Below are 57671 nucleotides of genomic sequence, written 5' to 3'. Positions count from 1 at the left end.
TTTTCACGCACCAGCCGGACAACTTCCGCGGCGTCCGCCTGGCCTTTCCAGGCGTTGAGGCTCATGACCGTCAGTTCCGCCGTCGGCGCCGGGGCTGTGGACCGTGCCTGCCCCGTGCTCCGTTGCTCGCCAGGCAGCGAATCCGCCTGCCGGGGCAGAAGCCTGTCCGCCACCCGGTCCGGCGGGAACAGCCACAGCAGCTGGAGGGCCAGGAGGGCGCCGGCCGGGAGGGCCGCCCAGGGACGCCGCCCCGGCAGCGCGAGCAGGAGGGCCGCGCCCGCAGGGAGCGCGAACCAGGGCGTGAAGGCCACGAGCTGGACCACCGGGGCCGGCCAGGGCCCCGGGACCGCCCGGAAGATGGATACCACCGCAACGGGCGCGGCGCAGAGGACAGAGGACACCTGCCACCGGCGGCTGGCGCTGCGGCGCTTCACGGGTAGGCCCGGGGCGGCCGGGGGACGGTCATGGCATGAGTCTATGCAGTCGGACCGCCGGCGTCGCCCCTCACAGCGGAGTTAGTAGCTGTGAAATGCAGTCGCACTGCCCGTCACTGCAGCGGGGCAGTGAAACGCACTATTTTCTCCGGTACCATCGACGTAGCAGCTTTGACCCGGCCATCACCGGTGAGCTTCCGGAAGAACACCCTCGCGTGAGGTGGAGATTTAGTCGCCACGGTGCGTGCACGGGCCAGTAGAACCGGACGGGTAAGCCCGTCACAGCAGTAATGAGCGGCCGACGCCGGTGCAGAACCCTTCGCGAAGGGGAGCGGACCGGTGGCGGTAAGTGAGGTGGTACCGCGGTCCGTGGTGTCGGAAGACAACAGGGCCGTCCTCGCATCCTGAATGCATGTGTTCACCAGCTCAACCCAGGATGTCGAGATGACTTATTACCCCAAGGCCTCCGCCACAGGCGCCGGCTCCACCACCTCTGCGTCAAACGCGGCTTCCAACGCAGTTTCCAACACCTCCGGTGTGTCTGCCTCCGTGAAGTTCCCGGAGATCGAAGAGCGCATCCTCAAATACTGGGACCAGGACGGCACCTTCCAGGCGAGCATCGACCAGCGGGATGCTGGTCAGGACGGGTCCAACGAGTTCGTCTTCTACGACGGCCCGCCCTTCGCCAACGGCCTGCCGCACTACGGCCACCTCCTGACCGGCTACGCCAAAGACCTCGTGGGCCGCTACCAGACCCAGCGCGGCCGCCGCGTGGAGCGCCGCTTCGGCTGGGACACCCACGGCCTGCCCGCCGAGCTGGAAGCCATGAAGCAGCTGGGCATGACGGACAAGACCCAGATCGAGGCCATGGGCATCGACAAGTTCAACGACGCCTGCCGCGCCTCCGTCATGAAGTACGCCGACGAATGGAAGAGCTACGTCACCCGCCAGGCGCGCTGGGTGGACTTCGAAAACGACTACAAGACGCTCAACGTCGAGTACATGGAGTCCGTGCTCTGGGCCTTCAAGCAGCTGCACGAAAAAGGCCTGACCTACAACGGCTACCGCGTCCTGCCGTACTGCTGGAAGGACGAGACGCCGCTGTCCAACCATGAGCTGCGCATGGACGACGACGTCTACAAGAACCGCCAGGACCAGACCGTCACGGTCACGTTCCCCATCACGGCAGGGGACTCGGAGCTGTCCAGGCAGCTCGCCGGGGTACAGGCACTTGCCTGGACCACCACGCCCTGGACGCTGCCCACCAACCTGGCTCTCGCCGTCGGGCCCGACATCAGCTACGTGGTCCTGCCGGCCGGCCCGCACGGGATCAAGGCCGCCGCGGCCGACGCCCCCGTCACGGGCAGCTTCCTGCTCGCCGCGGACCTCCTGGCCGCCTACGCCAAGGACCTCGGCTACGGCGACGGGGCCGAGGGCGCCGCCGCCGCGGAAGCCGCCATCACCTCCCGCCACACAGGCGCCGAGCTCAACGGCCTGAGCTACGAGCCGCTCTGGGACTACTTCCACGACGCCGAAAAGTACGGCACCGAGAACGCCTGGCGCTTCCTCGTGGCCGACTATGTCACCACCACCGACGGCACCGGCATCGTCCACCAGGCTCCCGCTTACGGCGAAGACGACCAGAAGATCTGTGAAGAGGCCGGCATCCCCGTTGTCCTCTCGGTCGACGAAGGCGCAAAGTTCCTGCCGCTCTTCGGCCACGGCGACCTCGCCGAAATCGCCGGGCTGCAGGTATTCGAGGCCAACAAGCCCATCACCCAGGTGCTCCGCGCCCAGGGCCGCCTGGTCCGCCAGGCCAGCTACGAGCACAGCTACCCGCACTGCTGGCGCTGCCGCAACCCGCTGATCTACCGCGCCGTGTCCTCCTGGTACGTCGAGGTCACCAAGTTCAAGGACCGCATGTCCGAGCTCAACCAGGACATCAACTGGATCCCGGGCAACGTCAAGGACGGCCAGTTCGGCAAGTGGCTCGCCAACGCCCGCGACTGGTCCATCAGCCGCAACCGCTACTGGGGCAGCCCCATCCCCGTCTGGCAGTCCACCGACCCGGACTACCCGCGCACCGACGTCTACGGCTCCCTGGCCGAGATCGAGGCCGACTTCGGCCGCCTGCCGCTGAACAAGGCCGGCCAGGTGGACCTGCACCGGCCGTTCATCGACGAGCTCACCCGCCCGAACCCGGATGACCCCCGCACTCCGGAAGAAGGCCAGTCCGTGATGCGCCGCGTCGAGGACGTCCTGGACGTCTGGTTCGACTCCGGTTCCATGCCCTACGGCCAGGTCCACTACCCGTTCCAGAACGAGGAATGGTTCGACACGCACAACCCGGCGGACTTCATCGTCGAGTACATCGGCCAGACACGCGGCTGGTTCTACATGCTGCACATCCTTTCCACCGCGCTGTTCGACCGTCCGGCCTTCCGCAACGTCATCAGCCACGGCATCGTGCTGGGTTCGGACGGGCAGAAGATGTCCAAGAGCCTGCGCAACTACCCGGACGTCTCCGAGGTCCTGGACCGCGACGGCTCCGACGCCATGCGCTGGTTCCTGATGTCCAGCCCGATCCTGCGCGGCGGCAACCTCGTGGTCACCGAGCAGGGCATCCGCGACGGCGTCCGCCAGGTCATACTGCCGCTGTGGAACGTTTACAGTTTCTTCACGCTGTACACGAACGCGGCAGATGGCGGGCGCGGGTACGACGCGAAGCTCCGCTACGACGGCTACGCCGACACCCTGGACCAGTACCTCATGGCCAACACCGGGGACCTGGTCCGGAACATGACCGCCCAGCTGGACAGCTACGACATCTCCGGCGCCTGCGACGAGCTGCGCAGCTACCTGGACATGCTCACCAACTGGTACGTCCGCCGCAGCCGCCAGCGCTTCTTCGACGAGAGTGTGGACGCCTTCGACGCGCTCTACACCGCGCTGGAGACCGTCACCCGCGTGGCCGCCTCTCTGCTGCCGCTGATCTCCGAGGAGATCTGGCGCGGCCTCACCGGCGGGCGTTCCGTGCACCTGGCCGACTGGCCGGATGCCGGACTGTTCCCGGCCAACCCGGGCCTGGTCGAGGCGATGGACCGGGTGCAGCAGATCTGCTCCACCGGCTCCTCGCTGCGCAAGGCCGCGAACCTGCGCGTGCGCCTGCCGCTGCAGGAACTCACGGTCGTGGCACCGGGCGCGGACGCGCTGGGCGGCTTCGCCGCCGTCGTCGCCGATGAACTGAACCTGCGCTCGGTCCGCCTGCTGGACGCCGAGAGCGCCTCCCCGGAGGAGTTCGGCATCGAGCAGAAGCTCGTGGTCAATGCCCGGGCCGCCGGCCCGCGCCTGGGCAAGAACGTCCAGCAGGCCATCAAGGGCTCCAAGTCCGGCGACTGGTCGGTCAGCGACGCCGGGGTGGTCACCGCCGGCGGCCTCGACCTCGAACCGCAGGAGTACACCCTGGAAACCGTCGTGGCCGAGGCCGCGGAAGGCGAAGGCTCACGCGCGGCCGCCGTGCTTCCCGGCGGCGGCTTCGTGGTCCTCAACACCGAGGTCACCCCGGAACTGGAGGCCGAGGGCCTGGCCCGTGACATGGTCCGCGCCATCCAGCAGGCCCGCAAGGACGCCGGACTCAATGTCAGCGACCGGATCAGCACGTCCGTCACGGCGAAGCAGGACGTCGTCGAGGCGCTGCTGGCCAACGCGGAGCTGGTCAAGACCGAAACCCTGACCGTCGAGCTGGAAACCCTGGCGGCCGACATCAAGGACCCACAGGTCAGCGTTGCCAAGAAAGTTGGAGCCTAAACCATGACCGATGAATTCTCCGTTGAAAGCGTCTACGCCGAGCTCCTGGGCCGGGCGCCGGAAAACAAAATGGAGCCGCGGCTCGCCCCGCTGCACCGGGCCATGGAAATCCTGGGGGAGCCCAACAAGGCGTTCCCGATCATCCACGTCACCGGCACCAACGGCAAGACCTCCACGGCCCGGATGATCGAGGCCGGGCTGCGCGCCCACGGCCTGAGCACCGGCCGCTACACGAGCCCGCACCTGTCCAAGGTCACCGAGCGGATCAGCATCGACGGCGCCCCGGTGCCGGATGAGACGTTCGTCCGGATCTGGGACGAGATCCGTCCCTACCTGCAGATCGTGGACGGCGAACTCGAGGCGGCGGGCCAGCCCCGGCTGACCTACTTCGAGTGCCTGACCATCCTGGGCTTCGCGGTCTTCGCTGACCAGCCGGTCAACGTCGCCGTGATCGAAGTGGGCCTGGGCGGCATCACCGACGCCACGAACGTCGGCGATGGCCAGGTGGCCGTCGTCACCCCGATCTCGCTGGACCACACCGATCTGCTGGGCGACACCACCGGGGACATCGCCTACGAGAAGGCCGGCATCATCAAGCCCGGCAGCTTCCTCATCAGCGCGGCGCAGCCGGTCGACGCGGCCCAGGTCCTGCTGGAAAAGGCCAAAGAGGTCAACGTGCCGTTCCGCTTCGAGGGCGTGGAGTTCGGCGTCGAATCCCGCACCGTCGCGGTCGGCGGCCAGATGGTCACCATCCAGGGCATCGCCGGACGCTACGAGGACCTGCTGGTGCCGCTGCACGGCGCGCACCAGGCCGAGAACGCCGCCGTCGCCATTGCTGCGCTGGAAGCGTTCTTTGGCGGGGAAAAGGCGATCGACGCCGAGATCCTGCAGGAGGCCTTCGCCTCCGTCACCTCCCCGGGTCGGCTTGAGGTGGTCCGCACCGCGCCGACCATCATCGTGGACGCGGCCCACAACCCGGAGGGCATCCGGGTCTCCGCCGAGGCCATCCACGAGGCCTTCAACTTCACCAAGCTGGTGGTGGTGGTCGGCGTGCTGCGGGAGAAGGATGCCGAGGAGATCCTGCGCCAGCTCAAGGAATCCCTGGGCGGCCTCGCCACCGAATACTGCTTCACCCAGTCCAACTCGCCCCGGGCCGTCCCGGCCGAGGACCTGGCCGAAATCGCGGTTGACCTGGGCTTCGGCGAGGAGAACATCCACGTCGCCGGGAAGCTCGATGATGCCCTCGAATGGGCCGTGGAACGGTCCGAAGCCGATGACGAGCCCGCCGGCGGGGTCCTCGTGACCGGTTCCATCACGCTCGTCGCGGACGCCCGGATCCTGCTCGGAAAGGCGGACGCTTAAGCGATGGCGAAGCTCACCAAAGCCCAGCGCGAATGGCGCCCGGGCATGCCCAAAAAACGACGGTCGACGAAGGTCATGTTCGCCTCCACGGTCCTGCTGCTGGAAGCGTTCGTGGTGCTCTTCGGCACACTGGCCGTCTTTGGACTGCACCGGAACGAATACCCTGCGGCCCTGGTCTTCTCGGTCGGGATCGGCCTGTGCCTGGTCTTCGTCTTCACCTGCGCTGTCCTCTCGAAGCCGTGGGGAGTGGCCCTGGGCTGGGTCCTGCAGCTCGTGCTGATCCTGGGCGGCATCGTGGAACCGGCGATGTACCTCGTCGGCGCGCTCTTCGCCGTCGCGTGGTGGTACGGGATCCGGACCGGCATCCGGATTGACCGGGAAGCTGCCCAGCGGGAGCGCGAGCAGGCCGACTGGGATGCCGCCCACCCCCAGGGCCCCGCGCCGGGAAAGAGCGCCTGAACCTCCATCCCGGGCACCTGGCCCGAACCCCGTAGACTTGACCCAAATCCCACCCCAACACATTGGAGCAGCTGTGAGCATTGAGCGCACCCTCGTCCTGATCAAGCCCGACGGCGTCGCCCGCAACCTGTCCGGCGCCATCCTGAGCCGGATCGAAGCCAAGGGCTACACCCTGGCCGAGCTCAAGAAAGTCGATGCAAGCCGCGAACTGCTGGAGCAGCACTACGAGGAGCACGTCGGCAAGCCGTTCTACGAGCCGCTGGTTGAGTTCATGCTCAGCGGCCCCGTGGTCGCCGCGATCTTCGAGGGCCACCGCGTGATCGAGGGCTTCCGCACCCTCGCCGGCACCACGGACCCGACGACGGCGGCGCCCGGTACCATCCGCGGCGACTTCGGCCGCGACTGGGGCCTGAAGGTCCAGCAAAACCTGGTCCACGGCTCGGATTCGGCGGAATCCGCCGAGCGCGAGATCAAGATCTGGTTCTAGCCCGAATTTCGGGACGCCCTCCGCCAGCGAGGGGACGGTTAAGGCCAATGTTCGTACCGGACATTGGCCTTAACCGTCCCCTCGCCGTTTGGGACCTCGCGGCGGGTGGGGCTTCGCTGCGTGCTCCGGGTCCGGAGACCTCTCATCGGCTGGCGAGGCGCACTAGATTCGAGAACTGACGGGTCTGCATGACCCAGTGCGCGGGCTCCAGCATGGCAATGCTCATGATAGGTTGCAGCCATTGTGGCCGTAGCGACCAGTACCCGCTGACCACCAGCCGGGTGCGCTCACCCGCGGCCTCCCGCAGCTCGAAGCCCCAGAGCGAGTCGGTGCAATAGCGCGGCCGGGTTCGTGCCGGGTCGAAGGGACGCCCGCGGAGATCGACCGACATACGCAGGCCCAGGAACCTCTCGGGTTCAAGCGCCGCGACCGCCCACCACTCGCTGCCGTCGGGCTTCGCCGCCAGACGGTCACCGATGGCGATGTCCTGCCACTCCGGATGGATGCGCCCTGCGCTGCGGCGCCCGAAATTATCGAGACGGTCCCAGCTGTACCAGCCGGCGCGATCCGTTCCCATCTGCACCAGCCAGGGCCACACGCGGGAAGGGGGCGCATCGATGGTCACCGCCATGGTCGCGCTTCGGGTGCTGCCCGGAATCAACCCGGCGCCCGGGTAAGGTCCCCGCGCTTCGTCAACGGTCGCACCCCAGCGAAGCAGGCGTGGCCGCGCAACGGCCAGGTATCCGGTGGTGAAAACGGCCACGGCACCCGCTGCCAGCAGGGATCCCCTCGGTGCAGGGTGCATCATCGCGCTTCCCCCTCAGTGATCAGGTGTTCCCGGAAGAACCCGAGGATGCGCAGGCGCGCGTCCTCGGCGGAGGGCTCGTGGTAACCGGCAGCGACCAGCTTCGCGAGCAACTTGTCCCCGAACGTGAGGTCCGACGGGCCATGCCTGTTGAGGAAGCCGTGACCGGCGTCGGGATAGACCTTGATGTCATGCTCTATTCCGGCCTCGGCGAGCAGCGGCTCCAGACGCGCCGGCACCTTGCGCACTCCGGGCCAGCGGTCCCTGGCGCCGTAGCTGCCAACGATGGGACAGGCGCGGGGCATTGCGCGGGCGGTCTCGTCATCCAGTCCGCCGTAGTTGACGCTTGCCGCGGCGAAGTCATGGTCCGGGGCCAGCATGAGGGCGAACCCGCCGCCCATACAGAAACCGATCACGCCGATCCGGCCGGTGCAGCCGTCCTGTCCGGCCAGCCAGGCGCGGGTGACGTCCAGGTCACCGAGGGGCCGCCAGCCGCGGATGAGGGACCACAAGCAGGCCGTCCTGGTGCCCCAGTAAAACAGGTCAGGTGCCACGGCGAGGAACCCCTCGCCGGCCAGCCAGTCGGCCTGGTCTCTGGTGTCACGGCTCAGGCCGAGTGCGTCGTGGATGACGACGACGCCGGGCCACGGACCGGTACCGGCCGGCGTCGCCGCGTAGGCAGGCATGTCCCCTCGTTCGGCGTGAATGCTCACAACGGTCATGGGTCCTCCCGTGCACGCCCCACCGAGCCGGGCGCCGCGGCCGGGATGCGCAGTCCCGACGGCATTAGCCTGTGATGCTGCCTGAAGACGTGGACGAAGCAGGTTTAGCGAGTTGGGCCGTAATCTGATCCGTCCATTCGTCGACTGCCGCCCAGTCCCGCAAATCCCCAAATCGGCCGCCGGTGAGCCGGAACAACACCCGGAGCGGTGCCGGCATCTGGCCTGCCTGGTAGACGCCGGAGAAGAGTTTGTGGCCTCGAAGTGGAACTTCTTTGATCAGGACTTCTGCCAGACGTTCCTGTTGCAGTGCCGCGCCGCGCCGGCGTATGGGCTTGGGCAGCGCATCCGCCATCCCTACACTGAAGGCCCAGACGGGCCGACTGGCCAACTCGCGGGCGTGGTGTTTGAAGAACAGCAAAGCCGGGGGCAGCCAGGCCTGGTTGTGGACGGCGCTGCCGACGACGACAGCCTCATAGCGGGAGAGGGCCCCGACGTCCTCCACGGACCGGCACTCTACCTCGCCCAGTGCACCCGCCATGCGGGATGCCATATGTTGTGCCATCTCCCGGGTGGAGCCCAGGGCGCTTGCGTAGGCAATTAGAACAGTCATCAAGAGGCCTCCGGTCTTCCTTCCTCCAGCCTTATGTAACCTGCGCGCGCGGGGTCGTGCCATAAGTCCCGACATGGGCCCGGACCCTCTCACCGAAGAGACGGCTAAGGCCAATGCCCAGCGCGAGCATTGGCCTTAACTGTCTCTTCGATGCGGTTGGGCCGTTTAGTAGCCGGAGGTTCCGATGAAAACCTGGATGAAGGCGAAGAAGATCGTCGCGACGACGGCGACGTACAGCAGCGCCGTAATGATCCAGCCGGAGTCGCCGATCACCTTGGTGGGACCGGCGGGCAGGGCAATCACGCCGTGGGAGATGTTCCGGACGCTCACCCAGACGAACAGCGGGATCATCACGGCCCAGACGATCATGCAGAACGGGCAGAGGATGTGGATGGCGTACAGGGCCTGGGACCAGAGCCAGACCACGAACGCGAAGCCCAGCGTCACGCCCGCCTGGAGCCCCAGCCAATACCACCGGGAAAACCGGGCGCCGGCGAGGATACCCATGGCCGTGGTGATGATCACGGCGAAGGCGACGATTCCGATGAACATATTGGGGAAGCCGAACACGGAACTCTGCGGTGTCTGCATGACCTGGCCGCAGGAGATCCACGGGTTCACGTCGCAGACCGTGACGTGGTTCGGGTCCTTCAGGACCTCCAGCTTCTCCAGCACCAGGGCCCCGGATGCGAGCCAGCCGATGACGCCGGTGATCAGCAGGAGCCAGGCGAACGGGCGGTCGCGGGTCATCGTGGGAAGGGGCCGCGCCGCGGGGGCCGGGCCGGAACCCGGTTGGTGCACGGTCGCGTCGCCGGCGGTGCTGGAGATGCTGGGCATGGAAATTGAGTCCTTTTTTAGTCGTCTTGACCGGGTGCTTCTTGCCCCGATTGTAACGCCGGAGGCTGAGCAGCGCCGGAGAACGGCCCCGGCCGCCGCGCCCGGCCGCACCTGTTGCACTTCCGGCCCCGCCTGCCCCTGCTTTCACGGCTCCTGTGAGACAATGATCGTGGCTGGAACCCGATCCACATCCGGATTCCGGTCCGGCGATTTTGTTTCAAGACCGCCAATGATGAGCAGGGAGCTGCGGATCCTCTGATTCCAGCTGTCCCGCAATGCCATTGGACGGCACCTGGTTGTGGCGTGTAGGTCAACGGGTTCCAAAACAATCTCGCCGGCCCTCCAGGGCTGCCGCACCCCACTGCCGGTGCGAACCTGAGGGTATCCAATTGACTTCTGTCAATGCCTGCGGGTGTTGACGCATATTTGCCCCAAGGGGCGCCGAATGTGGCGGCGCATCAGGGGCAGGAGTGTCGCCACATATGGATAATGACCAGGTAGTAGCCGGAAACGAAGAACTAGTAGTCACCGGGGAAGCGCAGGGAACTGCTGAAGCAGAGGCTCCGGTAGCGCCGAAGAGGGCCGTACGGACCCGCCGGAAGGCGCCCGTCGCCAAGGTCAACGCCGCGGAGGCGGCCGAGGCTGTCGCCGAAGCCGCGGCCCTGGCCGACGCGGCCGGTTCAGATGAGCCCGTCCGGGGCCGCCGTAAGCCGGCCAACGTCGAAGCAGCCGGATCTGAAACTGTTGAACCCGAAACTGCTGTATCTGAAACTGCTGCCGCCGGGACTGCGGCCAAGGCGCCCGCGCGGCGCACCCGGACCCGGAAAGCTGTAGCAGCCCCGGAACCGTTGCCTGCCTTCGCCGGCGATGCCGAAACCGGCGCACCTGCCGCGGCTGAGGGCCCCGCAGCAGCTGGCACTGACGCAACTGCCGCCGCAGAAGCCGCACAAACGGCCGCAGAGACGGTTGCAGAGAAGCCGGTCCGCCGCCGTGCCAGCCGTGCCAAGGCCGCCCCGAAGGCCGAAGAAGCACCCGCGGCAGTACTCCCGGCCGAAGAAGCCGCCGCTGCGGAAGCACCCACCGCGGAAGCCGCCGCAGCCCAGCCCGAAGAGCTGGAAGCCCGGCCCGAGGAAAGCCCGGCCGCGTCGCTGTTCATGGAACCGGGTGCCCTCACTTCCGTCATCTTCCAGGCCCCGGACCTGAGCACTGTGGTGCGTCCGGCCCCCGTTGCCGCCGCAGCAGCTGAGCCCGAGGACGAGGAAGGCGACGAGGACGAGGACGCCGGCAACCGCCGTCGGCGCCGCAGCCGCGGCCGGCGCGGCCGCACCCGCACCTCTGCCGAGTCCGACACCGAGTCGGAAGGCACCGAAGAAGAGGGCGACGAAGGCTCCGAGATAATCCTCGAAGACGGTGTGACCTCCCGCCGCCGCCGCCGCCGTCGCCGCGGGGACCAGGACCTGGAGCTGACCGGCGGGGAAGGCGACGATCCGCCCAACACGGTGACCCGCGTCCGTGCGCCGCGTGCGATGGCCGAGGCGCCGGTGAACAACCGCGTCACATCCGTCAAGGGCTCCACCCGCCTGGAAGCCAAGAAGCAGCGCCGCCGCGAATCCCGCGACACCGGCCGCCGCCGTACCGTCATCACCGAGGCCGAGTTCCTGGCCCGCCGCGAGTCCGTGGACCGTCAGATGATCGTCCGCCAGCGCGACGACAGAATCCAGATCGGTGTCCTTGAAGACGGCGTCCTGGCCGAGCACTTCGTGTCCAAGACCCAGCAGGACTCCCTGATCGGCAACGTCTACCTGGGCAAGGTCCAGAACGTGCTGCCCTCCATGGAGGCCGCTTTCGTGGACATCGGCCGCGGCCGCAACGCCGTGCTCTACGCCGGTGAAGTGAACTGGGAGTCCGTCAACCTCGAGGGCAAGCAGCGCCGCATCGAGAACGCGCTGAAGTCCGGCGACTCCGTGCTGGTCCAGGTCACCAAGGACCCGGTCGGCCACAAGGGCGCCCGTCTCACCAGCCAGATCTCGCTGCCCGGCCGGTACCTCGTGTACGTGCCCGGCGGTTCCATGACCGGCATCTCCCGCAAGCTGCCCGACGTCGAACGCAACCGCCTCAAGCGGATCCTCAAGGACCGCCTGCCCGAGGACGCGGGCGTCATTGTCCGCACCGCGGCCGAGGGAGCTTCCGAGGAAGAGCTGACGCACGACATCAACCGCCTCCGCGCGCAGTGGGAAGGCATCGAGAGCCAGTCGACGTCCACCAAGATCCTCGCCCCCGAGCTGCTCTACGGCGAACCTGACCTGACCATCAAGGTGGTCCGGGACGTCTTCAACGAGGACTTCTCCAAGCTGATCGTCTCCGGCGAGGAAGCCTGGGACACCATCGAGGCCTACGTCACCTACGTCGCACCGGACCTCGTGGGCCGGCTCGAGAAGTGGACCAAGGACACGGACATCTTCGCGGCCTGGCGCATCGACGAGCAGATCCACAAGGCCCTGGACCGGAAGGTCTTCCTGCCCTCGGGCGGTTCGCTCGTGATCGACCGCACCGAAGCCATGACCGTGGTGGACGTCAACACCGGCAAATTCACCGGCTCCGGCGGCAACCTCGAGGAAACCGTCACCAAGAACAACCTGGAAGCGGCCGAGGAAGTCGTCCGGCAGCTGCGCCTGCGCGACATTGGCGGCATCATCGTGATCGACTTCATCGACATGGTGCTCGAATCCAACCGCGACCTCGTGCTGCGCCGCATGGTGGAGTGCCTGGGCCGGGACCGGACCAAGCACCAGGTGGCCGAGGTGACCTCGCTGGGCCTCGTGCAGATGACCCGCAAGCGGATGGGCACCGGGCTGCTGGAAGTCTTCGGCGAACAGTGCGAAACATGTGCGGGCCGCGGCATCGTCACCCACGACGAGCCGGTGGAGCACCGCCGCGCCAACACGGTCGCCGCGGAGCACTATGTGCCGCGCACCGAGGCGCAGCCTGCTGCCCGCCCGGAACGCAAGAGCCGTCGCCGCGGCCGGGGAGGCCAGGGCGGAGAGACCGCGCCGGCCGCACCCGCGCCCGTCCACGCCGAACCCACCGAGGCCGAACGCCACGCCAAGGCCGAGGCCACCCGTGCCGCGCTGGCCAACATCGCTGCCGCAGCGCACGCCGCGCACCTGCACGACGGGGAGGCCGCCGCAGCCAGCGATGCCGGGGCCCGCCAGGCCGCCGTCGACGCCGTCACGCAGCTCGCAGCCGCCGACGAGGCAGCCGGCCGCCCCGCAACGGTGCTGACGTTTGGCGGCGAGCAGGTGGCCCTGCCCTTCGTCGAGCACGCGGAGGACGCGCCGTCACCGGCCCTGACCCTGGACCTGCTGACCGAGGCCTTCGCAAACCTGGGCGAAGCCGAGGCCGGCAAGCCGGACCAGGCCGCCGGCCTGGCGGCCGGTCAGGCAGCAGCTGTTGCCGCACCGGAAGCCACGGCGCCCGAGGCGCCGTCGGCCGTCCGCGCTGCGGAGGCGCCGGCGTCACGCACAGCTGACACCACGACGCTGCGCGGCCGCCGCGGGCGCCGCAACCGGAGTGCCAGCCGCGCCCAGGGCGCAGCCAACGAAACCTCCGTGGAGCACCGCGAGGCAACCCGGCCGGCCGCGGCCGGATCGGTCCACGAGGCCAAGGCTCCCGCTGCGGCCGGGCCTGCGTCCATCCCGGCCGGCAACGAGCCGATCATCCTCGGCGTCGGCGTGCCGGCGTCGGAGCTGTAGTCCTCCGCGACTGACCACGTCCCCGTCCGGTCATTATTTCGACTGGTCGGGCCGCGGGTCCGGGTCATGGCAGACGTAACATACGTCCGCCCGGGCCCGGGCCCGCTCGTGCGTTAACGGGTCCTCCGGGTGGCAAGGGCTAGGCTGGAACACTGACACGGGGTGCCGGGCATCGGGCCGGCTGAGATCCAGACCCGTTGAACCTGTCCGGTTAGCACCGGCGAAGGGATGTCTTCCTTGTCCGCGAAATCGAATCCGTCCGAGTTCCTCCCGCCCAATTTTCTGCACAACGAGTCTCTGCCGGCCCCGCCGCGCATTCCCCGCGTGCTGGCCATCGCCGGCTCCGATCCCTCCGGCGGGGCCGGAATCCAGGCCGACCTGAAGAGCATCGCGGCGAACGGCGGCTACGGCATGGCCGCCATCACCGCCCTGACAGCGCAGAACACGCAGGGCGTGCGCGCCGTCCACGTCCCCCCGGCGGCGTTCCTCACGGCGCAGCTGGACGCCATCAGCGACGACATCGGCATCGACGCCGTCAAGATCGGCATGCTCGGTGACGCCGCCGTGATCGACGCCGTCCGCGGCTGGCTGGAAAAGGTGCGCCCCGCCGTCGTGGTCCTGGACCCGGTGATGGTCGCCACCAGTGGTGACCGGCTCCTGCAGGAATCGGCCGAGGCCGCCCTGCAGGCCCTCCTGCCGCTGGCGGACCTCATCACGCCCAACCTCGCCGAACTCGCCATCCTGCTCAAGGAACCCGTCGCTGCCGACTGGTCCGAGGCCCTGGCGCAGGGCAAGAGGCTGGCCGCCCTGACCGGCACCACCGTCCTGGTTAAGGGCGGACACCTCCAGGGCGCCGAGCCGGGGGACGGGTATGCCCACGACGCCGCCGCCGGCACCGGCGCCGGCGACGGCGCCGCGGACGGCTGCCCGGATGCCCTGGTCAACACCGGCGGCCTGCTCGGCCAGGAAACGGTGGTGGTGCCGGGGGAGCGGATCGCGACGCGCAACAGCCACGGCACCGGATGCTCCCTGTCCTCGGCCATGGCCACCGTGCAGGCCCGGGTGGGGGACTGGGAAGCGACGCTGCGCGAAGTCAAGCCGTGGCTGCTGGGCGCGCTACGCGAAGCCTCGGCCCTGGACGTCGGCTCCGGCAACGGCCCGGTCCACCACTTCCACCACCTGCAGCACCTCCAGGGCAGGCAGGGTCCGGCGGCGGGGGAGTTCGCCGCAGCCCTGCGCGCAGGAGCCGCGGGCGATCTTGAGGCGATCTACGCCCTGGACTTCGTCCGCGGGCTGGCCGACGGCACCTTGCCCGAGCACGAGTTCGCGTACTACCTCGCCCAGGACGCCATCTACCTCAACGGCTACTCGCGGGTCCTGGCCCGGGCCGCGGCGATTGCCCCCACCGAGGCCGAGCAGCTGTTCTGGGCCCGTTCGGCGCAGACCTGCCTGGAAGTCGAATCCGAGCTGCACCGTTCCTGGCTCAGCACCCGCCCCACGGCCTCCACCCTGGGCCCGGTCACGAAAGCGTATGTGGACCACCTGCTGGCCGCCTCGGTCTCCGGCAGCTATGGCGTCCTCGTGGCGGCGGCGCTGCCCTGCTTCTGGCTCTACGCCGAGGTCGGTTCCACGCTGCACCGGGAGTTCCTGGCCGGTGGCGCCCCCGGGGAGCACCCCTACGCCGGCTGGCTGCGGACCTACGCCGACGAGGACTTCGCCGCCGCGACCCGGCAGGCCATCGCGTACACGGACACGGCGGCCGGGCGGGCATCGGAGAGCGAGCGGCAGGCCATGGCCCTGGCTTTCCGGCAGTCTTCGCGCTACGAAGTGGACTTCTTCGACGCGCCGCGGCTGTACGCCTGACGCGAGCTGGTCCGGACTACCGGTACGATGGTGGGGCGCGGTTCCGGAAGTCGTTGCGGCAACACAGCTCAAGATGGTCAAGATCCCGGCCAAGAACATTGGCAGGGACTTTGCATCAAGATGTTGTGGCGCCTATCACGGACTACCCGCCGGAACCAGCCTCATTTGCGGCCGAAGGCAAAATTAGCGTATTCTAGATCTTCGGTGCTTACGCCAACACTTGGGTTATGACCCTGAGAACGGTCCGCTTGGAATTCCAAATGGATTTGTTCCGGGGATAGCTCATGGGTTCCCCCGGGGAATCCACCGGCGTTGAGGCACAGCGTGAGCCGGTCCAAACAATTTGGCCCCTGGTTCCGCACGCAAATCTAGTAATAAACGTCGAGAGAAGTGAGTTCCCCAGTGGTGTACGCGATTGTCCGCGCAGGCGGCCGCCAAGAGAAGGTTTCCGTTGGAGACTTCGTTACCCTGAACCGCGTCCCCGGTGGAGCCGGCAGCACCTTTGAGTTGCCCGCACTGCTCCTGGTGGACGGTGACAAAGTCACGTCTGCTGCTGCGGACCTGGCCAAGGTAACGGTTACGGCTGAGATCCTCGAAGACCTCCGTGGTCCGAAGATCGTCATCCAGAAGTTCAAGAACAAGACCGGTTACAAGAAGCGTCAGGGCCACCGTCAGGAACTGACCAAGGTCAAGATCACCGGTATCAAGTAACTCTTCGTTACTGTTCAGGTTCCAGCAGATTCCCCAGAATTTTTGAAGGCAGGCATTTCAAATGGCACATAAAAAAGGCGCGAGTTCCACTCGCAACGGTCGTGACTCCAACGCCCAGTACCTCGGCGTCAAGCGCTTCGGTGGCCAGGTAGTTTCCGCAGGCGAGATCATCGTCCGCCAGCGCGGCACCCACTTCCACCCGGGCGCCGGCGTAGGCCGCGGCGGGGACGACACCCTGTTCGCCCTGACCCCCGGTGCTGTCGAGTTCGGCACCCGCCGTGGTCGCCGCGTTGTGAACATCGTGGCTGCTGCAGCTGCAGAGTAACAATAAGTTCTAAATCGGTGGGGCGGGCCATTAGGTCCGCTCCACCGGTGTTTTAACCGCATTACAATCATCTTGGGCCTCTTTGGGGGTCCGGGGAACAGCACTGAGGAGATCCACGTGGCGAGCTTTGTAGACCGGGTAGTACTGCACGTATCCGGCGGTACCGGCGGTCACGGCTGTGTCTCCGTCCACCGTGAGAAGTTCAAGCCCCTCGGCGGTCCCGACGGCGGCAACGGCGGCAACGGCGGCGACGTCATCCTGCGCGTGGACCCCCAGACCACCACCCTGCTCGACTACCACCACGCGCCCCACCGGCACGCCACCAACGGCGGCCCCGGCATGGGCGACTGGCGCGGCGGCAAAAACGGCGAAACCCTGATCCTTCCGGTGCCGGTGGGCACCGTGGTGAAGTCCAAGTCCGGCGAAGTCATCGCCGACCTCGTGGCCGAAGGCGACGAATACATCGCCGCCGCCGGCGGGATTGGCGGCCTCGGCAACGCCTCACTGTCCTCCCAGAAGCGCCGCGCGCCCGGCTTCGCGCTGCTTGGCATCGAAGGCGAATCCAGCGACGTCGTCCTGGAACTGAAGTCCATCGCCGACATCGCCCTCGTCGGCTTCCCCTCCGCCGGTAAGTCCAGCCTGATCGCCGCGATGTCCGCCGCCCGGCCCAAGATCGCGGACTATCCCTTCACAACCCTCATCCCCAACCTCGGTGTCGTCCAGGCCGGTGAAGTCCGCTTCACCATTGCCGACGTCCCCGGCCTGATCGAGGGCGCCAGCGAGGGCAAGGGTCTCGGCCACCACTTCCTGCGCCACGTCGAGCGGTGCGCCGCCCTGGTGCATGTGCTGGACTGCGGCACGCTCGAATCGGACCGCGATCCGCTCTCCGATCTCGCCATCATCGAGGCCGAGCTGGAGAAGTACGCCGTCGACATGAGCTACAGCGGGTCCGACGGCGAAGTCGTTCCGCTGAACCACCGCCCCCGCCTCGTGGCCCTGAACAAGGTTGACCTGCCGGACGGCAAGGACATGGCCGAGTTCGTCCGCCCGGAGCTCGAATCCCGGGGCTACAAGGTCTTCGAAATCTCGGCGACGAGCCACGAAGGCCTGCGCCAGCTTGGCTTCGCCATGGCCGAAATCGTCAAGGCCGCCCGCGACGCCGTCGCCGCGACCCCGCCGAAGGTACACGCCCCCGTGCTGCGCCCCCGCGCCGTCAACGAGACCGGCTTCACGATCCGCCGCGAGGAAAAGAACCTTGAGCCGCTCTTCCGCGTCCTCGGCGACAAGCCCGTGCGCTGGGTCAAGCAGACAGACTTCACCAACGAGGAAGCGATCGGCTACCTCGCCGACCGCCTGGCCAAGCTCGGCGTCGAAAATGAACTGTTCAAGCAGGGCGCCAAGCCGGGCGACATGGTGGTCATCGGCGAGGACGACGGCGTCGTCTTCGACTGGGAGCCGACCATGATGGCCGGTGCTGAGCTGCTCGCCTCGCCCCGCGGCACCGACGTGCGCTTCGCCGACATCGGCGACCGCCCGACGCGTGGCCAGAAGCGCGACGAACAGCAGGAACGCCGCGACGCCAAGGCCGCCGCCCGCGCCGAGCTCGAAGCCGAACGCAAGGCCGGCATCTGGACCGAATCCGTCAGCAGCCGCCGCGCGCGGCAGCCGCTCAAGGAGAGTGGACTGGGCGAAGCCGATGACGAGTAAGGCCGTCGTCGAGCACCGGTCCCAGCCGCTCAGCGCTCAAAACCTCAAGGCCCAGGCCATCAACGCCCCGGACCGCACCGCGCTGTCCGGGGCGCGCCGGATCGTCGTCAAGGTCGGCTCGTCCTCGCTGACGTCCATCAAGGGCGGGATCTCCGAAGAGGCCCTGACCGGGCTCGCCGACGCCCTGGCGCACAAGCGCAACGCGGGCGCGGAGATCATCCTGGTGTCCTCCGGTGCGATCGCCGCCGGCCTCGCCCCGCTCGGCCTCGAGAAGCGCCCCCGCGACCTCGCCACCCAGCAGGCCGCCGCCAGTGTGGGCCAGGGCCTGCTGATGGCCCGCTACACCCACGCCTTCGGCGCGCACGGGGTTACCGTCAGCCAGGTGCTGCTGACCGCCGATGACTTCATGCGCCGCAGCCAGCACACCAACGCGTTCCGCGCGCTGGACCGGTTGCTGAACCTCGGCGTTGTCCCGGTGGTCAACGAAAATGACACCGTAGCCACCCACGAGATCCGCTTTGGCGACAACGACCGCCTCGCTGCCCTGGTGGCACACCTGGTCCGCGCCGACGCGCTCGTGCTGCTATCCGACGTCGACTCCCTGTACGACGGTCCGCCGTCGCACGGCGCCAAGCGGATTCCGCACGTCTCCGGCCCCCACGACCTCGACGGCGTCTCGATCGGCAGCACCGGCAAGGCCGGTGTGGGCACGGGCGGCATGGTCACCAAGGTCGAAGCCGCCAGCATCGCCGCGGGGTCGGGTATCCACGCCCTCGTAACATCCACGGCCAATGCGGCCGCCGCGCTGGCCGGCGAGGACGTGGGCACATGGTTCTCCGTCAACGGCGCGCGCAAGCCGATCCGGCTCCTGTGGCTGGCCCACCTGGCATCCGTGCGCGGCACCCTAGTGCTCGACGACGGCGCGGTCAAGGCCGTCCGCGACCGCCGCACCTCGCTTCTGCCGGCCGGAATCGCCGCGGTGAAGGGCGACTTCGAGGCCGGCGACGCCGTGGAGATGGTGTCCGTGGACAACACGGTGATTGCCCGCGGGCTGGTCAATTATTCGGCCGCCGAGCTGCCCCAGATGCTGGGCCGCTCCACCCATGAGCTCGGCAAGGCACTGGGCCGCGGATATGACCGCGAAGTTGTTCATGTTGACGACCTGGTGCTGGTCTAGGTTCCCCCGACGCCTAAACTGGAAGCATGACTGAGGCCCTGACTTCCGCTGCCGTGACTGATGTGCCTGCCGGCACCGTTCCCGCCGGTAACGCCGCGCCCGCCCAAGGGTTCGCGGCGGCGCCGGATCCGACAGCGGCCCCTGGCACGGCAACGGAGACCGAAGCAGCCGTCCACGCGGTCGCAGACCGCTCACGCCACGCTGCCCACAGGATGGCACGCGCCAACCGGGCCTGGAAGGACCGGGGCCTGCGCGCCGTCGGCAAGGCGCTTGTGGATCACAAGCACCAGATCCTGGCCGCCAACGCCAAGGACGTCGCGGCCGGCCGGGCCGCCGGCACCAGCGCCGCCCTGCTGGACCGCCTGACGCTGACCGAGTCACGCATCACCGCCCTCGCCGGGGCACTGGAAAACCTCGCTACCCTGCCCGATCCCGTCGGAAACGTCGTGCGGGGCCAGACCCTCCCCAATGGGCTGCGCCTGCGCCAGATCAACGTACCCATGGGCGTGGTGGCCGCGATCTATGAGGCCCGCCCGAACGTCACCGTCGACATCGCCGGACTGGCCCTCAAGAGCGGCAACGCCGTCATCCTGCGCGGCGGATCCGCCGCCGCTGCCACCAACGCCGCCCTGATCACCATCCTCCGGGATGCGCTGGAATCGGTGGGCCTGCCCGCAGACGCCGTCCAATCCGTGGACCAATACGGCCGCGACGGCGCCAACGCGCTCATGCGGGCGCGCGGCCGGGTGGACGTGCTCATTCCCCGCGGCGGGCGCGAGCTGATCCAGGCCGTCGTGACGAACTCTTCCGTGCCGGTCATCGAGACCGGTGAAGGCAACGTCCATATCTTCCTGGACGCTTCCGCCAGCGAGGAAATGGCCGTGGACATCCTCCTCAACGCCAAGACCCAGCGGCCCAGCGTCTGCAACACCGTCGAAACGCTCCTGGTGCACTCCAAGTCCACTGTCCTTCCCGCGGTAGCCGCCGCATTGCGGGCTGCCGGGGTCACCCTGCACGTGGACCAGCGCATCCGCGCCGCCCTGCCGGCCTCGGTCCAGTCCGTGCCGGCCACGGAAGACGACTGGGCCACCGAATACATGAACCTGGACCTGGCCGTGGCCATGGTGGACAGCCTGGACGAGGCCGTCAGGCACATCCGCAAGTGGTCCACCGGCCACACCGAAGCGATCCTGACCAACGACCTCGCCAACGCCGAGCGCTTCATCGCCGAGGTCGATTCGGCGGCCGTGATCGTGAACGCCTCCACCCGCTTCACCGACGGCGGCGAGCTCGGCCTCGGCGCCGAAGTGGGCATTTCCACCCAAAAACTCCATGCCCGCGGCCCCATGGGACTGACCGAGCTGACCACGACCAAGTGGATCGTGCAGGGCGAGGGCCAGATCCGGGGCTAGCAACGCTGTAACATGGAACGGAAGACCGGAACGGCGGACACCTCCGCCGTCGTCAAATTTTGAACTCACTAGGGGAGAACATGCTGTCGCAGCAGATCGCCACTTTCGTCGCCGCCGCCGGCGAATCGGGCCACGAGGAACTCGCACCGCTCATTGCACCGCCGTTTGTCATTGGCGGCACCATGTTCGCGATCCTGGTGGTCCTGCTGCTGATCACCCTGTCCTACTCCAACCTGGGACGGCGCCACGTGGCTGTCGAGGAGCACTCGGACCCGCACCGCCAGCACCCGAACAAGCACGATCACGGCCAAGGTCACTAATATTTCCGCCCCCACGAAGCAGCGCGGCGCCCAGCGCCGCCTGCGTCTGGGTGTGATGGGCGGCACGTTTGACCCCATCCACCACGGACACCTTGTCGCGGCCAGTGAGGTCGCGGCCAAGTTCGACCTCGACGAAGTCGTTTTTGTGCCCACCGGCCAGCCCTGGCAGAAGATGGCCAAGAAGGTCAGCGAAGCCGAGCACCGGTATCTCATGACAGTCATCGCCACGGCCTCGAACCCGCGCTTCACCGTGAGCCGGGTGGACGTGGACCGTCCGGGACCGACCTACACGATCGACACGCTGCGTGACCTGCGGACCCTGCGTCCGGACGCCGATCTGTTCTTCATCACCGGCGCGGACGCCCTGGCCCAGATTTTGTCCTGGAAAGACATCGATGAACTCTGGTCCCTCGCGCACTTCGTGGGTGTAACCCGGCCGGGCCACGTCCTGGACGGCATGGGCCGCAAAGACGTCAGCCTCCTGGAGGTCCCGGCCATGGCCATTTCCTCCACGGATTGCCGCACGAGGGTGGCCGAAGGCAACCCGGTCTGGTACCTCGTGCCGGACGGGGTGGTCCAGTACATCGCCAAGTATGGCCTGTACCACGCCAGCCCCGACGCCGATCGCCTCGAAGCCGGACACGCCGGGACCGCCAACGCCGGAAACGGCGCGGCGGGGACTGCCCCAGCACAGCACGATCCAGCCTTTGAGATAACCCAACCAGCCAGCACTGAATGAGTTTGCCATGAGTCAGGAACAGCCTCCCATCCGCAGCCGCCGCGAATTGCGGCAGGCCAGAGATGAACGTCTGGACACTCCGGGCCCGGGCGAGCCGACGGAGGCCGAAATCACCGGCCGGAGCCGTCGCGTTGCCGACGCCCCGGTTGACTCTGTGCGTGCTGATTCTGTGGCCGCCGATTCTGTGCCCGCTGGCACGGAGCGGTCTTCCCAGGTCCGGGCACGGGACCGCGCCGCGCTGCGGACCATCAAGGAACTCGCCGAGAAGGAAGGCCAGCTGGCCGGCGGAGGGCCGCCCACGCGACGCCAGTTGAGGCTTTTGGAGCTGGCGACCGAAACGGCCCCGGCCACCCAGGCCAACACCATTGTCCCGGTGTCGCCGCGGACCCGGGCCACCCCGGTGGTTCCCCCGGCCCCGAAGGATGCCGCCTCCAAGGACGCCGCCCCGAAGGACGCGGCCCCGAAGGACGCTGCCCCGGCTGGGGCGGCCGCCCCGGCGCCCAAGGCCGCCGCTGCGCCCAAGGCTCCCGCGGCCGACGGCGCCGGACCGGGCGGGGCGACGCCCGAGGGCATGACCGTGGAGCAGGCGCTGGCCGCCCGCGAACTCCTCGCGGAGCAGGCCAAGAACCAAGTGGCCAAGATGGAACACATTGCGGCCACGGATCCGGATGCCGTTGATCCGGCCGTCCTGGCCGAGCAGATCGCCCTCGCCGAGCGTGCCGCGATCCTGAACCGCCGCGCCGCCGCCAAGCAAAAGCTTGCCGAACAAAACAGCCAGCCGGCGGCGCCCCGCAACGATCCGACCACGGCCAACAACCTGGCCATGGTCACACCCTTGGAATTCGAGAAGGTTCCCGGCGTGGAGCGGCCCGTCATGAAGCGCCCTGCCACGTCGTACGTTCCGGTTGTCACCAACCCGGGTCCGCGCGTGGACGCGCCACGGAAACCCGGCCTGCGGCGGCCGGGCATCTCCCGCCAGAAGGCCGCAGGTCCCGCGACGGGTTCTGCCGCTGGCAGGGCCGGCGTCCTGGCCCGTGCGGAAGCAGCCGCGAAAGCCGGAAGGGCAGGGTCGGCAAACGCGGCAAAGGCTGCAAACGCGGCAAACGCGGGAAATTCGGCGGGGGAGGCCGAGGAAAGACTCGTGGGCGGGGAACCCGTAGCCGCGAATGCCGCCTACGGGCTCGAACCCCTGGATGCCGCTACCGCCGGACTTGGCCGGGCGCGCCGCCTGCGCATGCTCCAGCTCGGCGTCCTGGCGGTGGGGATCGTTGCCCTCATCGCCGGCATCACGCTGATCGTCACCGGGCTGGCCCACTAGGTCTCAGGCCGCCACTGGCGCCACATTTTCATCACCATAATTTTTCATCACTACAAGGAGTCCCGTGACTGCAACCGATTCATCCATCACTACCGCCCGCCACGCAGCCCGCGCTGCCTCGGAGAAGCTTGCCGAGGACATCGTGGCCCTGGACGTCAGCGAACGGCTGGCCCTGGCCGACGTCTTCCTGATTGCCTCGGCCCCGAGCGAACGCCAGGTCAACGCGATCGTGGACGGCATCGAGGACGAGCTCTCCAAGTTTGACCAGAAGCCCGTCCGCCGCGAGGGCCGCTCCGGCGGCCGCTGGGTGCTGCTGGACTACTCCAACGTCGTCATCCACGTCCAGCACGAGGAAGACCGCGTGTTCTACGCCCTCGAACGCCTGTGGAAGGATTGCCCCGTCGTCGATCTGCAGCTCGGCGACGACGCCTCCGCCAAGGCCACCGCCGGCACCGACACGGAGTAGCGCCCGCGTTCAGGCCACCTCCGGACGCCAAACCGGGCCGAATATGCCCGATTTGGAATTTTCCGGAGGGCTGGTCTAAGATATTTGAGTTGCTTCGGAGAAATCCGGACGAAAAACCGGAACATCGCACGTCGGCAGACATGCTCGGAGCAGCGAAAATTCGGGGCTGTGGCGCAGCTGGTAGCGCACCTGCATGGCATGCAGGGGGTCAGGGGTTCGAGTCCCCTCAGCTCCACCGGATAATCCGCCGGAATCGAAAGATTCCGGCGGATTTTTTTGTGCCCGCTTCCATGCTGGATTTTGTGCCCCGTTCCGCACCCCTGTTCCATGAGTCAGCGCGCCGATTAGCGCGAACGCGATTTGTGGTTTAGGCTATTCAGGTTGCTTCAGGGAGGACGAAACTTCCAGGCAAATGAGGGGCTGTGGCGCAGCTGGTAGCGCACCTGCATGGCATGCAGGGGGTCAGGGGTTCGAGTCCCCTCAGCTCCACCAGAAAGGGAATCATCGCTAAGCGGTGGTTCCCTTTTTCGTACCCTCCACAGCTATGCGGGACTTCGAAAGTCGCATCCGTCAAGACCGTCTCATGACCGGACGTCATAAACTGTCATTTAGGCTCTCCACCCTGAGCTGGACCTTGCTATCGTCGCTAGGAGACAGCCGCCATGCGGCTTAGCTGGAAGGCCATTTCCGGCTCCACGACTAAGGAACATCATGAAGCGCACACGACTTTCCGTTATTGGCCTCATCGCCGCTGCAGGGCTCGCCCTGGCAGGCTGCGGGTCGGCGTCCACCACCCCGGCCAGCTCAGCGCCGGCAGCCGGTGCGGACACCTCCCTCAGCGACGTCAAGAGCGCAGGCGTGCTCAAGGTCGGTACGGAAGGCACCTACAAGCCGTTCACGTTCCATGCCAACGGCAGCGGTGAGCTGACGGGCTACGACGTGGAGATCATGAACGCCGTCGCCGCGAAGCTGGGCGTCAAGCCCTCCTACCAGGAGACGCAGTTCGACGCCATCTTCGCCGGCCTCGACGCCAAACGGTTCGACGTCGTCGCCAACCAGGTTTCCATCACCGACGAGCGCAAGGCGAAGTACGACTTCTCCACCCCGTACACGGTGAGCACCGGCGTGATCGTCACCAAGTCGGACAACGACAGCATCCACTCCTTTGACGACCTTAAGGGCAAGACCACGGCGCAGTCCCTGACGAGCAACTGGTACAAGCTGGCGCAGCAGAGCGGCGCCAACGTCGAGGCCGTCGAGGGCTGGGCGCAGGCAATCACGCTGCTCAAGCAGGGCCGCGTCGATGCCACCATCAACGACAAGCTGACCTACCTGGACTCCCAGAAGACCGACCACGACGCCGACATCAAGATTGCCGCCGAGACCACCGACAAGTCGCTGAGCGCGTTCACCCTGCGCAAGGGATCCACCAGCCTGACCGATGCCATCAACAAGGCCCTCGGCGAGCTGGCGGCCGACGGCACCCTGACGAAGATCTCCCAGAAGTACTTCGACGCCGACGTCTCGAAGTAGCCCTGTGCAAGCCGCAGAGAAACGCCGCGTCCGGGCATGAGCATCAACTGGGAACTCGTGTGGTCATCGCTGGGCCCGCTCCTGACGGGTGCGATCTTCGGCACCATTCCCTTGGCGCTGGCCTCGTTCAGCCTGGGCCTGCTGCTGGCTCTGGTGGTGGCCCTCATGCGGCTGAGCCGCAACCGCCTGGTTTCGGCGGTGGCGCGGACCTACATCTCCGTCATCCGCGGAACCCCGCTTTTGGTCCAGCTGTTCGTCATTTTCTACGGGCTCCCTTCCGTCGGAATCACCATCAGCCCTTGGCCCAGCGCCATCATCGCGTTCTCCCTGAACGTCGGCGGCTATGCCGCGGAGGTCATCCGGGCGGCCATCCTGTCGGTTCCGAAGGGCCAGTGGGAGGCCGGCCACACCATCGGAATGTCGCGCCGGCAGACGCTCGTGCGGATCATCCTGCCGCAGGCCGCCCGGGTCTCGGTTCCGCCGCTGTCGAACACCTTCATCAGCCTGGTCAAGGACACGTCGCTGGCGTCGCTGATCCTCGTCACCGAACTGTTCCGCGTGGCGCAGCAGGTGGCGGCCTTCAGCCAGGAGTTCATGCTGCTGTATCTGGAGGCGGCCGTGATCTACTGGGTCATCTGCCTCGTTCTCGCCAGCGGACAGTCCGTCCTGGAGAAGAGATTGGACCGCTATGTCGCCCACTGAACCGCAACCCTCTGACGTTCCTGTCCCGGACGAGCCGCTCCTGACCGTCACGGGCCTGCGCAAGTCGTTCGGCCACCATGTTGTGCTCAAATCCATCGACCTTGAAGTCCGCCGCGGCGAAGTGGTCACGTTGATCGGGCCGTCCGGATCAGGAAAAACGACAGTCCTGCGCTGCCTGAACGGCCTCGAAGTGCCCGACGCCGGCGTCGCCGAATTCGCGGGGCAACTGACCGTGGACTTCGCCACACCGGTGGCGAAGAAGCAGGTGCTGGCCTTGCGGGACCGCAGCGCCATGGTGTTCCAGCACTACAACCTCTTCCCGCACAAGACCGTCCTGGAGAACGTGATCGAGGGCCCGGTCCAGGTGCAGAAGCGGCCCAAGGCGGACGCGATCCAGGAGGCCCGGGACCTGTTGGCCCGCGTCGGCCTGACCGGCAAGGAGAACAGCTACCCGTTCGAGCTCTCCGGCGGGCAGCAGCAGCGCGTCGGCATTGTGCGTGCCCTCGCCCTGCGCCCGCAACTGCTGCTCTTCGACGAGCCCACCTCTGCGCTGGACCCCGAGCTCGTGGGCGAGGTCCTGACCGTCATCAAGGAACTCGCTGACGAAGGCTGGACCATGGTGGTGGTCACCCACGAGCTCGCGTTCGCCCGTCAGGTGGCCGACGAGGTCATCTTCATGGACGGCGGCGTGGTGGTCGAACGCGGCCACCCTGACACCGTTCTGCGGGACCCGCGGGAGGAACGCACTCGGCAGTTCGTGGACCGCCTGCTGAACCCGTTCTAGGGCGCCCCGCCAGCGGCGAGAAAAAGCGGCGGGAATAAGCGGCAAGAATTCGGGCGGGCACAGGCGGCGACTAAACTTGGTCGGGTGAACGACTCCCTGCCCCCGTGCCCCGAATGCTCCAGCGAATACACCTACGAAATGGGGGCGCTCCTGGTCTGCCCGGAGTGCGCGCACGAATGGTCCGCATCCGCGGAGACTGACACAAAGGCCGACACCCCCCCGGCCGCGGTCATCAAGGACGCGGTGGGCAACGTCCTCGCCGACGGCGACGCCGTCACCGTGGTCAAGGACCTGAAAATCAAGGGCAGCTCCACCGTCATCAAGGTCGGTACGAAAGTCCGCGGCATCCGCCTGGTCAACGGTGTTGGAGACCACGACATCGACTGCAAGGTGGACGGCGTGGGCCCCATGCAGCTCAAGTCCAGCGTCGTCAAGAAGATCTGACCGGGGACACGACCGTGACCGCAGAGACGGTGCGGGCGGCCGACGTCGTCGTGGTCGGCGCCGGCCAGGCGGGCCTGTCGGCGGCCTACCACCTTCAGCGCCGCGGCTTCGTCCCGGCCGGCGCTGACCCGGCCGGCCCGGCCGCGGCCGGGACGTACATCGTGCTCGACGCCGAGGACGGGCCCGGCGGAGCCTGGCGGCACCGCTGGAAGAGCCTGCTCATGGCCACGGTGAACGGTATCAGCGACCTCCCGGGAATCCCGCAGCCCGATGTGGACCCCGCCGAGGCCAGCTCCAGTTTCCTCACCCGCTATTTTGGCGGGTACGAGCACGACCTCGGCCTCGCGATTGAGCGGCCGGTCAAAGTGCAGTCGGTGAGCCGCGAGGACGATGACCCCGCCGGGCGGCTGAGCATCGCAACCTCCCGCGGCCGGTTCTCTGCCCGCGCCCTCATCAACGCAACCGGCACCTGGACCCGGCCATTCTGGCCCATCTATCCGGGCCAGGCCAGCTTCCGCGGCCGGCAGCTGCACGTCGCCGACTACGTATCCGCCGACGAATTCCGCGGGCAGCACGTCATCGTCGTCGGCGGCGGGATCTCGGCCGTCGGGCTGCTCGATGAGATCTCCAAGGTCACCACCACCACATGGTTCACGCGCCGGGTACCGGTCTGGCGCGAGGCCGCGTTCGACCGGCAGGCCGGCCACGACGCCGTCGCCCTGGTCGAGGAGCGGGTGCGCCAGGGCCTGCCGCCGCAGAGCGTCGTCTCCGTGACGGGCCTGATCTGGACCCCGGCCCTGCGCGCCGCCGCCGCGCGCGGCGCCCTGGACCGGCACCCCATGTTCACCGCGATCGAACCCGACGGGGTCCGGATGACTGACGGCAGCTTCCTGGCCGCCGGGGCCATCCTGTGGGCCACGGGATTCCGGGCCGAACTCGAACACCTCGCCCCGCTGCACCTGCGCGGACCCGGCGGCGGCATCGCGATGAACGGCACCCAGGTCGCGGGCGAGCCGCGGGTGCACCTCGTCGGCTACGGGCCTTCCTCGTCCACCATCGGCGCCAACCGGGCCGGCCGGGCCGCCGTCGCCGGAATCGTCACCCTGCTGGCCCGGTCCGGTATAACGTAAAACGTAAGACCTGCAGAGCAGCGCCGGGGGAGGCCTCACACCCGGCTCCGACTGCCAGCACCATACCCAAGCCCGAGAAGAAACGGCGGCACAACGCGCGTGGCGGACAACAGCTTCGAATCCCTCTTTGCCCGGCTGAGAAGATTCCCGGACGTCGAGGCCGACAACCTGCAGGCCTGGGACGCCACGGACAGGCTCCTGCTGGACTCTGCCCTTGAGATGCCCGCGGCCGGCCTGCTGCAGCCCGGCGGCCGGCTCGCGGTGGTGGGGGACCGGTACGGTGCCCTCACCCTCGGCGCACTGAACCTCGGGGCGGACGCTGTGCGCGTCCAGCAGGACCTCATCACCGGTGAACGGGCACTGCGGGCGAACGCCGAGGCCCTGGGCATCGACGGCGGCTTCAAGCACCTCCCGTTGGGCGCCGAACTGCTGGAGGGAGCCTCCCTGGTCTTGCTGCAGTTGCCCCGGTCCCTGGCGGAACTTGAGGAAATCGCCGACGCCGTGGCCCGCTATGCGGCGCCCGAAGTGGTGCTGGTCGCGGGCGGACGCGTCAAACACATGAGCCTGGGCATGAACGCCGTCCTGGCGCGCTATTTCGAGGATGTCCAGCCCCAGCTGGCGCGGCAGAAATCACGGCTCCTGCTGGCCCGGAGCCCCAGGCCGGTCCCGGCCGCGCTACCCTTCCCGGTCACTGAGGTCAACGACGAACTGGGCCTCACGGTCTGCGCCCGGGGCGCCGTCTTTGCCGGCACCGGGCTGGACATCGGGACCAGGTTCCTGCTGGACTTCCTGCCCCGGATGCCGCACGCCACCCATGCCGTCGACCTTGGCTGCGGCACCGGAATCCTCGCCGCGATGTACGCCCGCGCCAACCCCGGCGCCCGCGTCACCGCGACCGACCGTTCCGCCGCAGCTGTCGACTCAGCCCTGGCCACCTCCCGGGCCAACGGCCTGGACGGTCGGATCGACGTGCTTCAGGACGACGCCATGAGCTCCCTCCCGGACGCCAGCGCGGACCTGGTGCTGCTCAACCCGCCCTTCCACCTGGAAGCGGCGGTCCACTCCGGCGCGGGGATCAAGCTGATCGAAGCGGCCGGCAGGGTGCTTGCCCCGGGCGGGGAGCTCTGGACCGTGTTCAACAGCCACCTGCACTACCGGCCGGCCCTGGAACGGCTGATCGGTCCCACCCGCGAGGCCGGCAGGAATCCAAAATTCACGGTCACGGCCAGCACCCGGCGGCCTTGACGCAAGAAACTTTGTGTCGGTAAAGCGCAAGTGTGGGCGCACGCCTGCACGTAACGTACGATTCTGACAACTGCTGTGCGTGGCCAAAACGTTTAGAGGTATCAGTGACCGAGTTCCGGCAACCCTCGCCGAGGCGAGGGACCAACCTACCGAAGATGGGCGACTTCAACCTCACAGTCATCCTCGACGCCATCCGCCGCACACCCGGCGGGCTGAGCCGGGTGGAACTGGCCCAGATTGTCGGACTCTCGCCGCAGACCATCTCCAACATTTCCCGCCGCCTGCTCGACCAGCACCTGATCGTCGAAGCAGGCAAGGAAGGCACCGGGCCGGGCAAGCCCAGGACCATGCTCCGGCTGAATCCCGCCGGGATGTACGCCGTGGGCGTCCACCTGGACCCGGCCGTCCTCACGTTCGTCGTGCTGGACCTCCTCGGCGCCGTCGTCCGGCACTCACGGATCACCACCCCGCCCGGCACCGACCCCAGGGCTGTCATTGACACCATCGCGGGCGAAATCAAGAGGCTCATCCTGGACTCCGGGGTGGACCCGGACCGGATCGCCGGGCTCGGGGTTGCGTCGCCGGGGCCCATCGACCTCAACGAAGGCGCCGTCGTGGACCCGCCGCTGCTGCCGGGCTGGGACCACGTGGGGCTGCGGGATGCCCTCGCGGAAGCCACGGGCCTGTCGACACTCATGGACAAGGACGTCACCAGCGCAGCCGTGGCCGAAACCTGGGCCGGGGGCCCCAGCGGCGAGGGCAGCTTCGTCTTCATGTACATGGGGACCGGGATCGGCTGCGGGATCGTGCTCAACGACGAAGTCGTCCGCGGGACCTCGGGCAACGCCGGAGAAATCGGGCACATCATCGTCGACCCGGGCGGTGCCCTCTGCGACTGCGGGCAACACGGCTGCGTGAAGTCCTCCGCCATTCCGCAGGTCCTCGTGGCGCAGGCTGAGGCGGCCGGGATATTGAATGGTTCACTCCAGGACAGGAGCGCGCCGGCAGTTCAGGAACGTTTCGCCGAGTTGTGCGCGATCGCCGAAGCCGGCAACGACGCAGCCAAGGAAATCATTCGTGGGTCCGCAGTGCTCGTGGCCCGTGCGGTGTCGGTCGTCACCAACGCCCTGGACGTGGACCGGGTAGTGTTCGGCGGCCCGTTCTGGACCTGCCTCTCAGCGGCTTACCTCGAGCTGGTCCCCGGACTGGTTGAGGCGAACAGTGCCACCCGGAGGATTCATGGGATCGAAGTCGTGGGCACGGGGGTAGGCGAGGACGTCGGCGCCGTCGGTGCGGCCTGCCTGGTGCTCGAACACACGCTGGCTCCGCGTTCCCAGCGCCTGCTCCTGGGCGACTAGACAGGGGCTAACCGGGCGTCAGTCGATGTCCTCAACCACCGTCCCATACGGGATGGTGTCATCCAGATGCGCCTGGTGGCCATGCGGAAGCACGAGAATCCGGACCCCGTGCAACCTCTCTGCGGCCGACTGCATGAGGACTGGCCGGACCGTGTTGATGAAGCTCTCGCTCTTGCCGGCGAGGTACTGCTGATAGCTGGCTGGAAGCTGAATCATGGCAACAGGATAGTCCTGCCCGGATGCGTTGGGGAGAGCGGGCCGCGTGGGGCGAAAATGGCGCCTTGGGCGAACATTGTTCTGCCCGGCGCCGCAAACGGCCGTAAAGGTGCGTCTTAATTCGGGGACCGACTTGAAGGGCCCCACGGCCCGGCCTTAGAGTTCTATACAAGTTACCTCAGTAACGTGTCAGCGATCCTCCGCTGAAAGCTGCCCCCGGGCGGCCCAGGAGGGTGTGGGTGCCCCCATGTGGGCCTGACATTTGCTCACGGACAACTTCGTATCAGGCGTAACAGTCGCGACTGCGCCCTGCTGAAGTTCCCTCCGTGTTCCCCAAACTCAATTCACTGACGACGGCGTTTCCGTTTCTGGTTCCGGTCCTTCGGGGCTTCCGGATCTCCCGGCGGCAGTGTTCAAAGCCAAGGACGCAAATGTCACCACCAAGCCTTATCGATACCCATCCCAATCTTGCCGGCGCGGCCCCTGTTGCGCTGTCCTATGAGCTGTTCCCGCCGCGGTCGCCCGCAGCCGCGGAATCCCTTTGGACCACCATCGGCGAACTGGAAGCCACGGACCCGGACTACGTGTCCGTGACCTACGGCTCCAACGGCTCCAACCGCAGCACCGCCGTCGATCTCGTCAACCGGCTCGTGCAGGAAACGACGCTCCGGCCCCTGGCCCACCTGACCTGTGTGGGGAATTCACCGCAGGAACTGGCGGAGATCATCGGCGAACTGCTCGACGTCGGCGTCCGCGGCATCCTCGCCCTCCGCGGCGACCGGCCCAAGGATGGAGAAACCCCGCCGCCGGGATCGCTCCGGTACGCCCAGGACCTGATCGAACTCATCCGCCGCGTGGAGCAGCGCCGTTCGGCGCTGTTGTGCGCCGGCAGGGTCGCGGTCGGCGTCGCCGCCTACCCGACCCGGCACCCGGAATCCCCGAGCGAGGCGCACGACGTCGAGGTCCTGCTGGCCAAGCAGCGCTCCGGCGCCGACTTCGCCATCACCCAGGTCTTCTTCCACACCGAGCAGTACGCCGACCTCCTGGCCCGGGCACGCCGGGCCGGGGTGACCATCCCGATCATTCCCGGGGTCATGCCGCTCACCAGCCTCCGGCGGCTCGCCCGGCTCGGGGAACTGACCGGCGTCGAACCGGCCCCGGAACTCATCGAAAGCCTCGCGGCTGCCGACACCGACGCCGAACGGACACGGATCGGGGTCAGCGCCACCGTTGATCTCGCCAACGCAGCCCTGGACGCCGGAGCCCCCGGCATCCACCTCTACACGTTCAATGAGCACGCCGCGGCCCTGGACGTGCTGGACAAACTCGCGCTGCCCCGCCCGCGAAGCGGCAACAAGAACAGCGGCAACCGGCACACGGCCAGCCGCCGCCAGTTCGCCAGCTGACCGCGCCAGGAAAACACAACTTCCCTCCGCACCACACCACCAACACTTAGGACTTCCCATGACTGCAGTGAACACACTCAACCCCACTCCGTTCCCGGCCGCCTCGATCCTGGGCTACCCGCGCATCGGCCGCCGCCGCGAACTCAAGAAGGCCGTCGAGGCCTACTGGGCCGGCAAGATCGACGCCGCAGCCCTGGACGCGGCCGCCAAGGAAATCCAGCTCGGCAGCGCCAAGCGGCTCCAGGGCCTGGGCCTGACCGAAGCCGCCGCGGTGCCCGGCACCTTCTCCTACTACGACCAGGTACTCGACGCCGCCGCCCACCTCGGCGCCGTGCCGGCCCGCTTCGGGAACCTCCTCAACGCGCAGGGCCAGCTCGACATCGACGGCTACTTCACCCTGGCCCGCGGCAACAAGGACCAGCAGCCGCTGGAAATGACCAAGTGGTTCGACACCAACTACCACTACCTCGTGCCGGAAATCGGGCCGGAGACCAACTTCGCGCTGACCTCGAACCGGATCGTCGAGGAATTCGAATACGCCCTCGCCAACGGCGTCGAGACCCGCCCGTACATCGTCGGCCCGGTCACGTTCCTGCTGCTGAGCAAGGCCTCCGACGACGCCCCGGCCGGCTTCAGCCCGCTGTCCCGCCTGGAGGACGTCCTCCCGGTCTACACGGCGCTGCTTCAGAAGCTCGCCGCCGCCGGCGCCAGCTGGGTCCAGCTCGACGAGCCCGCCCTCGTGGTGGACCAGGACACCCCGGCCGTGGAAATCCAGGCCGCCGTCGCCCGCTCCTACGAGGCCCTGGCCGCCGCGGCCCGGCGCCCGCAGCTTTTCGTCTCCACCCCGTACGGCGCGCTCAACGGCCAGCTCGGCACCCTCGCCGCCACCGGCATCGACGCCCTGCACCTGGACGTCTTCAAGGGCGAGGTCCCGTCCGCCGCTGCCCTGGCCGCGCTGGGCAACAAGACCCTCGTCGCCGGCGTCGTGGACGGCCACAACATCTGGCGCAACGACCTCGCCGCCTCCGCGAAGAAGATCGCCGAACTGAAGAAGTCGGTGGCCAAGCTGGCCATCAGCACCTCCACGTCCACGCAGCACGTCCCGCACGACGTCGACGAGGAAGTCCAACTCTCCGAGCAGCTGCGCAGCTGGCTGGCCTTCGCCGACCAGAAGGCCGTTGAAGTCGTCACCCTCGCCGGTCTGCTGACCGACGCGGCAGCCGTCCAGCCCGCCATCGACGAGGCCACCCGCGTCATCGCCTCCCGCGCCGAGGCCGAAGGCGTCCGCCGCAGCGACGTCCGGGCCCGCACCGCCGCCCTGACCGGCGCCGACTTCAACCGCTCCGCCTACGCTGTCCGCGAGGCAGCCCAGGACAAGGCGCTGCACCTGCCTCCGCTGCCCACCACCACCATCGGCTCCTTCCCGCAGACCGGCGAAATCCGCACCGCCAGGGCCCGCGCCAACCGCGGCGACCTCACCACGGAGCAGTACGAGCAGCTCATGAAGGACGAGATCAAGCGCGTCGTTCAGCTGCAGGAAGAGCTCGGCTTCGACGTCCTGGTCCACGGCGAGCCCGAACGCAACGATATGGTCCAGTACTTCGCCGAGAACCTCGAAGGCTTCGACGTCACCGTCCACGGCTGGGTCCAGTCCTACGGCTCGCGCTGCACCCGACCGTCCATCCTGTGGGGCGACGTCACCCGCAGCGCCCCGATCACGGTGAAGTGGGCCGAGTACGCGCAGTCCCTGACCAGCAAGCCGATGAAGGGCATGCTCACCGGCCCGGTCACCATCCTGGCCTGGTCCTTCGTCCGCGATGACCAGCCGCTTGGCGAGACCGCCAACCAGGTGGCGCTGGCCCTCCGCGACGAGATCGCCGACCTCGAGGCCGCCGGCATCAAGGTCATCCAGGTGGACGAGCCCGCCCTGCGCGAGCTCCTGCCGCTGCGCAAGGCCGACCAGGCCGCGTACCTGGACTGGTCCGTGAAGTCCTTCCGGCTCTCCACCGCAGGTGCCGCGGACGCCACCCAGGTCCACACACACCTGTGCTACTCCGAGTTCGGCGCCATCATCGACGCGATCGACGGCCTCGACGCCGACGTCACCTCGATCGAGGCCGCCCGCTCCCGCATGGAGGTCGTCCACGACCTCGAGTCCCACGGCTTCGGCCGCGGCGTTGGCCCGGGCGTCTACGACATCCACTCGCCCCGCGTCCCGGGCGAACAGGAAGTCACCGAACTGCTCAGCACAGCCGTCAAGCACGTCCCGTCCCGCCAGCTCTGGGTCAACCCGGACTGCGGCCTGAAGACCCGCGGCTACGCCGAGACTGAAGAGTCCCTGCGCAACCTCGTCACGGCCACCAGGACGGTCCGCGCCGAACTGCTCTCAGCCGCCAAGTAACAGGCCACCAGGCAAGCAGCCGTCAAGGAGCCCGCTCCACGCACAAACGACGCCGGCCGGTCACCCTCCAAGGTGACCGGCCGGCGTCGTACGTTCTTGATCATCGATTGCTGGGCAGCCGCCGTTTTGAGCGCCCGGAAAGGCATCTACGGAGCAGTCGATGCAGGACTACCAGCGACTCAGGATGCCCGGGTCAGGACTCCCAGAGGATTTCGTCGTCGACGACGCCGTCCTCATCCGCGGAAGCGACGAGGACCTCGTCGGTGAAGTGCTGGCCCAGCGTGAAATCGAGGACGAAGTAGCGTTCCGGCTGGCCGGGGTAGATGCCCACGTGGCCGAGCTTGAGCGCCTTGAGGAAGACCTCGTCGGTCAGCTGGCTCTTGTCCTCGACGCCGAAGACCTTCTTGAGGTGTTCGTCCTTGATCGCGTTGCAATGGAAGTGGCGGTACTCCTGCGGACTGGTGCCTTCCTGGTCCAGTTCCTCGGCGATCATTTCGCGGACCTGGTCCACGAGTTCGGGCAGGAAGCGCAGGCGGTAGTCAACTTTATGCATGGCCGCTTCATCGAAATGGTCATGCGCGTTGACATTCAGGTCAAGCTCCACGGTCTGGCCCGCCAGCTCATGCGTGGCGGTGAGATTATGCTCCCGTCCGTGGTTGAGCTCGACCTCGCCGAAGTGCTTGCTCGCTACCTTGTTCATATCTTCAACATAGTCCTGAAAACCGGACCATTCCAGCGTTGGCAGGGTTTTCCGTACCGGAGTCACCGGTACCGGACCGGCGGACGGCCGCATGACTGTACATTGATCGGATGCAGCATGTAATCTCACCCGTCGGCCGTGCCCGGGCCGCGTTCGACGCCGGGACCACCCGCCCGCTCACCTGGCGGCTGGATCAGCTGCGCCGGCTGCGGCGCATGCTCGCGGAGCGGCACGCGGACTTCGCCGAAGCCCTCGCCCGCGACCTGGGCAAGCACCACACCGAGGCGCAGCTCGCAGAGATCGGGTTCGTGGACGCCGAGGCGGCGCACCTGGAGCGGCACCTCGAAGGCTGGCTGCGGCCCCGGCGCGTGCCGGTGCCGCTGGCAGTGCGGCCGGCCCGCGCCTGGACCGAACTCACCCCGCTGGGCGTGGTGCTGGTGATCGGGCCGTGGAACTACCCGCTGCAACTGCTGCTCGCCCCGCTCGCCGGCGCCCTGGCCGCGGGAAACACCGTGGTCCTCAAGCCGAGCGAACATGCCCCGGCCACCTCGGCCGTACTGGCCCGCTGGATTCCCGAATACCTGGCCGGCGCCGCCGAACTGGTTGAGGGCGGCATCCCGGAGACCACCGCCCTCCTGGCCGAACGCTTCGACCACATCTTCTTCACCGGGGGAGAAGCCGCGGCCAAGGTGGTCATGCGCGCGGCGGCCGAGCACCTGACCCCGGTGACGCTGGAGCTCGGCGGCAAGTCCCCGGCCTACGTCGATACATCCACGGACCTGGCCACGGCGGCCAAACGCATCGCCTGGGGCCGGTTCATGAACGCCGGGCAGACGTGCGTCGCACCCGACTACGTCCTGGCCCGGGAGGAGGTCCTGGAGCCGCTGCAGGCCGAGCTGATCAAGGCCGTTACGGCGCTCTTCGGACCGGACCCGGCGGCGAGCCCGTCGTACGGCCGGATAGTCGATGACCGCCACTTCGCACGGCTCGCGGCCCTCGCCGACGCCAGCACGGTGGTGCACGGCGGACAGCGCGACGCCGCCAGCCGCTACTTTGCGCCGACCCTGCTGCGCCCGGCGCCCGGCGACGCCGTCATGGCGGAAGAAATCTTCGGACCCCTGCTGCCACTGGTGCCCGTGGACGGGCTCGACGCGGCCATCGAGGAGGTCAACGGGCGCGCCAAGCCGCTGGCACTCTACGTCTTCAGCAACGATCCGCAGACGCGCCGCGCCTTCGCCGGGCGGACCTCGTCGGGGGCCCTGTGCTTCGATGTACCGGCGGCCCACCTGTCAGTCCCCGGGCTTCCCTTCGGCGGGGTCGGCGGCAGCGGCATGGGGGCCTATCACGGGGAACATTCGGTGCGGACGTTCTCGCATGAGCGCCCCACCCTGGACAAGCCGCTGTGGCCGGACACGCTGGAACTGATCTACCCGCCGTACACCCGGACCAAGCACCGGATCATCGACGCACTCGTGGCGCCGGTCGGGAAGCGGGCCAGGAAGCGCTGAACGCCCGCCGGGCTAACGGTCCCTTGAGCTCAGTCCCTTCCCGTGGTCCCGGGCCGGTGCATCGTTTCGGCCAGCAGCTCCACGAACAGCTGGACCTGGGCCGTCCGTTTCTCATTGATCAGCAGGGCGAAAACATTCCGTGCCAGCCGGATCTCCGGCACATCGAGGACCACCACGCCGGCAGGCCGGTGCCGCAGGGCGAGGTCGGGGACCAGAGCGGCGCCGAGCCCGGCGGCCGCCATCTCAAGGCTCGCGTGGAAGTCATCGCTGTAGGCCACCACGCGGGGGTGCAGGTTGCAGCTCGCGAAGAGCCGTTCAATCACCGTGGCGTCGGACGTGCCGGGGTGGTGCATGATCCAGGGCATGTCCGATAGGTGCGGCGCGGCGACCTTGGAATCCGTGCCGATGCCCCAGGCCGCCGGCAGCACCACGCGGAAGTCGTCGTCGCCGATCCACTGCCGGTCCACGGTGTGCGGCCAGGCGAGGCCGGATTGACCCACCTGGTACACCAGGGCGACGTCGAGTTCGCCGCCGGTCCGCAGCCCCTGGATGGTCTGGGCCGGTTCCGCGACCGAGACCCGCAGGTCGATGCCGAGCTTCTTCCAGGCCGGGTTCCGCAGGATCGGCGGCAGCACATAGGTGGCGAGGCTCGGGAAGATGCCCAGCCGCAGCTCCTGGCTGGGACTTTCCTGCGCCCGGGAGGCGGCGGCCATCAGCGTCTCGATGTCCGTCAGGACCTTGGCGGCGTGCCGGGTCATGACGATGGCGGCTTCGGTCGGCTGGATGCTGCGGGCCGCGCGCTGGAACAAGGTGACGCCGGTGTCGCGTTCCAGTGCCGACATTTGCTGGGAGACGGCCGAAGCCGTGTAGCCCAACCGGGTGGCGGCGGCCGCAAACGATCCAAGCCGGATCACTTCCACAAGGGTCCGGAGATGGACGGGGTTGATCAAGGGTTGCCCTTCGCCTGGTTGCGGGTCCACGGAGACGGGACCGGAATTCCCGCTTCATTGTGGCATATCCGGCCCTCCGGCGGCCGTGCTGGGCTGCGTGCTGATGTGTCTGCCGGAAGGTCCGCACGGAAAGTCTGCGCTGCGCGGCCGGGCACATGCAGGAGAATCCGAGGAACCCAACTCGAGTGGCAGCTGACGGCGTCACTGGCGAGGGTCTGACAGCAGAACTGAAAAATTCCACATTCATACTCATCCGGCCGCCCGACGGCACCGAATTGCCCATAAGAGACTTCGGGCCAGACAACAGGAGCAGATCAGTGTCGCAAGCAGCAGGGATTCCGGCAGGCCGGCGCGTCGCCGTCATCGGCAGCGGAGTGGCGGGGCTGACCGCCGCGTACGTGCTGAACGGGCAGGACCGGGTAACGCTCTTCGAGGCCGACTCCCGGCTCGGCGGCCACGCCCACACCCACGATGTGCCGCAGCAGAACGGACCCACGCTGGGCGTGGACACCGGCTTCATCGTCCACAACGAACGGACGTATCCCACGCTCCTGCGCCTGTTCGCCGAGCTCGGCGTCGAAACCCAGGACTCCGAAATGAGCATGTCCGTCCGCTGCGACGGCTGCGGGCTGGAATACGCCGGCGCACGGGCCAAGGGGCGCGGGATCATTCCCCGGCCGTCCACCCTGCTGCGTGGACGCTACCTGCGGATGCTGCTGGAAGTCACCCGGTTCCACCGCCGGGCCCGCGCCCTGCTGGCCGAACCCGCCACAGGCACGGCAGTCGCCGGACACGAGCTCACCCTGGGGGAGTTCCTGGCCCAGGAGAAGTTCAGCAGCTATTTCATCTCGCACTTTATGACCCCCGTGGTCAGCGCCGTTTGGTCCTGCGACCCCACCACCGCGCTGGCCTACCCGGCCCGCTACCTGTTCACCTTCCTGGGCCACCACGGCCTGCTCGGCGTCAAGGGCTCCCCGCAATGGCGGACCGTCACCGGCGGCTCGCGCAGCTACGTCAACAAGGTCGCCGCGACCCTGCCGGACATCCGGCTCGCCAGCCCGGTCACCACGGTGCACCGGCACGCCGACGGCGTCGACGTCACGTCCGCGCTCGGTGCCGGGACCGTGCGCGAGACCTTTGACGCCGTCGTCATCGCCACCCACCCGGCGCAGGCCCTGCGCATGCTCACCGACGCCTCGGCGGCCGAGAGGGCCGCCCTTGGCGGCATGCCGTATTCGGTGAACCAGACGCTCTTCCACCGGGACGAGGCCGTGCTGCCGGCCAGCCCCAACGCCCAGGCCTCCTGGAACTACCGGCTGCCGTCCTGCGACGCCCGGCCGGACAAGGTCCTGGTCAGCTACGACATGACCCGGCTGCAACGGCTGGAACCCGTCGACGGCGGCCGGTACATCGTCAGCCTCGGCGAATCCGAGCTGATCGACGACGCCACGGTCCTGGACCGGATGGTCTACGAGCACCCGCAGTACACCCCGGAGTCGCTGGCGGCGCAGCAGCGGATCCTCGGACTCGGCGACGGGCGGCTGGCTTTCGCCGGCGCGTACCACGGCTGGGGATTCCACGAGGACGGCGCCCTGTCCGGCCTCAAGGCGGCCGCCCGGCTCGGCCGCGACTGGGGCCCGGTCAACAGCGACACTGTTAATATCGGCTCGGTGGCCGTGGACCCGGACTTTCAACCGGCCACAGTTCAGTCGGCCGCAGTTCCGCCGACTGCGGTGGAGGTGCCATGAGCGCGCCGGCCACCATCCATCCGGCCGGCCTCCACGGCGCGGCCATCTACCGCACTGCCATCGCCCATGTGCGGCGGACTCCGCTGCGCAACGCGTTTACCTACCGCAGCTACAGCTGGTATGTCGACGTCGACCATCTCCCGCAGCTGCCGCGCCTGCTGCGGCCGCTGGCGGGATTCCGGGTGGAGGACCACCTCGGTGATCCGGACGGCACCCTGCGCGGCAACGTGGAAAACTACCTTGCCACCCAGGGGATAAAGCCCGACGGCGGGCGCATCACCATGCTTGCCAGCGCCCGGGTGTTCGGGCACGTGTTCAACCCGCTGAGCGTGTTCTGGTGCCATAGTGCCTCCGGTGAGTTGCGCTGCGTCGTCGCCGAGGTCCACAACACGTACGGGGAGCGGCACTGCTACCTCCTCGAAACCGACGCCACGGGCAGGGCGAGCGTCCCGAAGGCGTTCTACGTCTCGCCGTTCAACGACGTCGACGGCGAGTACCGCATGAAGCTCCCCGAACCCGGCGAACGGCTCGCCGTATCGATCGTCCTGGAACGGGAGGGACAGCAGCCCTTCATCGCCACCATGGACGGCGTCCGGCACCAAGCAAGCGTGCGGAACATCGTGTCCGCGGCGCTCGCCGTACCCGCGGCCCCGCTGCGTGTCGCGGCGCAGATCCGCTGGCAGGGCATCAAACTGTGGGCGCGCCGCCTGCCCATCATCAAAAAACCACACCACCCTTCACAGGAGGCAGTTCAGTGACAATGACCGAAGCGACCGGATCCGGTACGGGACGGGCACAGGGCACCACTCACAGCAGCGCAGTTGCCGGCAGCGCCGTCGACAGCGGGCTCGTCACCAGCAGGGTGCCGTACACCGTTCCCCAGCCTCCCGCCACCATCGACGCCGCCATCTGGCCCAGCATCGCCACGGTGCCCTCGAGCCTCAAGGCCCGTGTGGCCGGACGCGCTGCGGACGCCATCTTCAAGGCGGCCGTGCGCAGGCTGCCGCTGGAAGTCCGGTACCCGGACGGCACAGTATTGGGCAAAGCAGCACTGGGCACGGCTCCCTCCGACCAGGTACCCGCCGGCACCGCCTCTGACCAGGCTGCCGCCGGCTATCCCGTCATGACCATCAACCGACCCGTTGCCTTCGCCACCCGCCTCGGCGACGGCGGCCTGATCGGCCTGGGCGAGTCCTTCATGGCCGGCGACTGGGACGCCGATGACCTCACCGCCGTCATGGAGGTGTTTGCCTCCCGCGTCGGCACGCTCGTTCCCGAGCCGCTGCAGAAGCTGCGCGGCCTGTACCTGCCGCGCCAGCCGCGCAGGGAACGGAACACGGAGAAGAACACCCGCTCCAACATCTCCCGGCACTACGACCTCTCCAACGAGCTCTTCGCCTCGTTCCTGGACAGCACCATGACGTACTCCAGCGCTCTCTTCCCGGAAAGCGGCGACTCCCTGCGGAACGTGGCCTGGGACGGGCTGGCCGCAGCGCAGCAGGCCAAGATTGACCGGCTGCTGGACAAGGCCGGTGTGAAGGAAGGCACCCGGGTCCTGGAAATCGGCACCGGCTGGGGAGAGCTTGCCCTGCGCGCCGCCGCCCGCGGCGCCACCGTCTACTCCGTGACGCTCTCCAGCGAGCAGCAGGAACTGGCCCGCCAGCGCGTGGCCGAGGCCGGCTACGCCGACGCCGTCACGATCGAGCTCAAGGACTACCGCGCCGTGGAGGGCGAGTACGACGCCGTCGTCTCGGTCGAAATGATCGAGGCCGTCGGCTTCGAATACTGGGCCACCTACTTCCAGACCATCGAGCGGGTCCTGGCCCCGGGCGGCAAGGTGGCCATCCAGGCCATCACGATCGCCCACGACCGGCTCATGGCCACCCGCACCAGCTACACCTGGGTGCACAAGTACATCTTCCCGGGCGGGGTCATTCCGTCCGTCCGCGCCATCGAGGACATCACGGCGAAGCAGACCGGACTGCGCGTCCGCGAACGCCTCGCCATGGGTGAGCATTACGCCCAGACGCTGCGGCTCTGGGAAGAGCGGTTCATGGCCCGCGAGGACGAGGTGGGGGCCATGGGCTTCGACGCGGTCTTCCAGCGGATGTGGCTGTTCTACCTCTGCTACTCCCGGGCCGGGTTTGAAACGGGCTACCTCGACGTGCAGCAGATCGTGCTTGACTCCGCCTCCTAGCCCCGGTGTTAGAACAATCACGAATCGCTTGAGGCGGGCACCACGGTGCCCGCCTCTTTCGTGGGCCCGGACACCAGATGTAGTGGCCGGCGCCACCAATCCGGGTCCCCGCGGCGGCGCGCGACACGCCGTCTGCGGTGCGACACGCGGGCGTGATTAATGTGGCTAACTACTCCACAGGGTGTGGATTTCGTCCGCCAAAATGGCGGAAATCCGGACATTTGGAGGGCCCCCTCCTGTGGATTAAAGGTGGGTTAAATGACATACTTGTAATACATCATCTTGGGGTCCACATGAGGCTCTTGCACTACATGTAGTATCGACATACAGTTCCAGCAGAGCATCAGCGCGGGACATCCGGAGCCGGGATTGCGCTCCACAGAAGACTTCAACAAAGGGGACAGGACCATGACCGTTACGGTTTACACGAAGCCGGCCTGCGTTCAGTGCAACGCGACCTACCGCGCGCTGGACAAGAAGGGCATCGCCTACCAGAGCGTCGACATTTCCCAGGACGCGGAAGCCCTTGAGCGCCTGAAGTCCCTGGGCTACATGCAGGCCCCCGTTGTCGTCACCGACCAGGACCACTGGTCAGGTTTCCGCCCGGACAAGATCGAAGAACTGGCGCAGGCTGCCGCCGTCGCTGTAGCCTGAAACGCCCTGTCGCCTGAAAAGCCCAGGACGCCGCTACCAGGCAAGAATTCACGGTAGATGAGGTGACCACCGTGGCTGTAACAACTGAAGATCGGGTGGCTGCCACGGCTGACGGCGGGGAAGCGGTCAGCACGGCAGCACCGGCCACCACCACGCACTGCCGGCTCATCTACTTTTCCTCCACCTCCGAAAACACCGCACGCTTCGTTGCGAAGCTGGGCGTCGACGCCGCCAGGATCCCCCTTTACCCGAGGGACGCTCCGCTGGTGGCCCGGGAGCCCTACGTTTTGTTGCTCCCGACCTATGGCGGCACCGGGGGAGAGGGATCTGTTCCAAAGCAGGTCATCAGGTTTTTGAACGATCCGGGTAACCGGAAGCTGATCCGCGGAGTGATCGGCGCAGGAAACACCAATTTCGGGGACAACTACTGCATGGCAGGGGACATCATCGCCGCCAAGTGCAAGGTCCCGCACCTATATCGCTTCGAACTCGTGGGGACGCCGGAAGACGTCAACCGCGTACAACAAGGATTGGAAGAGTTTTGGACACGACTGTCGCAGACAAAGCAGTAACTGAAGGCGCAGGCCTGCACACGGGCACCGGCACAGCCGCCGCCGCTGTTGAGAAGAAGCACGAGATGCCGGCCGCCTACAAGGGCCTGGGCTACCACGAGCTGAACGCCATGCTGAACCTCTACGGCCCCAACGGGGAAATCCAGTTCGAGGCCGACCGCGAGGCCGCGCACCAGTACTTCCTGCAGCACGTGAACAACAACACCGTGTTCTTCCACGACCTCGAGGAAAAGCTCGACTACCTCGTCAAGAACGAGTACTACGAGCGCGAAACCCTCGACCAGTACACGATGAACTTCATCCGCGAGCTCTACAACCGCGCGTACAAGAAGAAGTTCCGCTTCGAGACCTTCCTCGGCGCGTTCAAGTTCTACACCTCGTACACGCTGAAGACGTTCGACGGAAAGCGCTTCCTGGAGCGCTACGAGGACCGCGTCTGCATGGTGGCCCTGCACCTGGCCCGCGGCGACGAGAAGCTCGCCACCCAGATGGTGGACGAGATCATCGAAGGCCGCTTCCAGCCGGCCACCCCGACGTTCCTGAACGCCGGCAAGCGCCAGCGCGGCGAGCTGGTCTCCTGCTTCCTGCTCCGCATCGAAGACAACATGGAGTCGATTGGCCGGTCCATCAACTCCGCGCTGCAGCTCTCCAAGCGCGGCGGCGGCGTGGCCTTCGCGCTGACCAACATCCGCGAGGTCGGCGCGCCGATCAAGCAGATCGAGAACCAGTCCTCCGGCGTCATCCCCGTGATGAAGCTCCTCGAGGACAGCTTCTCCTACGCCAACCAGCTCGGTGCCCGCCAGGGTGCCGGTGCGGTGTACCTGCACGCGCACCACCCGGACATTTACCGCTTCCTGGACACGAAGCGCGAGAACGCGGACGAGAAGATCCGCATCAAGACCCTCTCGCTCGGCGTCGTCATCCCGGACATCACCTTCGAGCTCGCCAAGCGGGACGAGGACATGTACCTGTTCTCCCCGTACGACGTCGAAAAGGTCTACGGCATGCCGTTCTCCGACGTCTCGGTCACCGAGAAGTACTACGAGATGGTGGACGATTCCCGGATCAAGAAGACCAAGATCAAGGCGCGCGAGTTCTTCCAGACCCTCGCCGAGATCCAGTTCGAATCCGGCTACCCGTACATCATGTTCGAGGACACCGTGAACCGGGAAAACCCGATCGACGGCAAGATCATCATGTCCAACCTGTGCTCGGAGATCCTCCAGGTCTCCCAGCCCACCACGTACCACGATGACCTGTCCTACGACCAGACCGGCAAGGACATCTCCTGCAACCTGGGTTCGCTGAACATCGCCAAGACCATGGACTCGCCGGACTTCGGCCTGACCATCGAGACGGCCATCCGGTCCCTCTCGGCCGTCTCGGACATGTCCAACATCACCTCGGTGCCCTCGATTGCCCGCGGCAACGACCAGAGCCACGCGATCGGCCTCGGCCAGATGAACCTGCACGGCTACCTGGCCCGCGAGCGGGTCCACTACGGTTCCGAAGAGGGCCTGGACTTCACCAACATCTACTTCTACTCGGTGGTGTTCCACGCAGTCCGCGCCTCCAACCTGCTGGCCATCCAGACCGGCCAGACCTTCGGCGGCTTCGAGAAGTCCAAGTACGCCTCCGGCGAGTTCTTCGACAAGTACACCGAGCAGGAATGGGTCCCGCAGACCGAGAAGGTCGCCGAGCTGTTCAAGAACATCCACATCCCCACCCAGGATGACTGGCGCGAGCTGAAGGCCTCCGTCATGGAGCACGGCATCTACAACCAGAACCTGCAGGCCGTTCCGCCCACCGGCTCGATCTCGTACATCAACAACTCCACCTCCTCGATCCACCCGGTGGCGTCCAAGATCGAGATCCGCAAGGAAGGCAAGCTGGGCCGCGTGTACTACCCGGCGCCGTACCTGACGAACGACAACCTGGAGTACTACCAGGACGCGTACGAGATCGGCTACGAGAAGGTCATCGACACCTACGCCGCCGCCACGCAGCACGTGGACCAGGGCCTGTCCCTGACGCTGTTCTTCAAGGACACCGCCACCACGCGCGACATCAACAAGGCCCAGATCTACGCCTGGAAGAAGGGCATCAAGACCATCTACTACATCCGTCTCCGCCAGCTCGCGCTGGAAGGGACCGAGGTAGAGGGCTGTGTCAGCTGCATGTTGTAGCTTCAACTAAATCGTGACAGTACGACGGCGGGCGTCCGCCCGCCGTCGTACGCTTTAACTAAGAACTAAACCCAACCTTTAGGGGATGACATGACCGAAAAGGTCAAGCTGCTTAGCCACGTCGAGGCGATCAACTGGAACCGCATCCAGGACGACAAGGACGTGGATGTCTGGAACCGCCTGGTCAACAACTTCTGGCTGCCGGAAAAGGTGCCGCTGTCCAACGACGTCCAGTCGTGGGCGACGCTGACCCCGGACGAGCAGCAGCTCACCATGCGCGTGTTCACGGGCCTGACCCTGCTGGACACCATCCAGGGCACCGTCGGCGCCGTCTCGCTGATTCCGGACGCCCTCACCCCGCATGAAGAGGCTGTCTACACGAACATCGCGTTCATGGAGTCCGTGCACGCCAAGAGCTACTCCTCCATCTTCTCCACGCTGGCCTCCACCAAGGAGATCGACGAGGCGTTCCGCTGGTCCACCGAGAACGAGAACCTTCAGAAGAAGGCACAGATCGTCATGGACTACTACCAGGGCGACGACCCCCTCAAGCGCAAGGTGGCCTCCACGCTGCTGGAGAGCTTCCTGTTCTACTCCGGCTTCTACCTGCCGATGTACTGGTCCTCGCGGGCCAAGCTGACGAACACGGCAGACCTGATCCGCCTGATCATCCGCGACGAGGCCGTCCACGGTTACTACATCGGCTACAAGTTCCAGAAGGGCCTGGAGAAGGTCTCCGAGGAGCGCCGGCAGGAAATCAAGGACTACACCTTCGAGCTGCTCTTCGAGCTGTACGAGAACGAGGTCCAGTACACGCACGACCTCTACGACTCCGTCGGCCTGGCCGAGGACGTCAAGAAGTTCCTGCACTACAACGCCAACAAGGCACTCATGAACCTGGGCTACGAGGCCATGTTCCCGGCTTCCGTCACCGACGTGAACCCGGCGATCCTGTCGGCCCTGTCGCCGAACGCTGACGAGAACCACGACTTCTTCTCGGGTTCGGGTTCGTCGTATGTGATCGGCAAGGCTGTCAATACTGAGGATGACGACTGGGACTTCTAGTCTCATTTAGTTAGACAGGCTATTTGGTCCTTTGGACGAGCTAAAAGGTCCCTGGACAAACTAAACGGTCTTTTGGTCCTGTGTGTGATGTGACGTTCCACGCTACGTGGCCATTTCCCGACTTACGTGGCCACGTTTCACGGTAGTTGGCCAACTGCTGCTCGATGCAGTTGGCCAACTGTGAGGTCTGGGTCCGGTTGAGTTCTTTGCGCACATACACGCCGACATTGTCGGCAGGGCCCGCTGGCCGACCCTCCCCTCTCCTGTGATGTTAAATTCGACCGGACACTTGTTGAATCCGCGGCGTGAATGTTCAGGCGGAAGCGGTAGAACCAGCGCGGCTGCGGCCCGCTTTCCGGCCATTTGACTAGGTGGTCCCGCCCCGGAGCGGCCCGTCCTCGTCTGGGCTGCTGATCGGGTCCGCGTGCCGGAGCACAACATGCCAGGCTCCGTCTTCCCTCCGGAAGACCGTTGTGACCCGGAGGGTCAACGGACGTGCTTCCGTCCGCCCCGAAACCTTGGCCTTCCAGTGTTCGACTTCGTGGATGACGGCTGTGTCGGCCGACACCAGGCGGTACAGGCCTTCGAATGACCTGCACTCCCCGTCGCGGAAGTGCGCTACTGCGAAGTCCGTTCGCTCTTCAACATCGGCCCAGCCTTGGGCAGCAGGGCCGAACGGGTTCGCGAGGACGATGTCATTACTGTGGGAGTACAACTGTTTGATGTGCCCGGCGTCGCCTCTGGCGAAGGTGTCCAATGCCTCGTGGTATTGCTCGAGGACGGTGTCGAAGTCCATGGCATGCCTCCTGCAGGGATCCTGGGGGAACGCCTCTATTTTAGACCTGTGGAGTATTGATGAGCCTGCGGGGCTGGTCGGAACTAAGCCCCGGGACTGTTGCCCTGCCAAGCTCCTCGTGCTGCTGAGTCCAAGCCCAGCAAGCTTTTCGACCAGCATGCTGTGGTTCCTCGTTGGATGATGCCTATCCCAGACCGTGTTGCTGTTGAAGTCCCCCATAAGCAACGCCCCGCCGCCAGCGAGGAATCCAGCGTGGCGGTCGACTATCTCATGCGTCGACCGTGATCGGGCCGCCCGCACCTGCGTGGGTACGAGCGGCCGCGCTCCTCGGTCCGACGGTCAGGTGTAGCTCAGGCTGACCAGCAGTGCTTTGAGTTGGGTGTATTGGTTTGTCGCCATCCAGGCTTTCGCGGCCTCCCTGTTCGGGAACCCCGGGTCGCCGAACAGGACCCGGGTGAACAGTCCGCCGTTGGCGGTGGAGACGAGATTGCACCAGGATGCGACGCCCTCGCCCTCCTTCAGCGACCGGGGATCAGTTAGCCCCATGAAGTAGGCATCGCCATCACCAAAGGATTCCACAGCGAATCCGAAGACGGGCTTCTTGCCGTCCGGCGCCGTCATACCGGAAACTGCCTTGTGATCGAACACGTGACGCGTCACGGGACCGCCAGTGCACCCTGCAGTGACGCCGTTGGCCAGGAAGAGCAGATCGTTTCCCGCACCGTCAGCAACGGTGACCTCAACGCCGGGGAGGCCGGCGGTCGGGTGCACGGTTCGCACGGTCCACGTCTCCGGATAGGCGAAGGAGATGTGTCCGTCCGGGAACGTGAAGGTCTTCAGCGCGGCAGACCCGTGCTTGGCCGCTGAGGCGGGAACCTCCGACGCCGGTACCGCCCTGGCGGCAGGCACCGTCGGTCCTGCAGTGGAAGCAGGTGGGAAAGTTAACGTCGCCGTGCGGTCTGCCATGGTACTCACGGCAAGGCTCGAAGCGGCGGCCGGAGCCCCTGGCTGTGGCCCACAGCCGGCAAGGGCGAGGCCGATGGAAGAACCTGCGATGGTGACGGCAGTGAAGAGTCTGGCGCGATGTGAATGCATTGTGTAGCCCCCAATTCTTATGACGGCGGGCCGAATGTCCCGCTTGAAAGCAAAGTTTCCGGGACGCTGCCAGTAATTACAGCCAGGGCAAGTTATTTATGCCTTCCGATCGCCCACACGCCTCAGATGGCCGCCGCCTGCCTCCCCGCTGGCACCCGTGACAGGAAGTCCTCCACCACCGCGGCGAACTCGTCGGGCCGTTCGATCTGCGGCATGTGCCCCGTCTTCGAGAATGTGTACGACTCGGCGTGTGGCAACGCTGCCACTGCCGCCTCGAGGTGGCTGAACGGGAGGATGTGGTCGTGGTCGCCCCAGACCACGAGCGTGGGAGTCTCCGATTGCGCCAACGCCCCGAGGAGGGCTCTCCGCCACCCGGCCCTGACGCCAAAGATGGTTCCGAGGTCGCGGGCGACGTCGAGGAGGGTTTGGCGGTGGGACGCCCGCTGCGACAAAGCGAACGCGTGGTCAATGCGGGCGTCGGTCACCAGTGCTTTGTCGTAGAAGATCGACTGGACGGTGCGGCGCGAAGCCACTGGATCCGGACGCAGCAGCAACGCCGCGAGCGGCCCGACTGCAAGCAGACGCAATACCAGCGCAACCTCCTTGCCAAACCCGGCACTGTTCGCAAGAACCAGCGCCGAAACACGGTCCGGGTGTTCGGCAGCCAGTTTCATGGCGACGGCCCCGCCCAGCGAGTTTCCCATCACGGGGAGCGGCTCGTGCACCCCGACGGCGTCGAGGAAAGCCGGTAGGACGTCGGCCAGCTTCGCCAACGTCGCCGGCCCGGAAAGCCGTTCCGAGTAAGCAAATCCGGGCAGGTCCACGCTGTAAACGGCGTGGCGTGCCGAGAGCCGCTCGTGCTGCCCGTTCCAGTCCTCCAGGCTCTGGCCGATCCCGTGCAGGACCAGCACCGGGTCGCCGCTGCCGGTCTTCCGGTAGCGCAACCGCGTGCCTGCGACGTCGACGTATCCCGTTCCCGGGAGCGCCAGGGGATCCCGGCGCACACATGGCGCCCCACCGGACGCCCGCACCTGTTGTCCGCGCCGACCGAAACGGACCCGGTCGGTCAACCTGCCGGCCCTCAGGAGGGCAAAGTCTCGGAAGTAGTTCTGGTGCAGCCGCCACGGTGAACCGGCACCCTGCCGCGGCAGCTGATCGGCCCCGCGGAAAATGTAGCCGGCCTTCAGGTCAATCAGGGAGGACAGCTCACCGTTGGCGACTTCGGCAGGCGCCGCGGGCACCACCCAATGCAGTCCCCGCCGGTCAAGATGCTTCAGCAGCCGGCAGACGTAGCCTGCGACCAGATCCGCCTTCAGGGTCCACGATGCATTGGTGTACCCGATGGTGAGCGCAAAGTTGGGCACGCCGTCGAGCATCATGCCTTTGTAGGTCAGGGTCTTGCCCACGTCCACGGGCTCGCCATCGACAGTGAGCGTCATCCCGCCAATCACCAGCAGATTCAATCCCGTCGCCGTGACGATGACGTCGGCCGGGATCGACCCGCCCGAGACCAGGTCAATCCCGTCCGGCGTGATCCGGGAGATCCTGTCGGTCACGATGTCGGCAGTGCCTGCGCTGATCGCGCGGTAGAGGTCCCCGTTGGGGATCGCGCAGACCCGCTGGTCCCACGGCTGATACGACGGCGCCAGGTGCGTGTCCACCGCAAAGCCCTGCGGCAGCTTGGCGACCGCCGACTTGCGCAGGATCGCCTTCATGGTCTCCGGCCGCCGTCGGCTGAGCTGGTACGTGACCATCGAAAAGAGAATGTTCTTGACCCGAACGACGTCGTACGCCAGTTGCGCGGGCAGCTTGCCCCGGAGGCGGTCGGCCAGGTGGTCGCGGGACGGCACGGGGGCGATGTACGTGGGGGAGCGCTGCAGCATCGTCACCTTCGCGGCTGACTTCGCCATGGACGGCACAAGTGTCACCGCGGTGGCCCCGCTGCCGATGATCACCACCTGCTTGCCCTCGTAATCGAGGTCGGCCGGCCAGTGCTGCGGGTGGACGATCGATCCGGCGAAGGTGTCGGCGCCCTCAATGGCAGGGGTAAACCCCTCGTCATAGCGGTAATAGCCCGAGCACACAGACAGGAAAGAGCATGTGAACGTGGCCGCCTCGGCGGTGCCGGGTCCCGGGTCGCCGTGCCGGTATTCGCCCTCGGAGGTGCGGACGGCCGTCACCGTCCACAGCGCGGTGTCGCTGGACCAGCCGGCAGAGACCACCCGGGTGTTCAGCCGGATCTGCGGGGACAGGCCCTCGTCCGCAATGGTCGCCTCGATGTAGTCGCGGATCGCATCGCCGTCGGCGATCGCCTTGGCACCGGCCCAGGGCCGGAAGGAATAGCCGAGCGTGTACATGTCGCTGTCGGAGCGGACGCCCGGGTATCGGAAGAGATCCCAGGTGCCGCCCACCGTGCCCCGGGACTCCAGGATCGCGAAGGTCTTCCCTGGTGTTTCGCGTTTCAGCCGGCTCGCGAAACCTATGCCGCTCAGCCCGGCTCCGACAATCAACACATCCACGTGCGCGCTCATCACGCCACGCTATCGACTTAAAGTCGAGAGAGTCAACACCGTGTTGATACCTCGCGTTAGGATGGGCGCATGGCTCCACGTGGAAGACGTACAGCACGGGTCTCGGGGGATGAACGCCAGGACGCGATCCTCACCACCGCCGAGGCGCTCCTTGGCGAGCGGTCCTTCGACGACGTTTCGATCGAGGAGCTGGCCCGCGGCGCCGGCATCTCGCGCCCCACCTTCTACTTCTACTTCTCGTCCAAGGATGAGATGCTGCTGGCCCTTCTGGACCGGGTGATCTCCGAGGTGGAACACCGGGTCAGCGAGTTGCCGCGAAATTTCGAAAGTGACCCCGCGGGAGCCTGGACGCGCTCCATTGGCATGTTCGTTGAGGTGTTCGTGGCCCATCGCGGCGTCGCCACCGCGGCGATTGCAGCGCGGGCCCGCAACGACGAGGTGCGCGCCCTCTGGTCCAAATCGATGCAGTCCTGGGTCGATTTCTCGAGCGATGTCATCGCGTCCGAGCAAGCCCGAGGGGCTGCGCCGGACGGCATCGACGCCCATGACCTGGCCGTGAGCCTCAATCTCATGAACGAGCGGGTGATCACCGCCGTCCTCAACCGGGAGATTCCCGCGATCGCGGAGTCCCATGCCCTGGACGTGTTATCCACCATCTGGATCCGCAGTATCTACGGGTCCGTCAACCCCGGCCGTTCCTAGCGCCGGGTGGAAAGGAAGAACCCGCATGCCCCACCAGATCAAGACCCTGACCGTGCTCGGCACCGGAGTGCTCGGTTCCCAGATCGCCTATCAGGCCGCCTTCCACGGATTCGCTGTCACCGCCTACGACGTCGACGGCGACGCCCTGGAGAAGGCCCGGGCGCGCTTCGCCCGGCTTGTCGGCATCTACCGGGCGGCCAACGTCGGCGGTGCCGGAGAGAGCAAAGCCGAGGCAGCTCTTGAAAACCTCCGCCTCACCGCCAACCTCGGGGACGCCGTCGCCGATGCAGACCTCGTGATCGAGGCCGTTCCTGAGCTGCTCGAGGTGAAGCGGGACGTCTACCGCACGCTCGCAGATCTGGCCCCCGCCAAGACCATCTTCGCCACGAACTCATCAACTTTGCTGCCCAGTGATCTTAAAGATTCCACCGGCCGCCCCGACCGCTTCCTCGCCATCCATTACGCCAACAACATCTGGGCGCAGAACATCGCCGAGGTGATGGGCACCGCCGAAACCGATCCCGCAGTCTTCGACGCCGTCGTCGACTTCGCGCGAAACAGCGGGCTGGAGCCAATCCAGATCAGGAAGGAGAAGGCCGGCTACGTGCTGAACTCCCTGCTGGTTCCGCTCCTGAACGCGGCCGCCGGCCTGCTGCTGCAAGGCGTCGCCAGCCCGGAAACGATCGACAAGACGTGGCGCATTGCCACCGGAGCGCCGAGCGGTCCGTTCCAGATCTACGACGTCGTCGGGCTGGGAACCGCCTACAACATTGCCGCCTCATCGCCAGACCCCGGATCTCAGGCCTTCGCTCGGTACCTCAAGGACAACTACATCGACCAGGGCAAGCTCGGCGTCGAGACGGGCGAGGGTTTCTATACCTACTAAGTCTTCGCATGGGCTGACGGACGGTGCTGACGGACGGTCTAGCGGAGGGGGGAGTGGCTGCGGAACCGCTTTTTACACGGACCCGTTCAGCCCTGGCGGTTCGTGTCCAGGACGGTGACGTCCAGGGGCATGCGCTTGGCGCGACGGAGGCGTCCGGCCAGCACGTTGCGCACGCCGCGGGTCACCATGGTCGTCTTGGTCAGATACCGGAACTCGGCGGCGTCCGACGTTACCAGGTCCAGCAGCGGCCGCGCGGCGTCGTCAGGGGTCTGCCCCCACAGCCCGACGACGACCTGCAGCCCGCCCAGTCGATGCTCGTACCCGGGCTGGGACGTGACGTGCCCCAGCATGTCCGTGATCACCAGGCCCGGATTCATGCCGTGCACCCGGACGCCGGTGCCCTTGGTCTCCACCCGCAACGTCTCGGTGAACTGGCGGACCCAACGCTTGCTGGACGCGTACGCGTTCTGCAGCGCCACCGGCCCCTGGTCGCCGTGGCCGTACACGTTGACGAGGTCGCCGCGACCTTGGCCGATGAACACCGGCAACGCCACCCTCGACCCGTGGAACGTGCCGAGGATGTTCGTGCGCACCACTTGCGTGAAGTCCTCGACCGGCGTGGAGGCCGTCGGCCCGAAGACGCCGGAAGCTCCGGCGTTGTTGACCCAGATGTCGAGCGTCCCGCGGCTAAGGGCCTCGTCGCGCAGGGCCTCGACGTCGGCCAGTTCACCGGTGTCGCAGTGACGCCCGGATGCCACGATCCCTTCCGCGTGCAGCCGCTCGACGGCGGCCGCGACGTCGGCGTCCGACCTGGACGCCAGCACCACCGTCGCCCCCTGATGCCCCAGCAACCGGGCCATGGCCAACCCCAGGCCGCGCGTCGAGCCAGTCACGACTGCCACGCGACCGCGGAGGACATCTCGTTGCGAACCCATGCTTCTCTCATACGCGTAGTGGCCGGGGAGAGCAATGGCGCAGGAGTGGTGACAGTTCCGAGGTGGTTGTCCGCCGGGTGCTTCCCCGGCGGCGCCGTTCCATCGCAACGGGGCAATTGCCGGGGTCTGTCGGGACGCCGCGGACGGATTTAGACTGAATCATTTCGCGACGCCGGCCGGCTGGCGATGCTGAGCGGGCAACCGAAGATCAGCGGCCGCCTTGTCGTACGTAGTCGGCGGGATCGTAGTGGATCCGGAGTGACGAGATCTTGCCGTTGTCGAAGCGGAAGAACTCTGCGAGCCGGACAATCCCTGCCGGCATGCGGGCGTCGTAGAGTATCGCGGAGCCATCTGCGCCGTGGACCTCTTGGAGGATCTCGAGGTCCGACACCGTGGCGATGAAGCCTTTTACGCCTTGGCAGAACCCGGCGGCCCCTGTGCGCTTCCCTGCGATCGGGCCTTCAAATTCGAGGTCGTCGACGAGCAAAGTGCGCAGCTCGCCGTCGGGGTCGAACGCATCTATGCCGGCGGCCAGGATCCGGTAGTAGCGCTGGAGTACGTCTGGCGCAGCCTTGCTCAGCGTGGACATCGGCAGCTCCTCCCTAAGATTGAAATCTTCAAGCTCTGCACATCCATGAGGCGGAGAACGCGGTTCAATTTGGACCGGATCGTCGCCGGTCAGGTTATAGCCGTTGAGTACAGAAGTCACGACGTCGAGGAGGACTGCCGCTGCGGCGTGGTGCTCGCCGTCGTCTGCCTGGGATGCACGAAGGCTGAGGCGGAGACGCGGCGGCGTATCGGGGCTACAGTCCCCGGAGTCGTTCAGGCGTTCTGCTGGTTCGCGGCCGTCAGCGTCTTGCCTAGAACTGGGTAGTGCCGCGCAGCCGGCGGGGGCGGCCGTCTGGGTCCATGAGGAGGCGGTTCATCGGATCGGCCCAGAGGCGTTGGCGGGCCGACACCGGCTCTGGAGTGTGGTTGCGCGCGTGTCCGGCGGGTCGGGGGGAGCGGCGGCCGGCTTCATGCCATTGGTCGAGAGCGTCTGCGGTGGTGTTCCAAAGTTTGAGCCCGGCCGCCGGGTCGACGAGCCGGGGATCGTTCTGGTCCAGCCCCAGGTGTTCTCCCCAGAGTTGGAGCCGGAGCCCGTGGGCCAACGGCCGGGAAGCGTCGTGGCGGTTGTCTGCGCCGGGCGCCTCCCGGTTGTCGACAGTCGTGTCGAGTACGGCGCACGTGAGCTCGCTGTCGTTGGTCCAGGACCGGCGGTTGAAGTTGTCTGAGCCGCAGGTGAACCAGATGTCGTCGATGATGCAGATCTTGGCGTGGACATAGATCGGAGTTCCCGCACGGTTCTCCAGGTCGAACACGCCGACCCTGTCGGGCGCGACCCGACGTAGCATGCTGATGGCACGCAGTTGCCCGATCCGGGCCGCCGGCCCTGCGAGAGGCCCGTCAGCGTCGGGGTAACGGGGTACAACGGCGATCACGTTCAGGTCGGGATTCCGGTCGAGGGCCTCCGCGATTCCGGCTGCGACCTCTTTCGACCACAGGTACTGATCCTCGACGTAGATCAGCGAGCGGGCGCGGGCGAAGGCTTTCGTGTAGGCGCGGGCAATGCTGCGCTCCCCAACAGGCGCGAACGGAAACGGGGGACGTTTCACCCCGTAGGTGCGCAGCAGCTGCACGGAATGAGGACCCGCCGGTGGCGGTGGCGGTGCAGTGGCCGGGAGCGGTTCGGGGTGCCGGGGCATGCGGGCCAGACGTTGCAGCAGCATCCGGTAGGGGGTGGGCCGGTCCAGAGGATGGGGGTCGTTCCACCGTTCAGCAAATACTGCCAGGACATCTGCGACCACGGGGCCACGCAGTTCGAGGGCGGCATCGTGCCATGGCGGTCGTTTCCCGTACCGGGAATCCATGCTCACGGCTTGCGGGTCGCCCGCGTGATCGACATCGTCCCGACGGCTGTGCGAAAGGTCGATCCCGCCAACGAACGCGACATCCCGCGACGGGTTGTCACGACGGCGGATGACGAAGATTTTTTGGTGATGGGAGCCAAACAGGCGTACACGCTGATCCAGCAGCACCTCTCCGCCCGCGTCGTTGACCTGACGGCTTAGGAGCTCATTGGATCGGCCGCTGATCGGGGCCGACACGCGCTCTCCATGGGATCTCCAGACAAGGCCCCGCACTTCCACTCCCTCACGGGCCAAGCCAGCGAGCACCTCACCGATCGACGGTCCGTCCGCCAGCAGCCGCTCGTCGGCGTCGCCACGCCAGTCGGTGAACCACACGCGGTCCCCGGCCTGCAGAGCCGTCAACTCCTCATGCAGCCGGGCGAAGTAGGTCGCTCCATGAATCAGGGGCCGCACAAGATTGCCCTCCGACCACGGCGGCGATCCGGCACCGCCCGCGTGTACGTCTGTGGCCAAATTCCCCCGCTCAGCGCGGCTCAGAAACCACGTACCAGCATCACTGTCCACTCAGTCCTTCTTTCGGCGCCCGAGCCCAGGGCACTAGTGTCCGGTCTTCAACGTAGCGACTGTGCTGCCTAATGTCACCGACCGGGTCAAAGGCGCCGGTAACAGGGGACCCGTGGAACACCCGCTCCTGTCGGGCGCCCACTTGAACTGATACCCAGGGATTGCTTGTAAGGAGGGCGGCGCAGCACCGGATCAAACTCGCTCTCCGGCCCTACCGGGATGACGCTGGACGGCCTATCGTGGTCCTGACATAGCCCGAGGGAAAGGAACGACGATGTTCACCCTGCAGATTAGCTATCCGGTCCGGGACTACGAGGCCTTTAAGAAGGTCTTCGACAGCGATCCCGCAGGCCGAGCCGCCTCCGGCGCCCGGTCTGTCCGCCTGTTCAGGGATACGGAGGACCAGAACAGCGTGGCCGTGCTCCTTGACTTCGACACCAGGGACGCCGCGACCGGCTTTCTGGATAAGTTGCGCAGCCAGGTGTGGGACAAACCCGAGGTGATCGGGCAGCTAATGACGGCAGCGCCGACAGCCAGGATTCTGGAAGAAGTGGCCCGCGAGGGCCAGGGCGCGGGCTGACCGCTGAGAATCATACTGGACTCGCGGTGGCACAAGAAACCGCGACATCCCGTGGGTGCCAATGTTGGCTCTCGGGCAGGTTTGGGCGCTATGAGAGCGTCGAGTTCAAAGCCCACGTAATGCCCGCATGGAGCCCGCGTCATGCCTGCCGGGAGTATGAGGAACCCGAGGCCGTCCGTTCCAGTAGTCCGAAGTCGATCATGTAGCGGCGCAGCATGACGACGTCATCGGTATAACTGAGCAGTCGTTCATTAACCTGCTTTTCCGTTAGGTGTTCGCCCGGCTCAAAGGCTTCGCTGACGATCCAGGCCAGGAGCTCCCGCCGTTCCGTCATGTTGGCTGGATACCTCTCGATCCGCCCCAAGCGCATGAAGCGGGCCAATCCGGTCTGCGGCTGCCGCCGGGGTTGCTGTGTGAGGAGGTCGCGGAAGATCGCCTCGGGTGCCTCAAGGTCACTGGCGGCATTGCTTTCCACGAGTCCTGACTCAAGGAGGGCAGCGATAGCCCGGTTTCGCCGGTGGTCATTCAGGTCAGCAAGCACGTCGGGGAGCTTGGCGCCGAGCACTATCTGCGCGTAGGCGGTCCGAGCGTCCGTGTTAGCGAGGGCTGCCACTACACGCCGCCAGTGCGGTCCACTCACCATCGTCGTTCCGGTCACAGCGTTTTCCTCACTCCGCATTTGCCCCCGCCTGTGCTGGTCACGGGTACTTGGTCAACAGGCAAAATCGTAGTCCTGCGCGGGTGTGGCGGACAGGGCCTGCCGACGGCAGGCTGATGGCCCGGACATTGACGGTTGGCCGTTCAGATGGGTTGCAGCAGGCGGTATTCCGGCACTGTGTCGGGCAATTGGTGTCCGGCGGTGAATTGGTGCCAGTCCGGGAAGGGGTCCGGGGGCAGGCCTGGGCCCGGATCCGCGGGCTGGCCTTGATCGGGGTCGGGTTCCGGGCCGGGTTCGTCCGTGGCCGGGATGTGGGGCAGCCAGTCTTCGGGCCAGCGGGGTGGGTCCCAGTCTTCGGGCCAGCGGGGTGGGTCCCAGTCTTCGGGCCAGTGGGGTGGGTCCCAGTCCTGATGTTCGCTGGGATAGTAGCGTCCGGACGGGGAGGTCCAGCCCGGCGGGTGGTCTTTGCTGGCCCGGGACGGTGTCCAGGCGGAGGCGTGTTTAAGCCGGTGGTGTTTCGGGCAGGGCTGGCCGAGGTTCGAGATCCCGGTGGTGCCGCCGTCGGCCCAGGCCAGGAGGTGGTCTGCCTCGTTGTCCAGGGAGTGGTTGCTGCAGCCGGGGAACGGGCACCGGCCGTCGCGGAGCCGGAGCCAGTGGCGCTGGGCCGCCGTGAGCCGGTAGCTGGTCCGGCCGATTTCGAGCGGGGCGCCGTCCCGGGGGTCGGTCAGGACGCGGTGGAAGGAACCGGCGCCCTCGGCGATGAGGCGGCGGGCCATCGAGGGCGGGATCGGCCCGTGCCCGTCCAGGACGGCCGGTTCGTCGGTGGCGCCGAGCAGGGCCAGGACCGGGACGGTGACCAGGACCTGCGCCCGCGGGACCGGAACAAGCCCACCCGCCCCCGC

The 57671-nt window shown here is 66.9% G+C and carries 51 protein-coding genes, 2 tRNA genes and 1 riboswitch (1 of these 54 running past the window's edge); of the genes, 37 read left to right on the top strand and 16 right to left on the bottom strand.

The features are described 5' to 3' along the window. Nucleotides 1-434 carry the 5' end (the start) of an endonuclease/exonuclease/phosphatase family protein gene (locus AC1DGD_RS11855; RefSeq protein WP_476856914.1) on the bottom strand. 628 nt of this gene lie to the left of the window's left edge, so only the first 434 of its 1062 coding nucleotides appear in the window; it begins with the start codon at nucleotides 432-434; the stop codon falls past the left edge of the window. Between the two features lie 444 nt (nucleotides 435-878). On the opposite strand from AC1DGD_RS11855, the gene ileS reads away from it, so the two are divergent. From ileS to ndk, 4 genes are all read left to right on the top strand, one after another. Then, on the top strand, nucleotides 879-4241 hold the full coding sequence (gene ileS, locus AC1DGD_RS11850) for an isoleucine--tRNA ligase (protein WP_476856913.1): 3363 nt from the start codon (nucleotides 879-881) through the stop codon (nucleotides 4239-4241). A gap of 3 nt (nucleotides 4242-4244) precedes the next feature. Beyond that, on the top strand, nucleotides 4245-5603 hold the full coding sequence (locus AC1DGD_RS11845; protein WP_476856912.1) for a bifunctional folylpolyglutamate synthase/dihydrofolate synthase: 1359 nt from the start codon (nucleotides 4245-4247) through the stop codon (nucleotides 5601-5603). 3 nt (nucleotides 5604-5606) lie between these two features. Next, nucleotides 5607-6062, top strand: coding sequence for a DUF4233 domain-containing protein (locus AC1DGD_RS11840; protein ID WP_476856911.1), 456 nt, complete (start codon nucleotides 5607-5609; stop codon nucleotides 6060-6062). Nucleotides 6063-6135: 73 nt separating this feature from the next. Further along, nucleotides 6136-6549: a nucleoside-diphosphate kinase gene (gene ndk, locus AC1DGD_RS11835; RefSeq protein ID WP_018773361.1), complete on the top strand. Its 414-nt coding sequence runs from the start codon at nucleotides 6136-6138 to the stop codon at nucleotides 6547-6549. Nucleotides 6550-6691: 142 nt separating this feature from the next. Here ndk and AC1DGD_RS11830 read toward each other — a convergent pair whose 3' ends face one another. From AC1DGD_RS11830 to AC1DGD_RS11815, 4 genes are all read right to left on the bottom strand, one after another. Beyond that, nucleotides 6692-7180, bottom strand: a complete 489-nt coding sequence (locus tag AC1DGD_RS11830) for a hypothetical protein (RefSeq protein WP_476856910.1) — start codon at nucleotides 7178-7180, stop codon at nucleotides 6692-6694. Between the two features lie 173 nt (nucleotides 7181-7353). After that, nucleotides 7354-8076, bottom strand: a complete 723-nt coding sequence (locus AC1DGD_RS11825; RefSeq protein WP_476856909.1) for a dienelactone hydrolase family protein — start codon at nucleotides 8074-8076, stop codon at nucleotides 7354-7356. Nucleotides 8077-8140: 64 nt separating this feature from the next. Beyond that, nucleotides 8141-8686, bottom strand: coding sequence for a flavodoxin domain-containing protein (locus AC1DGD_RS11820; protein WP_476856908.1), 546 nt, complete (start codon nucleotides 8684-8686; stop codon nucleotides 8141-8143). Between the two features lie 165 nt (nucleotides 8687-8851). Further along, complete coding sequence (locus AC1DGD_RS11815; RefSeq protein WP_028277864.1) at nucleotides 8852-9523, bottom strand: vitamin K epoxide reductase family protein; 672 nt, start codon at nucleotides 9521-9523, stop codon at nucleotides 8852-8854. A gap of 482 nt (nucleotides 9524-10005) precedes the next feature. Here AC1DGD_RS11815 and AC1DGD_RS11810 point away from each other — a divergent pair, with 482 nt between their 5' ends. The 20 genes from AC1DGD_RS11810 (at nucleotide 10006) to AC1DGD_RS11715 (ending at nucleotide 30509) form a co-directional block, all read left to right on the top strand. Next, entirely contained in the window at nucleotides 10006-13275 is a 3270-nt protein-coding gene (locus tag AC1DGD_RS11810; protein WP_476856907.1) for an Rne/Rng family ribonuclease, read from the top strand. 148 nt (nucleotides 13276-13423) lie between these two features. Next, a riboswitch (TPP riboswitch) is annotated at nucleotides 13424-13521 on the top strand. 69 nt (nucleotides 13522-13590) lie between these two features. Next, nucleotides 13591-15138 (top strand): bifunctional hydroxymethylpyrimidine kinase/phosphomethylpyrimidine kinase, encoded by a 1548-nt coding sequence (locus tag AC1DGD_RS11805; RefSeq protein ID WP_476856950.1) that lies wholly within the window; start codon nucleotides 13591-13593, stop codon nucleotides 15136-15138. A gap of 402 nt (nucleotides 15139-15540) precedes the next feature. Next, on the top strand, nucleotides 15541-15849 hold the full coding sequence (gene rplU, locus AC1DGD_RS11800; protein WP_018773353.1) for a 50S ribosomal protein L21: 309 nt from the start codon (nucleotides 15541-15543) through the stop codon (nucleotides 15847-15849). A gap of 61 nt (nucleotides 15850-15910) precedes the next feature. Continuing rightward, nucleotides 15911-16174, top strand: a complete 264-nt coding sequence (gene rpmA, locus AC1DGD_RS11795; RefSeq protein ID WP_009372867.1) for a 50S ribosomal protein L27 — start codon at nucleotides 15911-15913, stop codon at nucleotides 16172-16174. A 117-nt stretch (nucleotides 16175-16291) separates the two neighbouring features. Continuing rightward, on the top strand, nucleotides 16292-17881 hold the full coding sequence (gene obgE, locus AC1DGD_RS11790) for a GTPase ObgE (protein ID WP_079555434.1): 1590 nt from the start codon (nucleotides 16292-16294) through the stop codon (nucleotides 17879-17881). After that, complete coding sequence (gene proB / locus AC1DGD_RS11785; RefSeq protein WP_476856906.1) at nucleotides 17871-19058, top strand: glutamate 5-kinase; 1188 nt, start codon at nucleotides 17871-17873, stop codon at nucleotides 19056-19058. Before obgE ends, proB begins: the two co-directional genes overlap by 11 nt. A gap of 26 nt (nucleotides 19059-19084) precedes the next feature. Then, the gene (locus AC1DGD_RS11780; protein ID WP_476856905.1) at nucleotides 19085-20470 is read left to right on the top strand and encodes a glutamate-5-semialdehyde dehydrogenase; all 1386 of its coding nucleotides are present in this window, start codon (nucleotides 19085-19087) and stop codon (nucleotides 20468-20470) included. An 80-nt stretch (nucleotides 20471-20550) separates the two neighbouring features. After that, complete coding sequence (locus AC1DGD_RS11775; protein ID WP_230011093.1) at nucleotides 20551-20790, top strand: hypothetical protein; 240 nt, start codon at nucleotides 20551-20553, stop codon at nucleotides 20788-20790. Between the two features lie 55 nt (nucleotides 20791-20845). After that, the gene (nadD, locus tag AC1DGD_RS11770) at nucleotides 20846-21529 is read left to right on the top strand and encodes a nicotinate-nucleotide adenylyltransferase (protein WP_476850133.1); all 684 of its coding nucleotides are present in this window, start codon (nucleotides 20846-20848) and stop codon (nucleotides 21527-21529) included. Nucleotides 21530-21536: 7 nt separating this feature from the next. After that, entirely contained in the window at nucleotides 21537-22847 is a 1311-nt protein-coding gene (locus AC1DGD_RS11765; RefSeq protein WP_476856904.1) for a hypothetical protein, read from the top strand. Between the two features lie 64 nt (nucleotides 22848-22911). Continuing rightward, a complete protein-coding gene (gene rsfS / locus AC1DGD_RS11760) occupies nucleotides 22912-23313 on the top strand; it encodes a ribosome silencing factor (RefSeq protein WP_018773346.1) in 402 nt (133 codons plus the stop codon). A 162-nt stretch (nucleotides 23314-23475) separates the two neighbouring features. After that, a tRNA-Ala gene (locus AC1DGD_RS11755) sits at nucleotides 23476-23548 on the top strand. A gap of 181 nt (nucleotides 23549-23729) precedes the next feature. After that, nucleotides 23730-23805, top strand: a tRNA-Ala gene (locus AC1DGD_RS11750). Nucleotides 23806-24024: 219 nt separating this feature from the next. Continuing rightward, nucleotides 24025-24846: an amino acid ABC transporter substrate-binding protein gene (locus AC1DGD_RS11745; RefSeq protein WP_230008769.1), complete on the top strand. Its 822-nt coding sequence runs from the start codon at nucleotides 24025-24027 to the stop codon at nucleotides 24844-24846. Between the two features lie 36 nt (nucleotides 24847-24882). After that, nucleotides 24883-25548, top strand: coding sequence for an amino acid ABC transporter permease (locus AC1DGD_RS11740; RefSeq protein ID WP_476856903.1), 666 nt, complete (start codon nucleotides 24883-24885; stop codon nucleotides 25546-25548). Next, nucleotides 25535-26332 (top strand): amino acid ABC transporter ATP-binding protein, encoded by a 798-nt coding sequence (locus tag AC1DGD_RS11735; protein WP_476850130.1) that lies wholly within the window; start codon nucleotides 25535-25537, stop codon nucleotides 26330-26332. The genes AC1DGD_RS11740 and AC1DGD_RS11735 overlap by 14 nt, the downstream gene beginning before the upstream one ends. Nucleotides 26333-26416: 84 nt before the next feature. Next, the gene (locus AC1DGD_RS11730) at nucleotides 26417-26776 is read left to right on the top strand and encodes a zinc ribbon domain-containing protein YjdM (protein WP_476856902.1); all 360 of its coding nucleotides are present in this window, start codon (nucleotides 26417-26419) and stop codon (nucleotides 26774-26776) included. Between the two features lie 14 nt (nucleotides 26777-26790). Beyond that, nucleotides 26791-27906 carry an NAD(P)-binding domain-containing protein gene (locus AC1DGD_RS11725; RefSeq protein WP_476856901.1) on the top strand — a complete coding sequence of 372 codons (1116 nt, stop codon included), beginning with the start codon at nucleotides 26791-26793 and terminating at the stop codon, nucleotides 27904-27906. Between the two features lie 99 nt (nucleotides 27907-28005). Continuing rightward, nucleotides 28006-29151: a class I SAM-dependent methyltransferase gene (locus AC1DGD_RS11720; protein ID WP_476856900.1), complete on the top strand. Its 1146-nt coding sequence runs from the start codon at nucleotides 28006-28008 to the stop codon at nucleotides 29149-29151. Nucleotides 29152-29306: 155 nt separating this feature from the next. Next, nucleotides 29307-30509, top strand: a complete 1203-nt coding sequence (locus AC1DGD_RS11715) for an ROK family transcriptional regulator (RefSeq protein WP_476856899.1) — start codon at nucleotides 29307-29309, stop codon at nucleotides 30507-30509. Between the two features lie 18 nt (nucleotides 30510-30527). Here the strand turns inward: AC1DGD_RS11715 and AC1DGD_RS11710 are convergent, their stop codons facing one another. Beyond that, nucleotides 30528-30725: a hypothetical protein gene (locus AC1DGD_RS11710; RefSeq protein ID WP_018773338.1), complete on the bottom strand. Its 198-nt coding sequence runs from the start codon at nucleotides 30723-30725 to the stop codon at nucleotides 30528-30530. A gap of 431 nt (nucleotides 30726-31156) precedes the next feature. Between AC1DGD_RS11710 and AC1DGD_RS11705 the strand changes: the two genes are divergently transcribed. After that, nucleotides 31157-32131, top strand: coding sequence for a methylenetetrahydrofolate reductase (locus tag AC1DGD_RS11705; RefSeq protein ID WP_476856898.1), 975 nt, complete (start codon nucleotides 31157-31159; stop codon nucleotides 32129-32131). 58 nt (nucleotides 32132-32189) lie between these two features. Then, nucleotides 32190-34532, top strand: a complete 2343-nt coding sequence (gene metE / locus AC1DGD_RS11700; protein WP_476856897.1) for a 5-methyltetrahydropteroyltriglutamate--homocysteine S-methyltransferase — start codon at nucleotides 32190-32192, stop codon at nucleotides 34530-34532. 193 nt (nucleotides 34533-34725) lie between these two features. On the opposite strand, the gene AC1DGD_RS11695 is transcribed toward metE, so the two are convergent. Further along, complete coding sequence (locus AC1DGD_RS11695; protein WP_026537142.1) at nucleotides 34726-35232, bottom strand: DUF2004 domain-containing protein; 507 nt, start codon at nucleotides 35230-35232, stop codon at nucleotides 34726-34728. Between the two features lie 110 nt (nucleotides 35233-35342). Here AC1DGD_RS11695 and AC1DGD_RS11690 point away from each other — a divergent pair, with 110 nt between their 5' ends. Beyond that, nucleotides 35343-36740, top strand: a complete 1398-nt coding sequence (locus tag AC1DGD_RS11690; RefSeq protein WP_476856896.1) for an aldehyde dehydrogenase family protein — start codon at nucleotides 35343-35345, stop codon at nucleotides 36738-36740. 29 nt (nucleotides 36741-36769) lie between these two features. Here the strand turns inward: AC1DGD_RS11690 and AC1DGD_RS11685 are convergent, their stop codons facing one another. Beyond that, nucleotides 36770-37690, bottom strand: coding sequence for a LysR family transcriptional regulator (locus tag AC1DGD_RS11685; RefSeq protein ID WP_476856895.1), 921 nt, complete (start codon nucleotides 37688-37690; stop codon nucleotides 36770-36772). A gap of 317 nt (nucleotides 37691-38007) precedes the next feature. On the opposite strand from AC1DGD_RS11685, the gene AC1DGD_RS11680 reads away from it, so the two are divergent. The 7 genes from AC1DGD_RS11680 to nrdF all read left to right on the top strand — a co-directional run bounded on the left by AC1DGD_RS11680 (nucleotide 38008) and on the right by nrdF (nucleotide 46112). Continuing rightward, the gene (locus tag AC1DGD_RS11680; RefSeq protein WP_476856894.1) at nucleotides 38008-39438 is read left to right on the top strand and encodes an NAD(P)/FAD-dependent oxidoreductase; all 1431 of its coding nucleotides are present in this window, start codon (nucleotides 38008-38010) and stop codon (nucleotides 39436-39438) included. Continuing rightward, the gene (locus AC1DGD_RS11675; protein ID WP_476856893.1) at nucleotides 39435-40196 is read left to right on the top strand and encodes a DUF1365 domain-containing protein; all 762 of its coding nucleotides are present in this window, start codon (nucleotides 39435-39437) and stop codon (nucleotides 40194-40196) included. The genes AC1DGD_RS11680 and AC1DGD_RS11675 overlap by 4 nt, the downstream gene beginning before the upstream one ends. Beyond that, complete coding sequence (locus AC1DGD_RS11670; RefSeq protein WP_476856892.1) at nucleotides 40193-41635, top strand: class I SAM-dependent methyltransferase; 1443 nt, start codon at nucleotides 40193-40195, stop codon at nucleotides 41633-41635. Before AC1DGD_RS11675 ends, AC1DGD_RS11670 begins: the two co-directional genes overlap by 4 nt. Nucleotides 41636-42043: 408 nt before the next feature. Further along, a complete protein-coding gene (gene nrdH, locus AC1DGD_RS11665) occupies nucleotides 42044-42289 on the top strand; it encodes a glutaredoxin-like protein NrdH (RefSeq protein WP_018773329.1) in 246 nt (81 codons plus the stop codon). Nucleotides 42290-42456: 167 nt separating this feature from the next. Beyond that, nucleotides 42457-42861 carry a class Ib ribonucleoside-diphosphate reductase assembly flavoprotein NrdI gene (gene nrdI, locus AC1DGD_RS11660; RefSeq protein ID WP_476856949.1) on the top strand — a complete coding sequence of 135 codons (405 nt, stop codon included), beginning with the start codon at nucleotides 42457-42459 and terminating at the stop codon, nucleotides 42859-42861. A gap of 65 nt (nucleotides 42862-42926) precedes the next feature. Beyond that, a complete protein-coding gene (gene nrdE, locus AC1DGD_RS11655; RefSeq protein ID WP_026537148.1) occupies nucleotides 42927-45047 on the top strand; it encodes a class 1b ribonucleoside-diphosphate reductase subunit alpha in 2121 nt (706 codons plus the stop codon). 90 nt (nucleotides 45048-45137) lie between these two features. Then, nucleotides 45138-46112, top strand: a complete 975-nt coding sequence (gene nrdF, locus AC1DGD_RS11650; protein ID WP_223916933.1) for a class 1b ribonucleoside-diphosphate reductase subunit beta — start codon at nucleotides 45138-45140, stop codon at nucleotides 46110-46112. Nucleotides 46113-46479: 367 nt separating this feature from the next. On the opposite strand, the gene AC1DGD_RS11645 is transcribed toward nrdF, so the two are convergent. The 3 genes from AC1DGD_RS11645 to AC1DGD_RS11635 all read right to left on the bottom strand — a co-directional run bounded on the left by AC1DGD_RS11645 (nucleotide 46480) and on the right by AC1DGD_RS11635 (nucleotide 50534). Then, nucleotides 46480-46908: a YybH family protein gene (locus AC1DGD_RS11645; protein ID WP_476856891.1), complete on the bottom strand. Its 429-nt coding sequence runs from the start codon at nucleotides 46906-46908 to the stop codon at nucleotides 46480-46482. Nucleotides 46909-47247: 339 nt separating this feature from the next. After that, the gene (locus AC1DGD_RS11640) at nucleotides 47248-47817 is read right to left on the bottom strand and encodes a hypothetical protein (RefSeq protein ID WP_476856890.1); all 570 of its coding nucleotides are present in this window, start codon (nucleotides 47815-47817) and stop codon (nucleotides 47248-47250) included. Between the two features lie 308 nt (nucleotides 47818-48125). Then, nucleotides 48126-50534, bottom strand: a complete 2409-nt coding sequence (locus AC1DGD_RS11635) for an alpha/beta fold hydrolase (RefSeq protein ID WP_476856889.1) — start codon at nucleotides 50532-50534, stop codon at nucleotides 48126-48128. 69 nt (nucleotides 50535-50603) lie between these two features. On the opposite strand from AC1DGD_RS11635, the gene AC1DGD_RS11630 reads away from it, so the two are divergent. Then, the gene (locus AC1DGD_RS11630; RefSeq protein WP_243177260.1) at nucleotides 50604-51236 is read left to right on the top strand and encodes a TetR/AcrR family transcriptional regulator; all 633 of its coding nucleotides are present in this window, start codon (nucleotides 50604-50606) and stop codon (nucleotides 51234-51236) included. 25 nt (nucleotides 51237-51261) lie between these two features. Continuing rightward, complete coding sequence (locus AC1DGD_RS11625; RefSeq protein ID WP_476856888.1) at nucleotides 51262-52122, top strand: 3-hydroxyacyl-CoA dehydrogenase; 861 nt, start codon at nucleotides 51262-51264, stop codon at nucleotides 52120-52122. A gap of 86 nt (nucleotides 52123-52208) precedes the next feature. Here the strand turns inward: AC1DGD_RS11625 and AC1DGD_RS11620 are convergent, their stop codons facing one another. From AC1DGD_RS11620 to AC1DGD_RS11610, 3 genes are all read right to left on the bottom strand, one after another. Then, entirely contained in the window at nucleotides 52209-53015 is an 807-nt protein-coding gene (locus tag AC1DGD_RS11620) for an SDR family oxidoreductase (RefSeq protein WP_476856887.1), read from the bottom strand. A 250-nt stretch (nucleotides 53016-53265) separates the two neighbouring features. Further along, on the bottom strand, nucleotides 53266-53646 hold the full coding sequence (locus AC1DGD_RS11615; RefSeq protein WP_476856886.1) for a nuclear transport factor 2 family protein: 381 nt from the start codon (nucleotides 53644-53646) through the stop codon (nucleotides 53266-53268). Nucleotides 53647-53917: 271 nt separating this feature from the next. Then, on the bottom strand, nucleotides 53918-55420 hold the full coding sequence (locus AC1DGD_RS11610; RefSeq protein WP_476856885.1) for a phospholipase D family protein: 1503 nt from the start codon (nucleotides 55418-55420) through the stop codon (nucleotides 53918-53920). Between the two features lie 385 nt (nucleotides 55421-55805). Here AC1DGD_RS11610 and AC1DGD_RS11605 point away from each other — a divergent pair, with 385 nt between their 5' ends. Beyond that, entirely contained in the window at nucleotides 55806-56111 is a 306-nt protein-coding gene (locus AC1DGD_RS11605; RefSeq protein WP_476856884.1) for a hypothetical protein, read from the top strand. Between the two features lie 139 nt (nucleotides 56112-56250). Here AC1DGD_RS11605 and AC1DGD_RS11600 read toward each other — a convergent pair whose 3' ends face one another. After that, complete coding sequence (locus AC1DGD_RS11600; RefSeq protein WP_476850094.1) at nucleotides 56251-56769, bottom strand: DUF2087 domain-containing protein; 519 nt, start codon at nucleotides 56767-56769, stop codon at nucleotides 56251-56253. A gap of 143 nt (nucleotides 56770-56912) precedes the next feature. Continuing rightward, the coding region (locus AC1DGD_RS11595) for an HNH endonuclease signature motif containing protein (RefSeq protein WP_476856883.1) at nucleotides 56913-57671 on the bottom strand (759 nt) is incomplete at its 5' end.

The organism is Arthrobacter sp. 05T45 (assembly GCF_056395875.1).
This window is presented reverse-complemented; position numbering and strand designations above follow the sequence as displayed.

Bases quoted from the DNA above. Each gene is read 5' to 3' on its own strand.
- AC1DGD_RS11820 (WP_476856908.1), bottom strand. From the start codon at position 8,686: ATGACTGTTCTAATTGCCTACGCAAGCGCCCTGGGCTCCACCCGGGAG.
- AC1DGD_RS11615 (WP_476856886.1), bottom strand. From the start codon at position 53,646: ATGTCCACGCTGAGCAAGGCTGCGCCAGACGTACTCCAGCGCTACTAC.
- AC1DGD_RS11705 (WP_476856898.1), top strand. From the start codon at position 31,157: ATGTCACCACCAAGCCTTATCGATACCCATCCCAATCTTGCCGGCGCG.
- AC1DGD_RS11830 (WP_476856910.1), bottom strand. From the start codon at position 7,180: ATGGCGGTGACCATCGATGCGCCCCCTTCCCGCGTGTGGCCCTGGCTG.
- rpmA (WP_009372867.1), top strand. From the start codon at position 15,911: ATGGCACATAAAAAAGGCGCGAGTTCCACTCGCAACGGTCGTGACTCC.
- AC1DGD_RS11690 (WP_476856896.1), top strand. From the start codon at position 35,343: ATGCAGCATGTAATCTCACCCGTCGGCCGTGCCCGGGCCGCGTTCGAC.
- AC1DGD_RS11625 (WP_476856888.1), top strand. From the start codon at position 51,262: ATGCCCCACCAGATCAAGACCCTGACCGTGCTCGGCACCGGAGTGCTC.
- nadD (WP_476850133.1), top strand. From the start codon at position 20,846: ATGGGCGGCACGTTTGACCCCATCCACCACGGACACCTTGTCGCGGCC.
- AC1DGD_RS11775 (WP_230011093.1), top strand. From the start codon at position 20,551: ATGCTGTCGCAGCAGATCGCCACTTTCGTCGCCGCCGCCGGCGAATCG.
- AC1DGD_RS11840 (WP_476856911.1), top strand. From the start codon at position 5,607: ATGGCGAAGCTCACCAAAGCCCAGCGCGAATGGCGCCCGGGCATGCCC.
- AC1DGD_RS11765 (WP_476856904.1), top strand. From the start codon at position 21,537: ATGAGTCAGGAACAGCCTCCCATCCGCAGCCGCCGCGAATTGCGGCAG.
- nrdH (WP_018773329.1), top strand. From the start codon at position 42,044: ATGACCGTTACGGTTTACACGAAGCCGGCCTGCGTTCAGTGCAACGCG.
- AC1DGD_RS11695 (WP_026537142.1), bottom strand. From the start codon at position 35,232: ATGAACAAGGTAGCGAGCAAGCACTTCGGCGAGGTCGAGCTCAACCAC.
- metE (WP_476856897.1), top strand. From the start codon at position 32,190: ATGACTGCAGTGAACACACTCAACCCCACTCCGTTCCCGGCCGCCTCG.
- AC1DGD_RS11710 (WP_018773338.1), bottom strand. From the start codon at position 30,725: ATGATTCAGCTTCCAGCCAGCTATCAGCAGTACCTCGCCGGCAAGAGC.
- ileS (WP_476856913.1), top strand. From the start codon at position 879: ATGACTTATTACCCCAAGGCCTCCGCCACAGGCGCCGGCTCCACCACC.
- nrdF (WP_223916933.1), top strand. From the start codon at position 45,138: ATGACCGAAAAGGTCAAGCTGCTTAGCCACGTCGAGGCGATCAACTGG.
- AC1DGD_RS11845 (WP_476856912.1), top strand. From the start codon at position 4,245: ATGACCGATGAATTCTCCGTTGAAAGCGTCTACGCCGAGCTCCTGGGC.
- AC1DGD_RS11645 (WP_476856891.1), bottom strand. From the start codon at position 46,908: ATGGACTTCGACACCGTCCTCGAGCAATACCACGAGGCATTGGACACC.
- AC1DGD_RS11630 (WP_243177260.1), top strand. From the start codon at position 50,604: ATGGCTCCACGTGGAAGACGTACAGCACGGGTCTCGGGGGATGAACGC.
- AC1DGD_RS11715 (WP_476856899.1), top strand. From the start codon at position 29,307: ATGGGCGACTTCAACCTCACAGTCATCCTCGACGCCATCCGCCGCACA.
- AC1DGD_RS11605 (WP_476856884.1), top strand. From the start codon at position 55,806: ATGTTCACCCTGCAGATTAGCTATCCGGTCCGGGACTACGAGGCCTTT.
- AC1DGD_RS11735 (WP_476850130.1), top strand. From the start codon at position 25,535: ATGTCGCCCACTGAACCGCAACCCTCTGACGTTCCTGTCCCGGACGAG.
- AC1DGD_RS11810 (WP_476856907.1), top strand. From the start codon at position 10,006: ATGGATAATGACCAGGTAGTAGCCGGAAACGAAGAACTAGTAGTCACC.
- nrdE (WP_026537148.1), top strand. From the start codon at position 42,927: ATGCCGGCCGCCTACAAGGGCCTGGGCTACCACGAGCTGAACGCCATG.
- AC1DGD_RS11780 (WP_476856905.1), top strand. From the start codon at position 19,085: ATGACTGAGGCCCTGACTTCCGCTGCCGTGACTGATGTGCCTGCCGGC.
- AC1DGD_RS11635 (WP_476856889.1), bottom strand. From the start codon at position 50,534: ATGAGCGCGCACGTGGATGTGTTGATTGTCGGAGCCGGGCTGAGCGGC.
- AC1DGD_RS11825 (WP_476856909.1), bottom strand. From the start codon at position 8,076: ATGACCGTTGTGAGCATTCACGCCGAACGAGGGGACATGCCTGCCTAC.
- AC1DGD_RS11740 (WP_476856903.1), top strand. From the start codon at position 24,883: ATGAGCATCAACTGGGAACTCGTGTGGTCATCGCTGGGCCCGCTCCTG.
- proB (WP_476856906.1), top strand. From the start codon at position 17,871: ATGACGAGTAAGGCCGTCGTCGAGCACCGGTCCCAGCCGCTCAGCGCT.
- AC1DGD_RS11675 (WP_476856893.1), top strand. From the start codon at position 39,435: ATGAGCGCGCCGGCCACCATCCATCCGGCCGGCCTCCACGGCGCGGCC.
- AC1DGD_RS11815 (WP_028277864.1), bottom strand. From the start codon at position 9,523: ATGCCCAGCATCTCCAGCACCGCCGGCGACGCGACCGTGCACCAACCG.
- AC1DGD_RS11745 (WP_230008769.1), top strand. From the start codon at position 24,025: ATGAAGCGCACACGACTTTCCGTTATTGGCCTCATCGCCGCTGCAGGG.